The organism is Pseudoalteromonas sp. MB47 (genome assembly GCF_011319765.1).
GTDB lineage: Bacteria > Pseudomonadota > Gammaproteobacteria > Enterobacterales > Alteromonadaceae > Pseudoalteromonas > Pseudoalteromonas simplex.
In genome coordinates this window covers 403700-450335 of the sequence record NZ_VFBD01000020.1, presented here as the reverse complement: position 1 = coordinate 450335, position 46636 = coordinate 403700, and the positions used below count along the sequence as shown (strand labels likewise).

At 40.2% G+C, this 46636-nt stretch carries 39 protein-coding genes, 1 pseudogene and 1 riboswitch (1 of these 41 only partly in view); of the genes and pseudogenes, 19 read left to right on the top strand and 21 right to left on the bottom strand.

Translation table 11 applies throughout. The annotated features are described in order from the left end of the window. The 3 genes and pseudogenes from IMPJCBKJ_RS11555 to IMPJCBKJ_RS11545 form a co-directional block, all read left to right on the top strand. Window positions 1-390 (top strand): annotated as a pseudogene (locus IMPJCBKJ_RS11555) (IS4 family transposase); the annotation flags it as partial. 258 nt (window positions 391-648) lie between these two features. Next, complete coding sequence (locus IMPJCBKJ_RS11550; protein ID WP_054551940.1) at window positions 649-846, top strand: hypothetical protein; 198 nt, start codon at window positions 649-651, stop codon at window positions 844-846. 12 nt (window positions 847-858) lie between these two features. Beyond that, window positions 859-1551, top strand: coding sequence for a response regulator (locus IMPJCBKJ_RS11545; protein WP_166340416.1), 693 nt, complete (start codon window positions 859-861; stop codon window positions 1549-1551). Here IMPJCBKJ_RS11545 and IMPJCBKJ_RS11540 read toward each other — a convergent pair. Both IMPJCBKJ_RS11540 and IMPJCBKJ_RS11535 read right to left on the bottom strand, forming a co-directional pair. Next, window positions 1544-2032 carry a hypothetical protein gene (locus IMPJCBKJ_RS11540; protein ID WP_166340414.1) on the bottom strand — a complete coding sequence of 163 codons (489 nt, stop codon included), beginning with the start codon at window positions 2030-2032 and terminating at the stop codon, window positions 1544-1546. The two genes, IMPJCBKJ_RS11545 and IMPJCBKJ_RS11540, sit on opposite strands and share 8 nt — an antisense overlap. A 66-nt stretch (window positions 2033-2098) precedes the next feature. Beyond that, window positions 2099-4141: an ATP-binding protein gene (locus IMPJCBKJ_RS11535; RefSeq protein WP_138600463.1), complete on the bottom strand. Its 2043-nt coding sequence runs from the start codon at window positions 4139-4141 to the stop codon at window positions 2099-2101. Window positions 4142-4475: 334 nt separating this feature from the next. Here IMPJCBKJ_RS11535 and IMPJCBKJ_RS11530 point away from each other — a divergent pair, with 334 nt between their 5' ends. Together IMPJCBKJ_RS11530 and IMPJCBKJ_RS11525 are read left to right on the top strand one after the other, a co-directional pair. Continuing rightward, window positions 4476-6071 (top strand): hypothetical protein, encoded by a 1596-nt coding sequence (locus tag IMPJCBKJ_RS11530; RefSeq protein WP_166340412.1) that lies wholly within the window; start codon window positions 4476-4478, stop codon window positions 6069-6071. 150 nt (window positions 6072-6221) lie between these two features. Then, the gene (locus tag IMPJCBKJ_RS11525; protein ID WP_166340410.1) at window positions 6222-7817 is read left to right on the top strand and encodes a hypothetical protein; all 1596 of its coding nucleotides are present in this window, start codon (window positions 6222-6224) and stop codon (window positions 7815-7817) included. Window positions 7818-7892: 75 nt separating this feature from the next. On the opposite strand, the gene IMPJCBKJ_RS11520 is transcribed toward IMPJCBKJ_RS11525, so the two are convergent. From IMPJCBKJ_RS11520 to nadK, 4 genes are all read right to left on the bottom strand, one after another. Further along, on the bottom strand, window positions 7893-8291 hold the full coding sequence (locus IMPJCBKJ_RS11520) for a hypothetical protein (RefSeq protein ID WP_054551519.1): 399 nt from the start codon (window positions 8289-8291) through the stop codon (window positions 7893-7895). Window positions 8292-8349: 58 nt separating this feature from the next. Beyond that, window positions 8350-10023, bottom strand: a complete 1674-nt coding sequence (gene recN, locus IMPJCBKJ_RS11515; protein WP_166340408.1) for a DNA repair protein RecN — start codon at window positions 10021-10023, stop codon at window positions 8350-8352. A 68-nt stretch (window positions 10024-10091) separates the two neighbouring features. Then, window positions 10092-10655, bottom strand: a complete 564-nt coding sequence (locus IMPJCBKJ_RS11510; protein ID WP_054551517.1) for a hypothetical protein — start codon at window positions 10653-10655, stop codon at window positions 10092-10094. A gap of 96 nt (window positions 10656-10751) precedes the next feature. After that, a complete protein-coding gene (gene nadK / locus IMPJCBKJ_RS11505; RefSeq protein WP_166340406.1) occupies window positions 10752-11636 on the bottom strand; it encodes an NAD(+) kinase in 885 nt (294 codons plus the stop codon). 120 nt (window positions 11637-11756) lie between these two features. On the opposite strand from nadK, the gene IMPJCBKJ_RS11500 reads away from it, so the two are divergent. Together IMPJCBKJ_RS11500 and grpE are read left to right on the top strand one after the other, a co-directional pair. Then, complete coding sequence (locus IMPJCBKJ_RS11500) at window positions 11757-12701, top strand: HrcA family transcriptional regulator (RefSeq protein WP_054551516.1); 945 nt, start codon at window positions 11757-11759, stop codon at window positions 12699-12701. A 58-nt stretch (window positions 12702-12759) separates the two neighbouring features. Then, window positions 12760-13368, top strand: a complete 609-nt coding sequence (grpE, locus tag IMPJCBKJ_RS11495; protein WP_054551515.1) for a nucleotide exchange factor GrpE — start codon at window positions 12760-12762, stop codon at window positions 13366-13368. Window positions 13369-13396: 28 nt separating this feature from the next. Here the strand turns inward: grpE and IMPJCBKJ_RS11490 are convergent, their stop codons facing one another. Next, the gene (locus tag IMPJCBKJ_RS11490) at window positions 13397-14596 is read right to left on the bottom strand and encodes a Bcr/CflA family efflux MFS transporter (protein ID WP_166340404.1); all 1200 of its coding nucleotides are present in this window, start codon (window positions 14594-14596) and stop codon (window positions 13397-13399) included. Between the two features lie 192 nt (window positions 14597-14788). Between IMPJCBKJ_RS11490 and IMPJCBKJ_RS11485 the strand changes: the two genes are divergently transcribed. Continuing rightward, on the top strand, window positions 14789-15586 hold the full coding sequence (locus tag IMPJCBKJ_RS11485) for a M48 family metallopeptidase (protein ID WP_054551513.1): 798 nt from the start codon (window positions 14789-14791) through the stop codon (window positions 15584-15586). 101 nt (window positions 15587-15687) lie between these two features. Here the strand turns inward: IMPJCBKJ_RS11485 and IMPJCBKJ_RS11480 are convergent, their stop codons facing one another. Then, the gene (locus IMPJCBKJ_RS11480; RefSeq protein ID WP_054561705.1) at window positions 15688-16470 is read right to left on the bottom strand and encodes an outer membrane protein OmpK; all 783 of its coding nucleotides are present in this window, start codon (window positions 16468-16470) and stop codon (window positions 15688-15690) included. A 93-nt stretch (window positions 16471-16563) separates the two neighbouring features. Continuing rightward, window positions 16564-17877 (bottom strand): Na+/H+ antiporter NhaC family protein, encoded by a 1314-nt coding sequence (locus IMPJCBKJ_RS11475; protein WP_054551511.1) that lies wholly within the window; start codon window positions 17875-17877, stop codon window positions 16564-16566. 280 nt (window positions 17878-18157) lie between these two features. On the opposite strand from IMPJCBKJ_RS11475, the gene dapB reads away from it, so the two are divergent. The 6 genes from dapB (at window position 18158) to IMPJCBKJ_RS11445 (ending at window position 25682) form a co-directional block, all read left to right on the top strand. Further along, window positions 18158-18955 (top strand): 4-hydroxy-tetrahydrodipicolinate reductase, encoded by a 798-nt coding sequence (gene dapB / locus IMPJCBKJ_RS11470; RefSeq protein WP_166340402.1) that lies wholly within the window; start codon window positions 18158-18160, stop codon window positions 18953-18955. Window positions 18956-19162: 207 nt separating this feature from the next. Then, a complete protein-coding gene (gene carA, locus IMPJCBKJ_RS11465) occupies window positions 19163-20299 on the top strand; it encodes a glutamine-hydrolyzing carbamoyl-phosphate synthase small subunit (protein ID WP_055020805.1) in 1137 nt (378 codons plus the stop codon). 16 nt (window positions 20300-20315) lie between these two features. Further along, window positions 20316-23534, top strand: coding sequence for a carbamoyl-phosphate synthase large subunit (gene carB / locus IMPJCBKJ_RS11460; RefSeq protein WP_166340400.1), 3219 nt, complete (start codon window positions 20316-20318; stop codon window positions 23532-23534). 51 nt (window positions 23535-23585) lie between these two features. After that, window positions 23586-24062 (top strand): transcription elongation factor GreA, encoded by a 477-nt coding sequence (gene greA, locus IMPJCBKJ_RS11455; protein ID WP_054551507.1) that lies wholly within the window; start codon window positions 23586-23588, stop codon window positions 24060-24062. Between the two features lie 117 nt (window positions 24063-24179). Further along, entirely contained in the window at window positions 24180-25223 is a 1044-nt protein-coding gene (locus tag IMPJCBKJ_RS11450; protein WP_138600478.1) for a S66 peptidase family protein, read from the top strand. Window positions 25224-25280: 57 nt separating this feature from the next. Next, on the top strand, window positions 25281-25682 hold the full coding sequence (locus IMPJCBKJ_RS11445; RefSeq protein ID WP_166340398.1) for a hypothetical protein: 402 nt from the start codon (window positions 25281-25283) through the stop codon (window positions 25680-25682). A 72-nt stretch (window positions 25683-25754) separates the two neighbouring features. Here the strand turns inward: IMPJCBKJ_RS11445 and IMPJCBKJ_RS11440 are convergent, their stop codons facing one another. After that, on the bottom strand, window positions 25755-26411 hold the full coding sequence (locus IMPJCBKJ_RS11440; protein WP_054551938.1) for a nitroreductase family protein: 657 nt from the start codon (window positions 26409-26411) through the stop codon (window positions 25755-25757). Window positions 26412-26513: 102 nt separating this feature from the next. Here IMPJCBKJ_RS11440 and IMPJCBKJ_RS11435 point away from each other — a divergent pair, with 102 nt between their 5' ends. Both IMPJCBKJ_RS11435 and ribB read left to right on the top strand, forming a co-directional pair. Further along, a complete protein-coding gene (locus IMPJCBKJ_RS11435) occupies window positions 26514-27452 on the top strand; it encodes a LysR family transcriptional regulator (protein ID WP_138600484.1) in 939 nt (312 codons plus the stop codon). Window positions 27453-27499: 47 nt separating this feature from the next. Beyond that, window positions 27500-27647: riboswitch (FMN riboswitch) on the top strand. 106 nt (window positions 27648-27753) lie between these two features. Then, complete coding sequence (gene ribB, locus IMPJCBKJ_RS11430) at window positions 27754-28407, top strand: 3,4-dihydroxy-2-butanone-4-phosphate synthase (RefSeq protein WP_166340440.1); 654 nt, start codon at window positions 27754-27756, stop codon at window positions 28405-28407. A gap of 49 nt (window positions 28408-28456) precedes the next feature. On the opposite strand, the gene IMPJCBKJ_RS11425 is transcribed toward ribB, so the two are convergent. The 6 genes from IMPJCBKJ_RS11425 to IMPJCBKJ_RS11400 form a co-directional block, all read right to left on the bottom strand. After that, a complete protein-coding gene (locus IMPJCBKJ_RS11425; RefSeq protein ID WP_166340396.1) occupies window positions 28457-29899 on the bottom strand; it encodes a serine hydrolase domain-containing protein in 1443 nt (480 codons plus the stop codon). A 22-nt stretch (window positions 29900-29921) separates the two neighbouring features. Beyond that, the gene (locus IMPJCBKJ_RS11420) at window positions 29922-30923 is read right to left on the bottom strand and encodes an alpha/beta hydrolase (RefSeq protein ID WP_166340394.1); all 1002 of its coding nucleotides are present in this window, start codon (window positions 30921-30923) and stop codon (window positions 29922-29924) included. Window positions 30924-30993: 70 nt separating this feature from the next. Then, window positions 30994-31857, bottom strand: coding sequence for a D-Ala-D-Ala carboxypeptidase family metallohydrolase (locus IMPJCBKJ_RS11415; protein WP_166340392.1), 864 nt, complete (start codon window positions 31855-31857; stop codon window positions 30994-30996). 8 nt (window positions 31858-31865) lie between these two features. After that, window positions 31866-33482 (bottom strand): L,D-transpeptidase family protein, encoded by a 1617-nt coding sequence (locus IMPJCBKJ_RS11410; RefSeq protein ID WP_166340390.1) that lies wholly within the window; start codon window positions 33480-33482, stop codon window positions 31866-31868. Window positions 33483-33640: 158 nt separating this feature from the next. After that, complete coding sequence (locus tag IMPJCBKJ_RS11405) at window positions 33641-36793, bottom strand: efflux RND transporter permease subunit (RefSeq protein WP_166340388.1); 3153 nt, start codon at window positions 36791-36793, stop codon at window positions 33641-33643. Between the two features lie 3 nt (window positions 36794-36796). Then, window positions 36797-37969 carry an efflux RND transporter periplasmic adaptor subunit gene (locus IMPJCBKJ_RS11400; RefSeq protein ID WP_138600497.1) on the bottom strand — a complete coding sequence of 391 codons (1173 nt, stop codon included), beginning with the start codon at window positions 37967-37969 and terminating at the stop codon, window positions 36797-36799. A gap of 158 nt (window positions 37970-38127) precedes the next feature. Between IMPJCBKJ_RS11400 and IMPJCBKJ_RS11395 the strand changes: the two genes are divergently transcribed. From IMPJCBKJ_RS11395 to IMPJCBKJ_RS11385, 3 genes are all read left to right on the top strand, one after another. Further along, window positions 38128-38376 carry a YkgJ family cysteine cluster protein gene (locus IMPJCBKJ_RS11395; RefSeq protein WP_054562006.1) on the top strand — a complete coding sequence of 83 codons (249 nt, stop codon included), beginning with the start codon at window positions 38128-38130 and terminating at the stop codon, window positions 38374-38376. Window positions 38377-38517: 141 nt separating this feature from the next. After that, window positions 38518-39702 (top strand): hypothetical protein, encoded by a 1185-nt coding sequence (locus IMPJCBKJ_RS11390; protein WP_166340386.1) that lies wholly within the window; start codon window positions 38518-38520, stop codon window positions 39700-39702. 95 nt (window positions 39703-39797) lie between these two features. After that, entirely contained in the window at window positions 39798-40550 is a 753-nt protein-coding gene (locus tag IMPJCBKJ_RS11385) for a hypothetical protein (protein WP_166340384.1), read from the top strand. A 59-nt stretch (window positions 40551-40609) separates the two neighbouring features. On the opposite strand, the gene IMPJCBKJ_RS11380 is transcribed toward IMPJCBKJ_RS11385, so the two are convergent. The 5 genes from IMPJCBKJ_RS11380 to IMPJCBKJ_RS11360 form a co-directional block, all read right to left on the bottom strand. Further along, a complete protein-coding gene (locus IMPJCBKJ_RS11380) occupies window positions 40610-42448 on the bottom strand; it encodes a TonB-dependent receptor (RefSeq protein ID WP_166340382.1) in 1839 nt (612 codons plus the stop codon). A gap of 193 nt (window positions 42449-42641) precedes the next feature. Further along, on the bottom strand, window positions 42642-42953 hold the full coding sequence (locus IMPJCBKJ_RS11375) for a hypothetical protein (protein ID WP_138615947.1): 312 nt from the start codon (window positions 42951-42953) through the stop codon (window positions 42642-42644). A 138-nt stretch (window positions 42954-43091) separates the two neighbouring features. Further along, on the bottom strand, window positions 43092-43640 hold the full coding sequence (locus IMPJCBKJ_RS11370; RefSeq protein ID WP_054551495.1) for a DUF4136 domain-containing protein: 549 nt from the start codon (window positions 43638-43640) through the stop codon (window positions 43092-43094). A 122-nt stretch (window positions 43641-43762) separates the two neighbouring features. Next, window positions 43763-46549 (bottom strand): ATPase, encoded by a 2787-nt coding sequence (locus tag IMPJCBKJ_RS11365; RefSeq protein ID WP_166340380.1) that lies wholly within the window; start codon window positions 46547-46549, stop codon window positions 43763-43765. Continuing rightward, on the bottom strand, window positions 46549-46636 hold the 3' portion of the coding sequence (locus tag IMPJCBKJ_RS11360; protein ID WP_063705788.1) for a hypothetical protein. It continues 458 nt past the right edge of the window; 88 of the gene's 546 nt are visible here — the last part of the coding sequence; the start codon falls outside the window, past its right edge — the gene reads right to left on this strand; the stop codon is at window positions 46549-46551. Before IMPJCBKJ_RS11360 ends, IMPJCBKJ_RS11365 begins: the two co-directional genes overlap by 1 nt.

Here is a 46636-nt window from a genome sequence, read left to right as displayed (position 1 = left end):
CTTGGGTTCAGGGAAATGAAACAGTACTTGCTCAAAAATGAATTAACGTTACGTAGCAAAACCCCAGAGCTAGTAAAACAAGAGTTATGGGGCGTATTGCTCGCATACAATTTAGTACGATATATGATGACTAAGATGGCTTACAGCCTGAAAGGGATATGGCCTTATCAACTCAGTTACAGCAATGCTTCTGGCTATATCATCAAGGAGTTAATGATGTTGCCTCACACCTCAGCAGGAAAAGTACCGAGCGTAATAAATAAACTTATTGCAATGGCTGAAACCTTTGTACTGCCAGAGCGAAGAGAAAGACATTATCCAAGATGTGTGAAAAAGAGACCCAGTCGATACCCTGAACGAAAGCCCCAAAAAATGCCTGTCAGCTCTTAACTGACAGGCATTAAGCTACCGAGCTTGCTTTTTTATTGCCTATCATTTTATTGATACGAAAATTTAACCTAGTTTTAGAAAAATAATGAAAAAATAGCGCTTATTACCTAAAATTTAGGAATGAATCTAACTGTTGAACAGAAAAAATTCATTATTTCGTACTAACTCCATATTTGCTCCATATTGTTGCGTTTTAATATTTAGTAGAGGCAGAAGCCCATCTTAATATTTGATGCTAACAACATGGATAAAAAGAAAATGTTTTGCGAACACACAAATGACGAGCAGTTAAGCTTTTTTCAGCCAAATTCGAAATCTGAAAATGATTTACTCAATGAGGTTATGAATAGTGAAGATCTGCACGATATTCTGACTATGGTTTTATTAGATGAAACCTTATCAGATACGCTTAAAGCGATGGTGAAGCAACAACTTAGAACAATAAAGAAAATATAAACGGAAATAGAAATGCCGCAGATATTAGTCGTTGAAGACGACTTAGATATTGCAGAACAAGTGCTGTTGTTCTTCAATGCATCTGGCTTTACCACTCACCACATCACTGATGGCAGTGCTGTGATGTCGTGGGTTAAAGAAAATAATCCGGATGCGATAATTTTAGATGTAATGTTACCCAATTTAGATGGCGTGGAGTGCATGAAGCAGATCCGCGCTTTTTCTATGGTGCCGATTATTATGGTAACCGCGAAAGTCGAAGAGGCTGACAGGTTAAAAGGATTGGAACATGGTGCCGATGACTATGTTTGTAAACCTTTTAGCGGTGCAGAGCTGGTGATGCGTGTTAAAGCTATTTTAAGGCGTTGTGCGTCAGCACCTAGTACCGATGTAGTAGTGCAAGCGACTGATGCAATTTGCTTAATAGAAGATGCGCTTGAAGTTGAAATTAAAGGTGTCTCTTTAGGTTTAACAAAAGTGGAATTTGACGTATTTAAACTTTTGTACAAAGCCCCAAAGCGTGTTTTTTCTAGGCAGCAGATACTTGACCATATCCAACCAAACAACTTTGATATTACCGATCGGGTAATCGACAGCCATATTAAAAATATTCGCAAAAAGCTTAAGAGTTTAGATTTCTCTCCTAAGATAGTCGCTTCCGTTTATGGTGCTGGCTATCGCTATGATGAACGTCAAATCAATTGATTTGGCGTTCATCGCTTTCTAAATTACATACTGTTCGATCACCTTTTCGAATCGAATGGCTAAACACATACACTGATAATTCCCTCGTTTTGATATCTTGCCAAATGCGTTTGCTAGCCACAGGGCATAAAGCGTAATGTAAATATTGACTCAAAGCTTCACCTTCTAGAGCAATTTTGCTTGGCGTTTGCACATACACCTGAATTGCATCAGATGAGTAGTTAATTTTATTTAAGCGCCATTGCCCCAGTAAAAACTGTTTGGCAAAAAATTGCGAGATACGCTGTTTCGCAGCTGAAGATAACGGTGGATACTCTTTCGGTTTTTCATAACTCGCATAATAAAACCCAGCACTCAATAGCACACAAGCAAGCGCGGCGCAGATAGGAAGAGGTGATTTTTTGGTTTTTTTAACTTTGCTTTGGCGGTGTTTACGCTCAACAGATTTTGCCCATTGAGCATGCTTTAATGACTCTGACATGGTTCCATTCCACAGTAGTTTATTATGCTATTTAAGCAATAAAATATGGTGGAAAAATGGAGAAGCTTATTTATTGCTTAAAGGCAGTAAAATTCGGATACATAATCCACCCGACTTACCCGGTAATGCACTGATACTGCCAGACATTAATTCGACAAAACTCTGGCAAATTGATAGCCCTAAACCTGAGCCTCCTGATGCGCGGCTTCGAGATTCTTCAACACGATATAAACGGTCAAAGAGTTTGCCTATATGGGCTTTACCTACACCTGGAGAAGTATCATCGACTTGAATAAACAGCTCTTGCTTGTTAGTTCTCACTTTGAGCCGAACATGGCCTGGGCTGTCGGTATATAGGCAGGCATTAGTAAAAATATTATTAAGGATCTGATCGAGCTTTTGTTTATCTACCGTGATCTCTACATCTTTAGCAATAATAATGTCTGAAAAAAATGTCAGGTGGTGGCTGCGAACATAATGACGCATGTCTTGCTCGTACTCAGCAAAGACATTTGCAGCATTTAAGCGTTGGAGATTTAGCGCGAGAGTCTTGTTTTCTGCTTGAGATAACTGATACACATCTGAAATTAGGTTGTTAAGTTGCGCTATTTTGCCATTAATTTTGCTATAGGCTAGATCGCGGTTTTCTTGAATATCGAGCTCAAGTGCTTCTATATGCAGTTTTAATACGCTTAAAGGGGTGCGTAATTCATGGGATATATCAGCAAGCATTTTGTCTTTTTCAAGCAGGTTATATTGATAAAGTTTTGCTTTAAATAACGCTTTTCGATGCTTGAAGTAATAGAGCACGAGCGCAAGAGTCGTGAACAACAAAACAATACCCGCAGACAATAACCAAATCTGTTTTTCTAGTCGTTGGTTATTCATTTGTGCAGTAGTGAGCTTATTTTTTTGCACTTCATCATCAATACGTTGCTGTTGCTCGATTGCTGTTAATTGCTTTTTGTTTTTTTCAACGGCTTGATTTAAATGTTCTTCAAACAAAGACTCGGCTAGTTTATTTTCAAGCTTCAATTGCTCAGTTGCGAGTTTGTAGTCACCGATAAGTTCGGCATAAACTGCGGTGTAGCCATGCAGCTTTTTATTTAGTAACCGATTATCAATTCCTTCGATAAGCTCTTTTGAACGACTTAAATAGAGGTCAATCAATTGTGAGTTCTTAAGTGGCAGGTGGAGTTCAATTAAATTGAAATATGAATATATTTGACTCAATGCTGAGCCAGATTTAAGTGCTGCTCTGAGGCCTGAATCTGCACTACTTAAAGCCATATGTTTATTTTCGAGCTTTAAATATAGTTGCATTAGCGTATGCTTTGCTGTTGCCATTCCTTCATAAGCATTTAAATCAGCTAAGCGTGAGTAGGCATTTTTTAATAAGGGTAAAGCTTGCTCATAGTCACCACGTTTATAAACTAACTTTGCCAACTGTAAGCTGGTATCTGCAATGTTTATTTGATTTTTTGTTTTAATATCAAACTCAAGTGCTTTTTTGTAGAAGTATTCAGACTGGGCAAGATCATCTAGGCGATGAGAAAGGTTTGCTAAATTATAAAAATTGGTGGCGATTAACTCATTATCTTTACTGCCAATTAAAAGCTTTTGTGCTTTTAATTGCTGAAACATAGACTGGTCTAGGTCATTCAACGTGTCATATAAGGTACCCAGATTACTATGGCTTTGTGCCTGTTTGTTTTTATCCTTTAACTCGTAAGCTAGTTTGAGTGCAGCCATATAATGCTGCTGAGCTTGGGTCGTTTTAACTTGGCGTCTGTAATTGATACCAAGCTCTTTTTGGATTTGATAATGCTCTTCTTTGGACAACTCAGCAATATGCTGTAAAGGTAAAAGTAACTCTATTGCAGCCTCGTATTGCCCTTGTTTTCTTAATATGGGGGCTTTTATCAAATCAATCGTCGATTTTGCGACAGGCGTGTTATTGCTTTGTAGTTTTTCAATTAACAATAGTGCTTTTTTTAGGTTTCCTTTCTGCTCTAAGGCAAATATTTCTTCTATCTGCGGTATGTGATCTGTATTAGCCATACAAGGAAGAGAAAGAAGAGCAAGAATTAAAGTTACAGTTAGCTTCATTAAATATTTCGGTGACCAAGTTTGCCGTTATGCTACTGAGAAAATGTGTGGAAAATATGGAGCAGTAAGAATATTAAAACATTGGGAATATAGAAAATCAGAAGTTATTAGCCATTGCCAATACTAAAGTGTGTTTTACATAATTGGTGCTAATTGTTATGTCTGTTTTTATAATAAATAGAGACAAATCAGTAATTTCTGATTGTGTTTGAACTGTAGCGAAATAAAATTATTGCGTACAAAATTTAAACGTAATGGCCTGATGTTAAAGCAGTAATTTAATTATTTTTATTAATTATTTTAGTTAGTCGGCCTAATTTTTAGGTGTAATAATATGAAAAAATCGCTACTTTCAGTTCTTGCAGTCACAAGTGCTTTATCTACAAATGTAGTCGCTAATGAATGTACGGGTGAGTTGTATGGAATTAATTCTGGTCGCGGCCATCTAGGCATTGTTTTTTCTTTAAATGAGCAAGAGCAAACAGCCGCTATTCACTCAAAAGCAAAGTTTTCTTCTGCTGCTATGGCCTATGATAGTGCAAGGGATCGCTTATATTATGTTTCAGCTCCTCGACCGCTAACTTACAAACTTGATCCTAGTGATTTGAACTTATCTGAAGATGAGTTAAAAGATCTGCCAATTAAGGGGGCTAAATACAAATATACTCAGCTTGCTTATGTTGATATGGCAACTGGTGAACACACAGTAGTTTCTCGATCTAATCCAATGACTCGACTGGCTTATGACGCTAATACTGACATGATGTACGGCTCTAAAGGAAGCAAGTTATATACTGTTGATCCTGTATCAGGAAAAACTACATTACTTGGTAACTTAACTGGCTATGGCGACAGCTCAGATATTTTACGCGGTGATATGGTTTTTAAAGATGGCCAACTATTTTTGATCAGTGCTACGAGTATTTTTTCCGTTAATTTGAACACATTGGAGTTAACGAAAAAATCAGAGCATGGCTTAATTGCTGTTACAGGTGCTGCGCTTGATCAAAATGGTGAGCTATTAATTTCTAGAGAAATTATAAACGATCAAGGTCACTATAATACTACCAAGTTATATAAAGCATCGATTGAGACTGGCAAAACGTGTGCAATGGGAACCTACCCGATGCGCATAAATGATTTGGCGCTAAATACAGCAAAACCAGTTGCTTGCTATGCTCAACCTACATGTAGTGTAGAGCCAGACTCTTTTGTTGTTACAAGTATTGATACGCTAAGAAAAGCAACCTGGCAAGGTTATACACTAAATGGCCACTTAATGGATAAACCACTTGCGAAACTTTTAAGTACAGAAAACTTTGGTGAACAGGGAACTGTTTATAAAACAGTATCTGTAAATCATGATTTTGCAGCGGCAAATTCGATTACTGAAGCTGCGATAGATGCTTATGGCACCGATGTTTTCTTTATTGGTAGTTTCCACAAAAGCGACTTCACAGATAGCGAATTAAATGAAGCTTACAATTGGTCCCTTAAAAAAGGAAACGTAGCGATAATAGCGGGTGATTCTGACTACCCTGAAGAAAAAGTGTATACGACTTGGGGCTATACAGTTACTCGAGATGGTTATGTTGATGGTCCAAATACACAAAACCCAGAAGGAGTAGGTAGTGCAGCTCAAGAGGCAATCTTTGCAGGACCATTTGGTGAAGTATCTCGTTTTTTCCAAGCTGGTGGCGCAAAAGGTTACTTCTCTGAAATGCCTTCAGGGACTCAAGTCTTAGCTGTAAATCAGGATGGCTTGCCTACAATTGTTTTAGATGCTGCAACAGGCGACATAATACTTGCTGATAGCGGTATGCTGACAACACAAAATAAAGAAGACAACTTTACTGATGGTACCGAGGTATCGAGCATGTCAGACCGTTTATTTATGAACTTAATCAATTATGCGAGTGAAATCGATTAATTGTAATTTTAGACGCTAATTGAAATCGCGAGGCTTGTGGCCTCGCGATTTTGTTTGTGAGTTTTATACCAATTTCGTTCAAAATTATAAGGAGGATAGTAATAAAGTTGAACAGGAAGTGAGTTATTTTTACATTGAAAGGAATTTAAAATGAAAAAGTTTTTATTATCTACAGTTAGCCTTCTAGGCTTAATACCTGCTGGCCTTAGCGCGTCTGAATGTACGGGTGAGTTATATGGAATCAACTCAGGGAGAGGGAGCTCGGGCTTCGTTTTTTCTTTAGATGAGCAAGCGCAAACGGCTAACATTCATTCTGCTGCAAAGTTCTCATCCGCAGCAATGGCTTTTGATAGCTATCGAAATAGACTCTATTATGTTTCAGCCCCAAGACCTTTAACTTATAAACTGGATACGAGTGTTCTCAACTTATCAGATGAAGAGTTAAATGATCTGCCTATAAAAGCCGACAAGTATCGATTTACACAACTCGCCTATGTTGATATGTCTACAGGCAAACACACTGTAGTGGCAAGTACTAACCCTATGACCCGTCTTGCTTATGACCCTAACAAAGACGTTATTTATGGCTCTAAAGGGGGTAAGTTTTACCAGGTTGCTATTGATTCAGGTGAAACTCAGTTCTTAGGCAATATGAAGGGCTACGATAGTAGTTCAGATATTCTGCGTGGCGACATGGTTGTTAAAAATGGTGAGGTTTACCTCATCTCTGCCACAAGCATTTTTTTATTGGATCTGGAAACACTGGAGTTAACAAAAAAATCTGAACATGGTTTAACGACGGTAACAGGTGCTGCTCTAAATCAAAATGACGAATTGGTAATTTCCCGTGAAGTCATTAATGATCAAGGTAATTTTAATATTACTAAATTATATAAAGCATCAATCGAAACGGGTAAAACATGCACATTGGGGACATACCCAGTGCGAATAAACGATTTAGCACTAAATACTCTAAAGCCTGTTGCATGTTATGCGCAGCCTACTTGTAGTACAGGAGTAGAGTCGCTTGTAATTACGAGTATTGATAAGCAAAGAAAGGCACGATGGCAAAACTACACATTAAACGCTTACTTGTTTGATTTACCGATGGCTAAACTTGCAAGTCCAGAAAATTTTGGTGAAAGTGGGGTTGTAGCTAAATCAGTATCGGTTAATCATGATTTTGCGGCATCAGGCTCAATTACTCAGGAAGCGATTGAAAGCTATAACACTGATATCTTCTTTATGGGTAGTTTTTACAACAGTGATTTTACTGAAACAGAAATTGCAGAGCTATATAATTGGTCAGAGAAGAAAGGAAATGTTGTCATCATAGCATCAGATTCCGATATGACTGACGAGAAGGTGTATTCAAAGTGGGGTTATACAGTAACCAGAGAAGGCTACATAGATGGACCAAATACCCAAAACCCAGAAGGTTTAAACTCTCAAATACAACAAGCTATATTTGCAGGTCCTTTTGGAGAGGTTACACGCTTTTATCAGGCCGGTGGTTCAAAGGGATACTTCTCAGTAATGCCAGAAGAAAGCCAAGTGTTAGCTGTCAATCCAGATGGCTTACCGACAGTGGTTTTTGACTTGAAATCGGGTGATATATTACTCGCAGATAATGCAATTATTAACTCTCAAAATAAAGTTGGTAATTATACCAATGGTACCGGAGTTAGTAGTATGACAGACCGTTTATTTATGAATTTGATATATTTAGCTAGCGAAATCGAATAACGCTAATCAGCAAATAAGAACTAAAATCGCGAAACGTGCTGTTTCGCGATTTTTTTTGCAGCCAAAGTAATTTCATTACCAGCAACTAGTAAGTGTATTTTTTATCCTGTTAGTGTGTTGTTTAACCAATAAATAATTAATGCCAACAAGCAATGAATGAATACCAGCAAACACAACTAACCATGATGAAAGCCCAGCTGTTAGATGATTAACCATTATCAAGCTAGCTAACATGATGACCAATGAATAATTTAATACTGTTTGTAATAATTGCTTAAATCTTAAGTGCTTCCAGTGACTCCATAGAACCAGCAACAATGTAGTTGAGGGCAAGACAAACAAAATACATTTAAATAAAGCAACGACTAACTGCGTATCGTTATAGGGTGGCTCAACCACTGCGCCAAACGAATGCCCTGAGTTAAGCGTTATTAAGGCAAGACCCAAAGCTGTAAGTATATTTTTATTTTTCATTTATAAACTCTATACCATCAAATTCATCAACAATCTAAGTTTCATAGCTAAAAATGGGTTATGCATGTGCGCTTATAAGCTCTTTGGCATTTGCTCTAGCCATTTTACTGATATTGTCACCGGCAAGTAGTCGGGCAATTTCATCAATACGGCCTTCTTTAGATAGCTTATTCATTTGAGTGTAGGTTTCGCCGTTTGCAATTTCTTTAGCTACAAAAAATTGCTGATGTCCAGAGCTTGCAACCTGCGGCAAGTGAGTTACACAAATAACTTGAGTTGATTTACCTAATTGGCGTAAAAGCTTGCCAACTGCAGACGCGGTTGGTCCAGAAATACCCACATCTACTTCATCGAAAATAAGAGTCGGCGTTGTAACACGCTGAGCAATAATGACCTGAATAGCTAAACTAATTCGCGATAACTCACCACCAGAAGCCACCTTAGACAGTGCTTGTAACGGTTGACCTGGGTTGGTAGATACTAAAAACGACACCGTATCAAAACCCATTGCACTTGGCGCTTTATCGCTAGTTTGTTGAATATCAATCGCAAACCTACCGTTTTCCATTGATAAGTTAGCCATGCTATCACTAATTAATTGATTAAGCGTATCTGCGTATTTATGGCGGCTTTCACTTAACAGTTTTGCTGCTTGTTTATATTGCTCAAGGGCATTGTTAATTTCGCTTTCGAGAGCAACAAGGCGGTCGCTGTTATAACTAATTGATGCTAACTCTTCTGCGATTGACTGATGAAATTCTACCAGCTCTTCTGGTTTTATATGATGTTTTCGGGCAAGGTCCATAGCACCTGTTAAACGCGTTTCAACTTCGTCTAACCGGGCAGGGTCTAAATCAGTTACATCAACATAGCTGCGTATCTCGCGGCTAGCTTCTTCAACTTGAACGGCAGCTTCACTCAGTAATGATGCTATGCTAGATAAGCTTTCATCGTAGCTTGCCAGCTCTGTAAATTGTTGGGCGCTATGTTGCAGCAATGAACACGCACTTTGCTCATCACTTTCGTATAAGTGTTGTAGCTCACGTTGGCATGACTCTAAAATAGTCTGGCTATGGCTTAGTTTATGATGCTCAGCTTCAATTTCTTCGAACTCACCCGGTTGCAGGGCAAATTCATCAAGTTCAGCTACTTGATACTCCAGTAATTGCTTTTGAGCTGCTTGTTGCTGCTGTTGTTGTTCAAGTTGATTAAATTCTTTAATTAATGCTTGGTAGGCTTTAAAGCGCTCTTTAACATCAGCTAATAGCTGGTTGTGGCCGGCATAGGCATCAAGCAGGTGCAACTGATGTTCAGCTTTTAATAAATGCTGATGGGCATGTTGCCCGTGAATAGAAATTAAATACTGACCTATCTCTTTTAATTGTGCAGCGGTAACTGAGCTGCCATTAATGTAGCTCTTGCTGCGGCCATTTTTGCAAATAACACGGCGTAGTAAACATTCGCCTTCACTGTTTGAGAGTAAATGTTGCTCTAAAAAGTGCTGGGCAAGAGGGAGTTGGCTAATATCAAATTGTGCACAAATTTCTGCACGATCCATACCTGGGCGAACAGCACCTGCATCTGCACGCTCGCCTAAACATAATGACAGGGCATCAATTGCAATTGATTTACCCGCACCCGTTTCACCTGTAATAGCTGTCATACCATTGTGCCACTCAGTACTTAAATTACTTACAATGGCAAAGTTTTTAATTTCTAACCCGATTAACATACTGTTTATCCATCCAGTCAATTAACTGTTAATTTATACAGTGTTTTCGGGTTTTGCAAATTAAATTTTTAAGCTTTGCTTAATTCTGGCAGTTGATTTTCTTGGACTGATTCATTTGCAGCTTGTGTGCTCTGGGCTAGCGGCTGATCGTCCTGTAAATCGGTGGGGGGCTGATATTTAATTACTTCAATCAGCGATGGTAAGGCTTCTTGATAAAACGCTTTATTGTACTCGATGCCGTTGTAAGGCAATTCAGCCATAAAATACTGTAACCTGTCAGCGAGCTGATCAATTTCCTCAGGGCTTTGCGCTTTACTGGCTTCCATAATGATTGTGTTGATAAGCAAATCGCTAATGAATTCGAGGTAAGTGAGATTTTCTTCATTGTGCGCTTGCACTACAAAGTAATTGCTGGTGATCATATTTAGGCGCGAAATATTCTTAGGGCGGATAATTTTGCCTTCGCTAAAATCAATTAATTTATTTTTAAAGTCATTATTGATTTCTTTGACTCGTTGATTAAAACGTTTTTTTTCAGCTTCAATAGCTTTACGACGATTGCTCTCAACCACCCAGTAACAACCTAGTAAGGTGATAAGTAATAATAGAGCAAGAAAAACGATATAACTCATTTCGCCTTAGAATCCTTTAAAAAATACAGCTTTTAGTCTTATTATTTTGCGCTAATCAATACGCCTTGGCAATTAGCTTGAGATAAAAAAAGCCACTTAAAATAAGCGGCTTCCCCAATTTAATTTTTTTCTTAATACATTGTAGTAAGAGTATTCCTTTGGATGAATCAAACGTAGACGCTTGTCTGCTTTTTTAATCACTACTTCGTCACCAGGTAATACAGCTAAAACTACGTGACTATCACAGCTGACTTGTAGGCTGTCGGTATTTTCGAGGCTAAGCTTTAAACGTACTTCATTGTCAGCGTCAACCACAAGAGGACGGCTTGATAATGTATGCGGGAACATAGGAACTAATGAAATCGCATTCAGCTCAGGGGTTAAAATAGGCCCGCCGCCAGATAATGAATAGGCTGTTGAGCCAGTTGGTGTTGAAACGATTAATCCATCAGAGCGTTGAGAGAATACAAAGTCGTTATTAATAAAGGCCTCAAACTCGATCATATGCGCAACTTTATCAGCATGAAGAACCGCTTCATTCACTGCCAAGTTTGCACTTTTGAGTTCGGCATGGCGATATACTTCAACTTCAAGCAAGAAGCGTTTTTCCTCAAGGAACTGGCCACTTAACACTTGTTCTAGGCTCGCTTCAAAACCTTCTGGGTTTAAGTCAGTTAAAAAGCCTAAGTTGCCACGGTTTACGCCAATCACAGCGACATCAAAACGCGCTAATACTCGAGCTGCGCCAAGCATATTGCCATCACCACCGACGACTATGGCTAAGTCTGCTCGTTCACCTAAATCTACCAATTTAACTAGGTTTTCTTGAGGAAGGTCTTCAAGTTGACGTCCAGTGCGCTGTTCTACTAGCACTTCGAAACCCAAGGCTCGCAAAAATGTGTGCAGGCGAGCAAGTGTGGCAGCTGCCCCGCTGTGATTAGGTTTGCCAATTAAACCTATGGTTTTAAACGGTGAATCCATGTTATTTGCACTTAAACTTTCATATCGATAGATTACATTAAAAATTAATGCTTTGAAAATAACTTGAAATAAACTTGCTGCGCCCAAATATCCACTGGCAAGAAGCAAGATGTATGAATTATGAAATTAAATCCGCGCGACCAACAAATTTTTTCAGCTGTGATGAGCCTTTACTGTAACGGGGAAGGTCAGCCTGTAGCCTCAACTCGTATTGCCAAACAAAAAGGCATGGCGGTATGTTCAGCTACAGTGCGTAATGCTATGGCACGGCTAGAAAAAGTGGGCTTACTCTATTCGCCACATACTTCTGCTGGCCGCGTACCAACCAATGCCGGTTTTGATTATTGGCTTGATGAGTTTTTTGCTCTACCTGAAATCGCACCATATTGGCAGCCTGAGCAAGCACAATTAGTCGAGCTTGCCCATGGTTTGAGTCAGCGCTATAAAGTGTGTTGTTGTGTGGGCTTACCTCAAGTCAGCTCACAGTTGGTCTTTCGAGTAGAGGTACTTGATTTTGATGGTAGCAATTGGCTAATTCTACTAATAGATAGAGCAGGGCAAAGCCATAACATTTGCATTACCAAACCTGAAGATTCATCTGATGCCGTTCGTTACCAGTTTGCTACTTGGCTTAATACCGTGTTTAGTCAGCAAACCTTAATGGAAGGCTTATATCGTATGCAGGCAATGGCAGGCACGGCACCAAATAATTGCCATGATTCACTAACACAATGGACTCGGCAATTAAGCCAAAAGCTTGGTTCAGACAACAGTATTGTGGTCGGTGAAAACTACCTTTACCGCCAAGTTGATTGTCAAACCAGTTTAAATATAGGTGTATCGTTTTTAAATTTTGTTGAAGATAAACTTGCATTTAAAAATGGTGTATCGGTATTAAACACAGAGCAATTGCCATTTACAGATTGTAATGAGTTGATGGTGATCAGCGTTCCTTATTTTAATAACCATGAATACCAGAGCCGATTTTGCGTAATTTGTCCAAAATCAGCGCAAATAGAAGCAATCATCCAAGAATTTAAGTTAATCGGCTCATCAGCCTCTTGAATCTTTTAATTCAATCCCCATAATTACCGCAGTTGTAAAGAATTGGAGCATGTAAGCTATGTCTGAGCAGACAAAATCACCAGAGCAAGAAGTTGAACTAAACGAAGAATTTGAACAAATGCAAGCTGAAGTAGAAGCTGCAGAAAAAGCAGCTGAACAAGTTGACGGCGAAGAAATGAGCCCTGAAGCTGAGATCGCTTTACTACACAGCGAATTAGAAGCGGCTAAACAAACTATTAACGATCAAAAAGACAGTGTTGTTCGTGCTGCTGCAGATGTTGAGAACATGCGTCGTCGTGCCGCTCAAGATGTAGAAAAAGCGCATAAGTTTGCACTTGAAAAGTTTGCTAACGAATTATTACCAGTTATCGATAACCTAGAGCGCGCAATTGAGTTTTCTGATAAAGAAAATGAGCAGCTTAAACCTGTGCTTGAAGGTATCGAAATGACTGTTAAGAGCTTTAATGATGCGGTATCAAAATTCGGTGTTGAAATTGTTAACCCACAGGGTGAGCAATTTAACCCTGAATTCCATCAAGCAATGTCAATTCAACCAAGCAATGATGTAGCACCTAATACTGTTCTTGCAGTAATGCAAAAAGGTTATACATTAAATGGCCGTTTATTACGCCCTGCAATGGTTATGGTATCAAAAGAAGCTGAATAAGCTTTAAAGAAAAATAAAAAAATGCCTGTTAATTACAGGCATTTTTTTTGTCCAATTTTCGATGCCAAAGCTGCACGAGTAAGATAAGTATCAGTGCGCTGAACATCATCGCAGAAAATGGAATCGCACTTTGTGGGTGAACAAATGCAAGGATAGGCCCAACGAGAGCGCCACTACCGAATCTCAGGGTACCAATAACAGCTGTTGCAGTGCCTGATTTTTCCTCAAATTGCATCAGTATTAATGAGTCTGCATTACTCGCGACAATACCCAAGCTCATCATCAATGGTGCGATGCTTGCTACGATAAAATACAGTGATAGATGCATCACACTGAATAACAACAATGCCCCACCAGACACAAAGCCAATACCTAGCCCAATAAATAACAGTTTACGAGAACCTAAGCGCGGCACTAAACGTGTATTCATAAAGTTACCGAACATTAAAGCCAGCACGTTAAAGGCGAATAACACACCGAACAATTGCTCATCTACTTTGAAGAAATCGAGATATACATAAGGTACCGATGTTAAAAAGCAAAAGAATGCGAATGAGGCAAACATTGAGCTGGCAATATCGGCAAGGGCACTACGACGAGAAAATACCGTTTTATAGCTATTAAAGAACAATGCCAAGCCACGTTGCTGACTCTTAAAGATTGGAATATCGATTAAATGAATTTGCACCAAGGCTAAAATAGCGAAACTGTAGGCCGCCAATGCAATAAAAATGACCTGCCATGTTGAAATTCCCATGATTAATGAGCCTAGAGTAGGAGCAATTAACGGGGCAACCATCATGATCATCGAGACATAAGACATGCCTTTGGCTGTGTTCTCTCGGTAAATGTGGCGAATAATACCCGGCACTACAACGGTTGCAGCAGCGCCAGTGAATGCTTGCACAGCTCTTAAAGACCAAAATAATTCGATGTTAGTACAAAATGCCAGTGCTAATGAGCTGATACCAAATAGCGCTAAACCCACCTTAGCGAGTAATCGCCTACCAAGTTCGTCGGCAATCGGGCCAAAAAAAAGCATGCCAAGAGCATAACCTGCTAAATAAATGCTGAGTGATATTTGCACATTTGGCATGGTTGTTTGCAAGTCGTTGGCAATCACCAACATTGCCGGTAAATATAGATCAATTGCCAAAGGCGTAATCGCGACAATACTTGCCAGTAAAGGTAATAAAATGCGTTTATTTAAAGTCTCAGGGGAAGGCATTGTTTACTCAATAATCAAATAGTAGGTCACTATTGTAGCAGTGTGAGTCACTGTGGTGAACTTAGTTTGCCTGCTAAGTAAAAGAATTAACTAAATGGTAACAACTGAGTGGGTGATTGTTCATTTTCATATAAAATTAAGCAATGCTTTGCTATATTAGCCTCAATTACACAAAGTATTTGAAGGACTAGTATGAAAAAGTTAATCATGGCAGTGTTAGCCACCGCTGTTTTAGCTGGCTGTAAAACCTCTCCTACGGGACGTACCCAAATCGCACTTTATTCAGATCAACAAATGAGCCAAATGGGTCAAGCAAGCTTTGCTGAAATGAAAAAAACACAGCCTGTTAATACTGATCCAGGTGTCAATGCTTATGTAAAGTGTATTGCCGATGATGTTATTGCGGTTTTACCTAACGAGTATGCCAAGCAGTCTTGGGAAGTTGTTGTATTTGAAGAAGATTCAGCAAATGCATTTGCATTACCCGGGGGGTATATTGGTGTTCATACAGGTTTATTAAAAGTCGCTGTAAACCAAGACCAATTGGCTACAGTACTAGGTCACGAAGTTGCACATGTTATTGCTGAGCATTCTAATGAGCGTGTATCACAAAACGCACTGTTACAAACAGGACTACAAGTTGGTGGTGCAGCACTTGATATGGGTAATGTTCAATATCGTGGCGAAATTATGCAAGCCTTAGGCTTAGGCGCACAGTATGGTGTTGTTTTACCATTCAGCCGCTCACATGAATCAGAAGCGGATATTGTTGGCTTAGATTTAATGGCAAAAGCAGGGTTTAACCCAGAGCAATCAGTGTCGCTTTGGCAAAATATGAGTGCAGCTGGCAGTAGCGGTACACCTGAGTTTATGTCGACTCACCCAGCACCGGGTAACCGCATCAAAGAGCTTCAAAAGCATATGTCGGAAGCATTAAAAGCCCAACAAGCGGCGCGAGCAAAGGGTAAAACCCCGCAGTGTAAACTGTAAAGAATATCTATATAAATTAAAAAGCCTGTACTCAGTGATGACTACAGGCTTTAATTTTTCAGCTTTCAGCTTTCAGCTTTCAGCTTTCAGCTTTCAGCTTTTTAGAACGTCCACTCAACGTGAAGTTGTGGTACTGACTCAGTTGTGTCTGTACCTAGCTTGTTGTGCCAGTATTGCCACTCAAGGCCTAGCAGTAAGGTGTTTTCTTTCATGCTCATTGCGTGACCTAAATCCCACGTAATGATTGGCTGCGCTAAAATCCACGCTTTAACATCTTCGCCAAATTCATTTTCACGCTCTGCAATGTATTCAACATGGCCTGTTACGTTGAACTTTTGTGAGCCAATAGTGAATGGGTAGCCCCAAGCAACATCAATCATCCAGCTGTTTGTTTCAGTTGGTGCACCACCGCGTGCTACGCCTTCACTGTCATCGATGTAAGCGGTAAATAAAGTAGATAAAAAGCTAAAGCCCGGTGCTTGCCAGCTGAGCTTTACACCTGGTAAATACTTAAGAACTTTCGAGTCACCTGCGGCATTAAAACCTGCCGTTAAACCCACATCAGCAATTGCGCCGTATGAGAAATCACTGCCAGAGATTTTTGATAAACTGAATGTTGAATACCATTCGCCGTAAAAGTCTTTATCTTGATAACCATCTTGACGGTCGTCATTGCTGTAATCAATAAAAAAGAAGTTGTCGCCATAGTCATAACCAGACGCATGCTGTAGTGATACAACCGTGGTGTTTGACTTAGTCAATGAAAACGGGTTTTTGTGTTCACCGTTATTAACGTGTAATTGCGTAGAGCTCCAATTAGCGGCATAGCTCGAAGTACTTACTGCACAAAGCGCAGCAACAGAAAGGATCTTTTTCAAGTTCATATCTCAATATTGATGGTGTAATGGGGGATATAAAGTGAGGATTATAGCAGATACGCCCATATTTGGGCGTATCGAGAGAAAAAATTATTTAACTTATGCTTTATTTCGGCGTAAGCAAATTACTGCAACGGCAGTAAAGGCAAGAATAAAGCAGTAATAAGAAGAGGTAGAGACTTCCCACGGACTAATTTTGAAGGTTGCGCCCAGTAGAAGTGCTTGTGCGCCATACGGCAATGAGCCTTGCGTAACACAAGCAAAAATATCAAGTAAGCTTGCTGAACGCTTGCCTGTAATTTCACCATCATCCGCTAATTTTTTAGCAATCGGGCCTGCAACTATAATAGACACGGTATTATTAGCGATGCATAAGTTACTGGTCATAACCAGTGCTGCAATCCCTAATTGATCTGCAACTTTACGGTGCCATTTTGCAACGATTTTTGTAATTGCTTGAATTTTGTTAGCAATATAATCAAGACCACCATTAATACGGATAAACTCTGAAAGGCCACCAATAAACATCGATAGCAAGAAGATTTCCTGCATATCAGTAAAGCCTTTATAAATATCTTTAACAAAGCTTGCACCTTCATAGCTGCCAGTAAAGCCCATGAGTGCGGCAAAGATAATACCACTAAACAGCACCACGAATACGTTAAAGCCCATTACCGCGAGCACTAAGATAAAGGCATAAGGTAACACTAATAAAATATCGAAGTCTTGTGTCTCTACAGCTTCTGCTGCAGGGGTTAAGAAGAATAATAAGCCGATAGTTAATGCCGCAGCAGGTAAGGCGATTTTTAAGTTCTCACGGAATTTATCTTTCATTTCACAGCCTTGCGTGCGGGTTGCAGCAATAGTTGTGTCCGAGATGATTGATAAGTTATCACCAAACATGGCACCCGATACAATCGTGCCTGCCATCAGAGATGGATCAATGCCTGTTTTTTGGGCGACGGCATAAGCAATCGGGCCAATCGCACCGATAGTACCCATAGAAGTGCCCATCGCAGTCGACACAACCGCAGCAATTAAAAATAATCCTGGTAGTAACAGAGCCGGTGGAATAAGTGATAAGCCCGCATTAACAACGGCATCAACACCACCGGTTGCACCAGCAACCGCAGAAAACGCACCAGCAAGCAAATAAATCAAACACATAGTGATGATGTTGCTATGGCCAGCACCTTTAATAAAGGTTTCAACACTGTGGTTGATGGTATTTTTATTTAAGATAAACGCCAGCATGATGGCAGGTAAAATTGCCACAGGAGCTGGTAATTGATAGAAGGCGTAATCGACACCTTGAGACTGTAAGTATAAGCCAGCGCCTAAAAATAAGCCGACAAACACCAAAAGCGGCAGCAAAGAAAGTTTTGCTTTTGTTTTATTAAATGATGGCTGCATCATATTCCTCGTTAGATAACCAATAACACAGCCAAACACTTCTTTTAGCTGTATTTAGTTGTGTCTAAAAGACAACAACAGCGCCCGCAAGCCAAAGACCAAATCGGCGCAAAGGAAGAAGTTTAAATGTATAGATGGCTAAATGCAAAGACTATCTGTTATTATTGTTGTTCTATTAATAAATCTAAAATTAGCTCTGTATTTTTTATAAGCTAACCTGACTATTACATGAGTTTTCGATAAAATCCAGCCAGCTAAGAAGAATAGATAAGGTAACTATATGAACCGCATAGGTGTATTTGGCGCAAACGGCCGCATGGGACTTGCACTTTTAGAAGCAGTCTCAAAAAAAGATGACGCAACATTAACGGGCGCGTACGTACGCGAAAACTCACCACTTTTAGATAGTGCGGTTAATCAATTAAACAGCGCTGCATCAGCAGATGTTTCATTTAGTAAAGAAACAGACGTAAAAGATGCAGATGTATTGATAGATTTCACCTTACCTCAAGGCATGCGCAACCACTTAAAAACAGCGGTCGAAAAAAATATCGCGATGGTAATTGGTACTACGGGCCTTAACCAAGATGATCTTGATGCCCTTAATGAAGCGGCGAAACACATTCCGATTGTTTTTGCCCGCAACTATAGCGTAGGTGTGAATTTACTGCTTAACTTAGTGCAGACTGCGGCTGTGAAGTTTGGCGATGATATGGATATCGAAATATTTGAAGCTCATCATCGTCATAAAATCGATGCGCCATCGGGAACTGCATTGGCAATTGGTGAAGCGATTGCTGAGGCAAAAGGCTGGCAGCATGATGAAGTCGCGCGTTTTGATAGAAGCAATGACGAACACGCAAAATCGCAAAATGAAATCGGTTATTCAGTCATGAGAGGCGGAGATATAGTAGGTGAACACACCGCATATTTCGCAACTTCTGGCGAAAGGCTAGAATTAACTCATAAAGCAAGTTCAAGAATGACCTTCGCATTAGGTGCTGTAAGAGCTGCGGGCTGGTTGAAAAATAAACCAGCTGGACTTTATGACATGCAAGATGTGCTTGACTTGGAGTAGTTTAGTTTCTTTTTTGGCAGTTTCAGTGAATTTTTAGTTAATAACGCTTATTTTTACTGTTTTATTAATTAAGATTAGATCTGAAAGCTAAATTACTGTAGAATAGCGCCAATTTGCCAAAAATTCATAAATGCGTGTTTCCAATCGCTTTAAACGGGCAGTAGAGCAAATGACTTTACTCCCGTTTTTTACTGTTAGGAGGTTAACTTGACTAAATCCGCTCTGTTAGTCCTAGAAGACGGCACAGTGTTTCGCGGTACTGCAATCGGCGCTGACGGCATGTCAGTCGGTGAAGTAGTATTCAATACGTCTATGACTGGTTATCAAGAAATTTTGACTGACCCTTCATACGCGGAACAAATCGTAACTTTGACGTACCCACATATCGGTAATACGGGTACTAACAGCGAAGACGAAGAAGCGGGTCAAATCTGGGCTAAAGGCCTAGTGATCCGTGATTTGCCACTGCTAGCAAGTAATTTCCGTAACGAGCAATCGTTAAGTGATTACTTAAAAGAACGCAATATCTTAGGTATTGCCGACATCGACACTCGTAAATTAACACGTATCTTACGTGATAAAGGCGCTCAAAATGGTTGTATCATTGCAGGCGACGAGTTAGATGAGAATAAAGCGCTTGAAGCTGCGCAAGCCTTCCCAGGCTTAAAAGGCATGGATTTAGCAAAAGTTGTCTCAACCAAGGAAAATTTTGAGTGGCGCGAATCAAGCTGGACGTTAGGTTCAGGCTTTAAAACGCTAGAAGCAGCAGACGAGAAGTTCCACGTTGTTGCTTATGACTTCGGTGTTAAACGTAATATCTTACGTATGTTAGTTGACCGCGGTTGTAAATTAACCGTTGTTCCTGCACAAACATCTGCAGAAGACGTACTGGCATTAAACCCAGACGGTATCTTCTTATCAAATGGCCCAGGCGACCCTGAGCCGTGTACTTACGCGATTGAAGCAATTAAAACTTTCCTAGAAACAGACACGCCAATTTTTGGTATCTGTTTAGGTCACCAATTACTTGCACTTGCTTCAGGTGCACAAACGGTGAAAATGAAGTTTGGTCACCACGGTGGTAACCACCCAGTTAAAGACCTTGACCGCAATGTTGTAATGATCACAGCGCAAAACCACGGTTTCGCAGCTGATGAAGCAACCTTACCAGCGAATTTACGTGCAACTCACGTTTCATTATTCGATGGCACGCTACAAGGTATTCACCGCACAGATAAGCCAGCGTTTAGCTTCCAAGGTCACCCTGAAGCAAGCCCAGGTCCACATGATGCGGCACCATTATTTGACCACTTCATCGACCTGATGCAAGCACGTTCTAACTAATTTAACCGGAGTAACAATGCCAAAACGTACCGACATAAAAAGCATTCTTATCTTAGGCGCAGGCCCGATCGTAATCGGTCAAGCTTGTGAATTTGACTACTCTGGTGCACAAGCGTGTAAAGCACTACGAGAAGAAGGCTTTCGAGTAATTCTTGTAAACTCGAACCCTGCAACTATCATGACTGACCCTGAAATGGCGGATGCGACGTACATCGAACCAATTCATTGGGAAGTGGTAGAGAAAATCATTGAAAAAGAAAAGCCAGATGCGGTACTACCTACTATGGGTGGTCAAACAGCATTAAACTGTGCGCTTGATTTAGATAAGCACGGCGTACTGGCAAAACACGGTGTTGAGCTAATCGGTGCAACTGCTGATGCAATCGATAAAGCTGAAAACCGTGAGCGTTTTGACGTAGCAATGAAGAACATTGGCCTTGAGTGTCCGCGTGCAGAAATCGCTCACTCAATGGAAGAAGCACACGATGTACTTAGCCGCATCGGTTTCCCATGTATCATTCGTCCATCATTCACGATGGGTGGTACCGGTGGTGGTGTTGCATACAACCAAGAAGAATTTGATGAAATTTGTGAGCGTGGTTTAGATTTATCACCAACAAATGAACTTCTAATCGACGAATCGTTAATCGGTTGGAAAGAGTACGAAATGGAAGTTGTTCGTGACAAAAACGACAACTGTATCATCGTATGTTCTATCGAAAACTTTGACCCTATGGGTGTTCACACTGGTGACTCAATCACGGTTGCACCAGCGCAAACACTAACTGATAAAGAATACCAAATCATGCGTAATGCATCGATGGCGGTACTTCGTGAAATCGGTGTTGAAACAGGTGGTTCAAACGTACAGTTTGGTGTGAATCCAGTTGATGGCCGTATGGTTATCATCGAGATGAACCCTCGTGTATCGCGTTCTTCTGCATTAGCATCAAAAGCAACCGGTTTCCCAATTGCGAAAATCGCTGCAAAACTAGCAGTAGGTTACACCCTTGATGAGCTACAAAACGACATCACTGGCGGTAAAACACCAGCGTCTTTCGAGCCGTCAATTGACTACGTTGTTACTAAGATCCCACGTTTTAACTTCGAAAAATTCGCAGGTTCAAACGACCGCCTTACAACACAGATGAAGTCTGTGGGTGAGGTTATGGCGATTGGTCGTAACCAACAAGAATCACTGCATAAAGCATTACGTGGTCTTGAAGTAGGCGCAACGGGCTTTAACCCAATTGTTGCCCTTGATGATCCGAAAGCAAAAGAAAAAATCATCCGTGAATTACGTGAGCCAGGTGCTGAGCGTATTTGGTACGTTGCTGATGCAATGCGTCACGGTATGAGCGTAGAAGACGTATTCGAATTAACTAAGATTGACCCTTGGTACTTAGTTCAAATCGAAGACATCTTAAAAGACGAAGCAACAATCAGCGAAGTAGGTATGGCTGGTTTAAATGCTGAGTTTTTACGCAAGCTTAAGCGTAAAGGTTTTGCTGATGCGCGTATCGCTGAAATTGCCGGTGTTTCTGAAGCAGAAATTCGTAAGAAGCGTCACCAGTTAGCTATCGTGCCTGTATATAAGCGCGTTGATACCTGTGCTGCAGAGTTCAGCTCAGACACAGCTTACATGTACTCATCTTATGATGAAGAATGTGAAGCGAATCCATCTGAAAAAGATAAAATCATGGTAATCGGTGGTGGTCCTAACCGTATCGGTCAAGGTATCGAATTCGATTACTGTTGTGTTCACGCAGCATTAGCTTTACGTGAAGACGGCTATGAAACAATCATGGTTAACTGTAACCCTGAAACTGTTTCAACTGACTACGATACATCTGATCGTTTATTCTTCGAGCCAATCACGCTTGAAGATGTATTAGAAATCGTACGCGTTGAAAAGCCAAAAGGTGTTATCGTTCAGTACGGTGGTCAAACACCACTAAAACTTGCTCGTGAACTTGAAGCGAATGGCGTGCCAGTTATTGGTACTTCACCAGATGCAATAGACCGTGCAGAAGACCGTGAGCGTTTCCAACAACTTGTTGAGCGTCTAGATCTTCTTCAACCAGAGAATGCAACGGTTACTTCTTTAGAAGAAGCGATTGTTAAGTCTGCTGAAATTGGCTTCCCACTGGTTGTACGTCCTTCGTACGTACTAGGTGGTCGCGCAATGGAAGTGGTTTATGATGAAGACGATTTACGTCGTTACATGACCGAAGCAGTATCAGCGTCAAATGAAGCGCCAGTACTACTTGATCACTTCTTAGATAACGCAATCGAAGTTGACGTTGACGCTATCTGTGACGGTGAGCAAGTAATCATCGGTGGTATCATGGAGCACATTGAGCAAGCAGGTGTTCACTCAGGTGACTCAGCGTGTTCATTACCGGCTCACTCACTAACAGCTGAAGTACAAGACGTAATGCGTAAGCAAGTGACAGATATGGCACTAGAGCTTGGCGTAGTAGGTCTGATGAATACACAGTTTGCTGTGAAAGACGGTAAAGTTTACTTAATCGAAGTAAACCCACGTGCTGCGCGTACAGTACCGTTTGTTTCAAAAGCGACAGGTATCGCACTTGCTAAAGTAGCGGCACGTTGTATGGCAGGTCAGTCGCTAGCAAGCCAAGGTATTACAAAAGAAGTAATCCCTCCTTACTACAGCGTAAAAGAAGTGGTACTGCCATTTGCTAAGTTCCAAGGTGTTGACCCAATTCGTGGCCCAGAAATGCGCTCAACGGGTGAAGTTATGGGTGTTGGTGAAACTTTCGCCGAAGCATTCGCAAAAGCACAATTAGGTGCAAGCAACACTTTACCACGCGGTGGTCGCGCGTTACTATCGGTACGCAACAGTGACAAACCACGTATCGTTGAACTAGCTAAAACCATGACTGATCTTGGTTTCGAGCTAGATGCAACAGGTGGCACTGCAAAAGCACTTGAAGAAGCTGGTATTGCAGTTCGTCGCGTGAACAAAGTATACGAAGGTCGTCCTCATATTCTTGATAGAATTAAAAATGGTGAATACAGCTACATTGTAAACACTACTGAAGGCCGCCAAGCGATTGAAGATTCGAAGGTGTTACGTCGTGGTGCGTTACAGCATAAGACTAACTACACAACGACTCTGAACGCGGCATTTGCTAACTGTACTGCAAACCAAGCAGATGACCGTAGCAAGGTGACGTCAGTTCAGGAACTACACCAGCGAATGAACTAAGGAAATGTGCCAAGGGCGAGGCAATCGCTCTTGGGATTAAGTGAGAATAATATGCAATCAATTCCGATGACAGTTCGTGGTGCAGCATTACTGCGCGAAGAACTTAACGAATTAAAAACAGTTACCCGTCCAAAAATCGTTGCTGATATCGCTGAAGCACGTGAGCACGGTGATTTGAAAGAAAACGCTGAATACCACGCTGCTCGTGAGCAACAAGGTTTCTGCGAAGGCCGTATTCAAGAAATTGAAGCGAAGCTTTCAAATGTGCAAATCATTGATGTAACTAAAATGCCTAACACAGGTAAAGTTATTTTTGGCACAACGGTCACTATCGTTAATGTTGAAACCGATGCTGAAGTAAAATACCAAATCGTAGGCGATGACGAAGCAGATATCAAAAACAACCTGATCTCTGTTAACTCACCAATCGCGCGTGGTTTAATTGGTAAAGAGGTAGATGATGCCGTTATCATTAAAACGCCAAACGGTGAAGTAGAGTACGAAATCATTGAAGTTGAGTATATTTAGTAGCTTAACCAAGCATTGAGAAAAACCGCAGTTCACACTGCGGTTTTTTTATGCCTGTTTACAGGCGTGGATTTATTCGGTACGTTGGCTACAAACTGTTGCAATGAAGGAGTAATAATGGCGAAAATTCAGTATCCTAAACCACTTGTTCAAGGTGATAAAATAGCCATATGTGCTTTTTCATCAGGTGTTGATAAAGCCTTTCATGAGCGCTTAGACATAGTACTTAATGGCTTAACAGCCAAAGGTTTTATTGTTATTGAAGGTGCCTGCTTACGTCAGTCACACAATAGTGCAAAGCAACGTGCTGATGAGCTCATGCAGTATTTAACTGATGATTCAATCGCAGCCATCATGCCGCCATGGGGGGGCGATCTCACCATGGAAATTTTACCGCTTCTCGATTTTAATGCGATAAGTAAAGCAAAACCTAAATGGTTGGTTGGCTTTTCAGATATCAGCACGTTTGCATGTGCATTAACCACTCGTTGTGGCTGGGCAACCTTGCACGCTGCGAATTTAATGCAAATTCACCCTGACGATCCCGATGTTTATTTAGCAAATATATTCAGTGCCATGTCACTTGAAGAAAAACAGCAATTGCATCAAGTTGCTTCGCCTTTTTATCAGCAAAAGCAAATTGATTATAAAGCTAAGCCTGAGGCTCAATTTGACTATACTGCTCCTAGCCAATGGCGCTGTATTAACTATAAAGATAAACGCCAAATTGAAGTGTCTGGTCGCTTAATTGGCGGCTGTTTAGATACCTTAGGTCTGTTGTTACCCTCTAATTACTATGCATTGCATGAGTTTAAAAAACAGTATGCACCAGAGGGGTTAATTTTATACCTAGAAAATGCAGAGCTCAGTCCAATGGCCCTTGCACGTTGTTTGTTATCGTTAAAGTTGAATGATGTTTTTACTGATGTAAATGCGGTGGTATTCGGCCGCAGCCCTGCAATTAATAACGACTGCTACTTTGATGAATACCAAGCAATAGAGCTCGCATTTAAAGGCAATTTGTTCCCAGTTATTGTTGATGCCGACATTGGCCACGTAGCCCCTAATTTAGCATTAATTAATGGTGCTGTTGCCACAATAACTGCAGATTTGTGTGAAGGTATGGCGAGTAATGTGGTTGTGAAGACAATATGTAATTAAAGGAAGCTCTGATTGGCTAGAACTAGGTGACCAAGTTTGGTTTTGGGAGATATTAGTGTGAAAGTAAAATTATTATTGCTTGGCATGATATTACTTTTGTCCTGTTCAACTGCGAAAAGTGCTCTTTATGTAAATTCTGAAAGTTGTACAGTGAAGTTAAATAACACAGAAAAAAAACTGGGGTTAATTACTCCATGCAGTTTAGTGAAAGTTCATGATAATTTATTGAATTTTAAGAAATATGGTGAAACAGAGGTTTATATTATTTCTGGGGCACCATCACCGTTAGATAAGCTGTCGAGATGGTCCGTAACAAAAGAAGATAACTGTTCACTAGAATATCAAGCTGTTATTGTTAATAATGAAACACTATCATTATTAAAGGTGAAGGATAAAACCTTGGTTTGCCCTAATTTAGGCTTGGATGAAAAAGTGTATAGGCAGTTTCTATCTGATTAAAAGCTTATAAGCTCATTTATAATAGCCATTTAAAGTTACGCCTACATTAAAAGGCGTAACTATTAAGGTTTGTTAAACAATCTTAATTACAGAATTTTTATCTAAACGCGATTTTGGTAATGCAGCATTATAATCTTGCTCTGGCTCGTGATAACCAATAGCGAGTGCCACCTCACAAACATAGTCGCCTAATTCATCTGCAAAAAGCTCACCGAGTAAGTCTTTATCGACACCTTCCATCGGTGTTGAGTCTAAACCTAAACGAGCCACTGTATGCATGGTATTACCTAAGGCAATGTAGGTTTGCGCTTTAGTCCAAGCAGCGTTAACACCTTGCTCATCAGTATTTAAATCAACAAAGGCGAAGGCGCCAAATGCTTGCTCTTTGTTTTCAGCTTTTGTACGGCCATTAGCAATATCGGCATCAATTACTTTTTCATAATCAGCACGTTTATAGCTTGGGTTATAAGCAAATAAAATGGTGTGTGATGCCGCTTTTGCATGAACTTGGTTAAACTGAAACTTATTTGCAAAACTATCATGCAGACGCTGTTTACCTTGCTCTGATTCAATGACCACAAACTTCCATGGTTGAGAATTAATAGACGATGGCGATAAACGTAATGCTTCTAAAATTACAGCTAAGTCTGCTTGGCTAATTTGTTTTGAAGCGTCGTAACGTTTACTTGTGTAACGGCGTTGTAAGTCAGAAATGATTGGGTGTGTCATGATTTGCTCCCGCATGTATAACAATTAGGTGCAGTTTACGCCTTGCATACTTTGCGATAAAGCGCATAATCGAATAAACATTATCAAAAATTTTTAGTTAATATGCTGGTTGAAGATCTTAAATTAATCCTCAAGGTGGCTGAATTTCGCAGTATTACAACCGCGGCAGCCAAATTAGACATGCGAGCTGCTACCGCCAGTGCGGCAATTAAACGTGTTGAAGCAGCGCTGGGGGCTGAGTTATTTGTTAGAACTACTCGTCATTTGCGTTTATCTGCGGCAGGGGAGCGCTTTTTACCTCAGTGTCAGCAAGCAGTGCTCATGCTAGACCAAGCCACACTCGCGTTAAAAGGTGAGCATGATGAAATTGAAGGAGAACTAAGAGTCGCATTATCTTCAGATTTAGGCCGCAACATCATTATCCCATGGTTAGATGAGCTACTTGATGAGTATCCAAAGCTGAGTATGCGCCCGCATATTAGCGATAGTAATGTCGACTTTTACCGAGACTCCGTTGATTTTGCCCTTAGGTATGGCTCGCCATCCGACTCAAATTTGTATGGCTTTAAAATTTGTAATGTTCCGCGGCTGTTATGTGCAACCTCGGAGTACATTGCCGAACATGGCGCGCCGACACATCCCGATGAATTAAATCAGCATCAAGGCCTGTTTTATCAACTACAAGATATCATCAATAATGTTTGGGAATTTACCGATGGAACCGAGCGTTTTAAGGTGAAAATGCAAGGCCGCCGAGCATCTAATGATGGTGATTTGGTAAGGCGTTGGTGCGTGGCTGGTAAAGGCCTAGCGGTTAAATCATGTATTGATATCAGTGATGATTTACTAAGTGGGCGGGTAGTGCCCGTGATGCAAAATTATCCTCACTTATGTGCTGAGCTTTGGCTAATATGCCCAAGTCGACAGTCCATTACACCCGCGGTTCGTCTAGTGCGTGATATATGCCGAGAAAAAACCAAGGCGATCCTCAATCAACTGATTGAAAAAGGCATATTAGATAAGCGGGTACTCGATAACTAATTACTTTAGGTATAGAATAGCTTGGCTTATTCATCTTATTGATTAAGCAACATTCTCAGGGCGGGGTGAAATTCCCCACCGGCGGTATACTTTGAAATTAAGTGAGCCCGCGAGCGCTTTAACTTTGGTTAGAGGTCAGCAGATCTGGTGAGAGGCCAGAGCCGACGGTGATAGTCCGGATGAAAGAGAATATAGTTTATCTATAAAACAGTAATTGGCTGCCTGCGGGTGGTCTTTTTTGCTGTGCCTTTCAATGTCCTGAATCTTTTCATATTTAATTTAATAGGTATTAAAAATGATGATTCAGTCTTCTTTACTTAGCCAATTTGGCGAACCACTTGAACGCGTTGAACGTGCTATTGCTGCCTTGCAGCAAGGTGAAGGCGTACTTGTAGTAGATGACGAAAACCGTGAAAACGAAGGTGATTTTGTGTATTCAGCACAGCACCTGACCACAGAGCAAATGGCCATGATGATCCGTGAAGGCAGCGGTATTGTGTGTCTTTGTATGGGCGATGAGCGTGTTAAACAGCTTGATTTACCACAAATGGTTGAACATAACACCAGCCAGAACAAAACAGCTTACACAGTGACCATTGAAGCTAAAACGGGCGTGACAACTGGCGTTTCAGCGGCTGATCGTGTAACCACCATTAAAGCGGCAACAGCTGACAATGCAAAGCCTGAAGATTTGTCTCGTCCAGGACATGTGTTTGGGCTGCGAGCACAAACGGGTGGTGTATTAGTGCGCCGTGGCCATACCGAGGCATCTGTTGATTTAATGCTGTTAGCGGGTTTAACACCGTTTGGTGTTATTTGTGAATTAACGAATCCAGATGGTTCAATGGCTCGCTTGCCTGAAGTAAGCAAGTTTGCCAGTGAGCACAACATGCCTGTTGTATCGATTGAAGATTTAGTTGCCTATATCCAAGCAACGCAAAAACAGGCTTGCTAAAAGCTTTAAGCCGTAAGTAAAAAAATAAGGCCACTCTTGTGGCCTTTATTTATTGTAATTTCTCAATAGCGTGTTTAGCACTTTCACTGTCAGGATTAAGTTTTAGCGCACTTTTGTAACTTGCTAATGCTTTTTGTTTATCACCAGCTGCTAAATATGCTTCACCTAAACTGTCAAACGTATTTGCTGAATCTGGATAAGATTGATTGTTGAGTTCAAACACCGTGATTGCGGCGTCTAGCTCATCCATCTGCATTAATTCATAGCCAAAGTAGTTTAGCGACCTTTCTCTAGGCGTATTACCCTCACTCACCATTTGCTGATAGGTATTCTTTAACCCTGCAATACCTTCATGTTTAAATGCGTTATAAAGTTTACTATCTGCATGCTCTGTCGCTTTTTCGTAGGGGTTGCCATAGTAGATTTCAAGTAAGCCATTAGTCATGGGTGTGAGTGGCGCACCACCGGTGTTATTTAAAATAATAACCAGTAATTTGTCTTCGATTATTCTACTTATAAATGCATTAAAACCATTAATACCACCGCCATGTTGGATACGTGTTAGGGGCTTTCCGTAGGTGCTTTTATCAAGGTTTGTAACTTCCCAACCAAGCGCATAATTTCTTTGCTCAGAAACTTGATACATCTGTTTTTTATATTTGTTGTTCAATAACTTATCTGTGTAGAGAGCTTGATCCCATTTTAGTAAATCTCGTGCTGTTGAATACATTGACCCAGCAGCATACGGGATAGACATATCTAAATAATCAGTATTGCTATAGCCTGCTAGGCCATTGTCGTAACCTGATACGCGAAATTTAATGATTTTATTGTGAGAATCATAGCCTGTATTCTTCATATCGAGTGGATCTAAAATATTCTTCTGCAATACGTCTTGATATTTTTGACCTGTTACCTTTTCGATTACCGCACCCAAAATAAAATAGCCAGAATTGCTATAACGAAACTCAGTGCCAGGCTCGAACACTAGATCATCACTACATAATAAGCGAATAAATTCATCAACACTGTAAGGGTTTCGGCTGTACTCATCACGAAACGATTTTGCTTGAGTATAATTACCAAGACCAGAGGTGTGATTAAGTATTTGCCGAATGGTAATTTTAGTGGCTATATCTTGTCTGTAATTAGGGAGGTATGTTGCAAGGTGATCATCGAGTTTGAGTTTACCATCTTGTGCCAATTGCAGAATTAACATGGCGGTAAACTGTTTGGTAATTGAACCAATTCTAAATTTACTTTTATTACTATGTTTTATATCCCATTCAAAGTTGGCATAGCCAACGCTTTGTTCAAACAGTACTTTTCCATCCTTTGCAACTAACACATTGCCATTAAACTGCTTAAAGTTATGAAAGCCATTAATAAAGTCAGCCATTTCTGCTTGCATGTTTTGGCTGTGTGCGAGGCTTGAAATTGCGACTAAATAAAAAACTACAAGTAGTCTTAATTTCTTAAAGAATATGTTCATTGCTTTCCTTGTTATTTGTTGGTTACATTAATCGATGTAAAACTTCATTGCGCATGGCTTGATTGATAAGGCTGACCATTCTGGTGTGGTCTAAATTACTGTAATGCACTATGGATACACTCTTATTTTGAAGTGCTTGCCAATAACCAGCGGGGCTTATTTGGTCAGCGTTACTGACATAGAGTGTGGTTCTATTAGCTGATTGTTTGCCGTTCAGTAGGGCGATTAAATCAAGTTGTGTTTCATCAATACCAGTTTCTTGAATTACATCTTTTGCTGCGTTTTTAAAATCATTATCTTTTATAAAGTAACTTAAGGTTGGGTGATAACTTTTAGCTACGGACATTAATGCGGTATCAAAATGCACCATTGGTGCAACCATTATCTGTTGATTTACATTAGGCATTTGCTTTGCAAGTTGCATAGCAGCAATACTGCCCATTGAATAACTTAAAATATCAATTTGTTGGTATTGGTTGGTATTTAAAAAATGCTTTAATACATCAAGACTATTTAGGCCAAATTTGAATTCACTATATTGATTGCTCGCAGGCATTAGGATGACATCTTTGCCGGTAAAATGACTAAGCCAGCGGGCTTGAAAGCTATAAATCAAACTACTCACACCATAACCTGGGAATAGTATAATTGCTGAATCGTTTTTCTGTTTGGCACCATTTATAGAGGTTAAAGTTGTTTCAAATGTTTCCATTTCCTCTTTAGATTTAAGTTGAAAAGTTATGCCAAATTGTTCACCTTGCTCAAAATATTCGATTAAATCATTATGGGAAAATATTCTAACTGCTATACAGTTATGCATAGTGTTACATGTTTTGTGAGGTATACCTTCGTAAACGGTATTCAACATTGGGTCGTCAGGGCCACCGTAAGATATCTCTTCTACAGGTTGAGTGATTTGATAAGCAATAAAACTCTGACAACCACTGAGGACTGAAATATAAAAAATGCAGAGGATAAAGCGCATAATTCCCTTTGTTGTTATTGTAGTATTTCCATTAATCACAACAACTTACCAATCAAGCGGCAATAATGCAATCGGATAATATTTGAACAAGGGTTGTAAGAGGATTGTATTACCACCTAGCGGTAAATCCTCGGTTATCTATGTGAACAAAACCACCGTGATGGGAGGCAGGTTTATAGCGACCAATACCGCCATTATAGCGACTGTGTTTTTGGAACTTTTCAAACACTTTATAAAGCACGTCAACATCAGCAATCGTTAGTTTGCCATCGCCATTTAAATCATCCATTCGGCCATCACCATCTTCGTCTATATATAGGTCAAAGGCATCGCCGTATTGGTGTCGGCTGTGTTTGCCATTACCAATTGAGCGATTGTAGTGGGGTGTTCTATAGCCGCTGATAAAGGCAAATTTGCTGACTTTAATCCCTTCATTTTGTATAAACGAGAGCAGATCTTCGAGCATCATCAAGCCATCGTTGTTGACATAAAGGTATTTTGGAAAGCCACTCACTTGCTTACAAATTACATTTTTAACTTGCACATGAGGAGTCAGCTGGCGTGATAAGTCTTTCTCAAAAACTTCTATAAACCCGTTTGGCGCACTGTATTGTGTATAGCCTTTATAAGGGGCAGGGTAGAGGCCGATTTGGTAATTATTCAATTGCTTATTGTTAGCATTGAATGGTTTTTTCACTATAACGAGTAAGCGTTTGCTCGTTTTGTTGTTACTCAGTACTAGGCTATAAAACCCTGCATTTTCTGGGGCATAAACGGCAATGCTATTTGGCCCTAATCGCTCTGTCTCAACATCTGAAACTGCAGTTGGAGTAAAATCAGCCGTGTTATCAATTGTTAGCACTTGTTTTGCATCAAGTACAAGGCTGTGCAGCGAATCAGTTAATTCAATGGCAGCAACAGAGCATGTAGTTAACGCTAAGCACACACTAAAAATAATACGGCTGAAATACATAGTGACCTCTAAATTGTATTGTTTGCTAATGGTGTGGTGAGTGCTTTTAATAACGCGCCATCACGATTATAAACGTCGGTATAAAATTGTAGGCCCTCGTCGTTACCCGCAACGGTCCAATACATTAAAAGTACATCCAGCGGTTTTGATAAGCTGACTTTTTTAGTTTCTTTCGCTGCAATGGCGTCATCAATTTCACTACGGCTCCAATTATCCGAGATTTCTAAGATTTTCTCAGCTAAGGTGAATGGGTCATCAACTCTTACACAGCCGTGGCTAAATGCACGTTGGTCTTGCTGGAATAAACTTTTTGCAGGGGTATCGTGCAAATAGATTGAGTATTTATTTGGGAACATAAACTTGATTTGCCCTAATGAATTATTCTCTGAAGGCTGTTGTACAAACCAATACGGGAAGTTTTTGCGGCTAGCATTCGGCCAATCAATACTCTTGCTATCAACTGGGTTACGGCGACTATCAACCACAACAAAGTCTTTCTCGGTTAAGTAGTTTGGGTTTTCTTTCATTTTTTTGATGATGCCACCTGAAATACTCCGCGGTACTGTCCACGTTGGATTCATCACGATATAACTCATTTGCCCTTTAAAAATTGGGGTTTTGGTGTAGTTTCTGCCTACAACTACATTGGTTTGCCATTTCAATTTGTTGTCTTCAAACAAGTACAGCAAGTAGCCTGCGATATTTACCACTAAGAAGCGCTCTGTGAGCGTGTTATCAACCCAACGAATGCGCTCTAGGTTTACTAAAATATCATTAACGTACTCACTGTAATCTTTGTTGAGTAGTTTTAACGTCGCATTGCCAATCACACCATCATCAGCAACTTGATGGGCATTTTGAAAGCGTTTAACTGCTGCGACTAGCTCATCGTTATAATCAGTGGCATCACTGTTACTGCCGTCAAAATACTTTAGTCGTTTTAACTTTTGTCTTAAAAGCGGTACTGCTGGGTCTGATTGTCCGGGTTTTAATACCTTATTTTGCAGTGCGAAGTCAGGTAACTCGCCAGTGGCATCAAGCTCTCGGTAAAACTCGAGGGCGGCTTTTAAGCGCTTATAATGAGGTAAAACAGGCTTGAGGATTTCAAGTCCCTTATCAAGGCTTTTGGATTTTACATGTTTAAGTAATGAGGCCGCTGCAGCATCTGGGCTGACATCAAACTGTTCATAGTTCCATGTGGCTGCCAATTGTTTTGGATTTACTTTTCCGCGAATTAAATGTTTTGCATAGGTCATGACGGCATCTGTCATTAGAACATCAAACTGTGCTTCGACGGCATCTGCTCCGCGTTTCTCTATTTCGTTGGCCAGCGCCATTAATGTATCAAAGTGATAGTCGTTAGGAGATAGCCCTTCAAGTTCTGCTTGCGCAATTAAATTTAGCGCTTGTTTGGCATATTTGTTGTCATCCCATACTCGTTCAAAACTATTTGCTTTATAGGTGGCAACAGTCATTTCTGGGGAGTGGATTTGTTGTCCTTCTATACTGTGAGATTCACCAATCAGAATAGGTTCAAGCTGTTGTTGCAAGTATTGGTTCTCAGCAAGCACTGGCATACAAATTGATAAACAACTGAGCAAAGCTGTGTAGCGCAGAATTTTCATAGCTATGTCCTTATAACGTATTTAGTTATTTTTTGAATTGTTTCTTTTTTGCTCATTTAAGCTTAGCAAAACAACAGGATTTATAGGAACATATTTTTAAATAAAAAACGCTTGGCAAGTAAGCTTGCCAAGCGCTCGGTTGGGATTTTGAGAGGGGATTAATGACTGGTTGTTTGTAATTTTGCTTCTGGCTCTGCTTTTTTACCTCTTAGCTTGCCAATTAAGCGTTTGAAGTCTTCTAAGGCGACGTACTGACAAGGGATTAAAATAAGCGTAATGACCGTTGCAAATAACACCCCGAATGCTAGAGATACAGCCATTGGGATAACGATTTTTGCTTGTAAGCTTGTTTCCATAATGATTGGTAATACACCAATAAAGGTTGTAATCGAGGTCAGTAATATTGCTCTAAAACGACGCGCACCGGCTTGCATTACAGCCTCTTTGATTGCAACACCTTCGGCGCGGGCTTTATTGACAAAGTCGACCATCACTAGCGAGTCGTTTACGACAACACCTGCAACAGCGATGATACCGAATACTGATAGGCTACTCATTGTCATACCTAAGATCATGTGGCCAAACATTGCACCAATGACACCGAATGGAATAACCGACATGATGATAAATGGCTGTGAGTACGAGCGAAGTGGAATAGCAAGTAACGCAAAGATAATCATCATTGATAAAGCAAAATCACGTACTTGTTCTGCCACACTATCCATCTCTTCTTGAATACGACCTGCCACATTACTTTCTACACCAGGGTAGCTTTTCAGTAGGCTAGGTAAGTATTCGTCACGAATTTCTTTTGCAATGGCAAATGGTTCAGCTTGGTCAGTATTAACCGCAGCCCAAACGTTTACAGTACGTTTAGCGTTCTCACGGCGAATACGGTTTACACCATCTACAATGTTAACTTTAGCAACTTCAGCAAGCGGTACTTCAACACCCGTTGGCGTGATGATACGCGCATCTGTGATGTCACTTACTGCGTTACGCGATTCACGAGGGTAGCGGATCATTACTTTGATCTCTTCACCGTCACGTAAAATACGTTGCGCTTCTAAACCGTAGTAGCTAAAGCTAACTTGTGATGCCACATCTGAAAGGGTTAAACCTAAGCTGTAAGCAAGCGGTTTAAGTTCAAGTTGAACTTCGTCAGTTGCAGATTGTAGTGAGTCATTTACATCACCTACGCCTTGCATGCTATTAAGCTTTTCTTTTAACTTTGCAGCCACTTCTTTGAGCTTATTGATATCTTTGCCTTCTAAGCGAAAGCTCACATCACCGTCATCACGACCGCCATTCATGATACTGTCTTCAATATTAAGCGTTTTCACACCTGGCAATGGTGGCATTTGTTCGCGCCACATTGCACTTAATTGGAAGGTATCAATAGGGCGTAAGTCCGGTTCGACCAAAATCGCCATAATGCGTGCACTTGTACGACCGCGTAAACTAACCGATAAATCGCGGATCATCGCTTGACCATATTGCTCTTCAAGTTGTTTATCGACATCTAAAATCAGCTTTTCAATGGTTTGCGCTGTCTCAAGGGTTGCTTGCTCAGAAGAAGATAAGTTCATTTCAACTGAGATACGCGGGAAATCATGTGGAATTTTAGGATTCGCAACAAATTTCACTAAGCCACCAGCGAACATACCGCCACTAACAATAAGCACACAGATAAAGCCAACAATCACGGTGTAACGGTAATGAATACAGCGACCAATAAATGGTGTGTAGTAATTATCAACAAAGTTCTTGAGGCTATTATCCATACCTAAACGTAAGCGATGTAATGGATTTTTAGGGTTCGCAGGTTTATTTTTCATGGCTGCTAAGTGAGCCGGTAAAATTAGTTTTGACTCAATTAATGAAAAAATTAAACATAGGATAATTACACCACCAATGGCTTTAGAAAACGCAGAGCCAGGGCCTGATGCCAGTGTTTGTGGTAAAAATGCGGCAATTGTAGTTAACACCCCAAAGGTTGCAGGAATAGCAACGCGTTTTACGCCGCGGACTACGTTATCTAGGCTATGACCGTGCTTTTCAATTTCAGCACTGGCAGACTCACCGACGACAATAGCATCATCAACGACTATCCCGAGCACCAGTATAAATGCGAATAAAGAAGCTAAGTTAACAGTGATATCAATAAAGCCAAGTGGCATCATTAAAAATGCACCTAGGAATGACACAGGTAAGCCCATCATTACCCAAAACGCTAAGCGTAGTGGTAAAAATAGCGCCAGTACCACCATCACTAAAATACCACCCCAAATCATGTTGTCGATCATCATGTTTAGACGACCTTCAAGGTAGTAAGTTAAATCAACAATCGGTGATAGTTTTACACCTGCTGGTAACTGTGGTGCTTTATCTGCTAGGTATTTTTTTAATACCGCAGCAACTTTAGTGATGTCTTGATCTTTCGAAGCATTTACTTCAAAAGTCAGTGAGTTTTTACCGTTGTACTTAGAGTATTGTAAGCCTTCTTCAAAGCCGTCGTTAATTGTTGCTACATCACCTAAGAAAACTTGAGCGCCATCTGGTAAGTGTAATAAAGGCAGATTTTCGAACTCTTTACCACGATATGCTTGGTTTTCAACACGCATTGAAATGTAGCCATTTTCAGAGCGAATTTGACCTGCAGACATATTGGCAGAAAAGCTGCGAACGGCTGTGGCAATATCACGGAAAGTTAAACCATACTCACGTAGCTTATCTGGGCTAATTTCGATGCCAATTTCGTAGTTTAAGCCACTGTAAAAGTTGACCAAGTTAATTTGTGGTAAAGCTTGTAGCTCATCTTTAATATCATTACCAAGTTCTTTGAGCTGGTAGTTACTCATATCGCCATACAGCGCGAGTATCATCACTTCTTGCTCAAACTTTTCGCGGCGAACAATTGGGCGTTCCATCTCTGCAGGGAAGGTATTGATTGAATCAACCTGCATCTTAATTTCATCGAGTACTTCTTGCGGGTCGTACTTTTCTTCGATTTCGATCCAAGCTTGTGAAAAACCACGGTTCGAATAGGTAATTAAACGTTTAATGCCTTCGAGGCCTTCTAAAGACTCTTCGACCTTAATGGTGATGCCTTCTTCTACCTCTTGCGGCGCAGCCCCTGGGTAGACAGCTTGAATACTGATCCAGTTACTCTCAAATTGTGGGAACATTTGCTTACGCACCGACATTGCCGTCAATAAGCCACCCACTAAAATGAAAATCATAAGTAAGTTTGCAGCAACTGGGTTGCGAGCAAACCAGGCAATAAGCCCTTTTTCTCTGTGCGTGGTCATGGCTTATTCCTCTTTTAACGCTAACTGCGTTGTTGGCACACTCAGTGTTGCGTCATCTAACTTGACCGCCATGCCTTCAGTTGGGTATTCGAGTGCCGAGGTAATCAGTTGCTCACCATTAGCAAGGCCATTATCGGCGATCACCATGCCATTTTGCTCGCGAACGATGTTAAGTGTTTTAAAGGTAAGCGTTTCGCCATCTTGTAAAACAGCGACTTTTTTATCTTTAACTAAATGGTGCGGAACAACAATCGCGTTGTCTAACGCTCGGCCTTCGATAGTGGCGTTAATGTATGAGCCAAAACGTAATGGCTGCTTTTGCTCATAAGGCGTTGCTACTTGTGCTACTAAGTAATTCATGCGGCTACGTTGGTCTACAACTCCTTCGCTACGAACAATAGTTGCTTGCCACGTTGTTTGTTTACCTGCAAATTCAGCATTAATTGATACGCTTGCACCAATTCCTTGGTTATTTAGGTATTGCAGATCTTTATCAGCAACAGGTAAACGAATTTCAGCCAGTGACGTTGAGCTCAGGCTACCAAAGCTGTTACCTGGGTTTACCACACTACCTAGACTAATCAGGCGTTCGTCGATAATCGCATTGTAAGGCGCTTTAATATATGTGCGCTCAAGATTACGTTTTGCGCGTTTTACACTCGCTTGCGCAGCACGATAACTTGCAAGTTTTTCAGCAAGTTGTGGTTTACGTAAATAAAGCTCAGAAGGGATAACTTGGTTTGAGTCACCTTTGATGCGGTCCCACTCAGCTTGCGCAACTGACACCTGTGCACGTTCTATCTCAAGTGCAGAGCTTGCTTGGGCTAGTCCTGCTTCTGCTTCAATGAGTGCTGCTTCGTAATCATTTGGGTCAATACGTGCTAGAATGTCGCCTTGCTTAACAAATCCACCTTGTACAAATTGATCTGATAACGACACAACCTGACCACTTACTTGCGCAACAAGCTCAGTTTGGTTTTTAGGTTTAACGATACCGTATGATTTTACATCAAGGGTAATGGCGTCAAAGCTTAACGGTTTGATTGATACAAGCGGGCGCAGATCTTGTTCTGGTTTTTCTACTGGCGGTTGCTTCATTGAGGCAAATGCGAATGCCATTCCAAGTCCGCCGACTAATACGGCGATAGGGAGAATGATTTGTTTTTTACTAGCCACGGGATAGTCCCTCACGGTTGACGGTAATTAAAAATAAATTTGATAGGCTAAGCATACGCAATAAAGTGTTTACAAGGCGTTTGAAGATGTAACAAACCATTACACATATTACAAAGGCGCTACAAAGGTTCTATAAGAGGTACTCAATGACAGATAAAATGGCATGCAGATTAGGCTGTGGCGCCTGTTGTATTGCACCCAGTATTAGCTCACCGATCCCAGGAATGCCCAATGGGAAAGCAGCGGGAGAGCGCTGTATTCAGCTTGATGATAATAACCTATGTAAATTATTTGGTGATGAATCAAGGCCTAAGGTGTGTAGTGACTTTTCTGCTACCATCGATGTATGTGGCACCACTAACGAACAAGCACTGTATTTAATTACCGAGCTTGAGCAGATGACTTAATGTCTTAAGGAAACTTTTAGGTATGTAATTTTATTTGCTGCTTCATTTATTAAGTTGAAGTACTAGGCATACTTTTTTAATTGCTCTTTCATTCCTATGAGTTTAACGTTAATGGATGACATTAGTTTAAAGGATTAAATAATGGTCAATTCAATTTCAGCTTTTCTTTGCTTTATCTGTTTTCTTTTGCCTATTACATGTAATTCTTCATCTACAGAGACAGTATCAGTTGATGTAACTATGGGCTATAACAATGGCTATTATGGGGACTCGATAGATGATTCAGAAAGCCTTTTTGATGATATGCTTGTTTTCATTAATGGTGATTTTGTCGGTGAAATGGTTGATACGGTTAATATCACACTCAATGTTGACCCAACTATAAAAAATACAATTTCGTTAATTGGTAAAGTATCTTCATTTGGTGAGGTGACTTTAACTGAAGAAAACTACCAAACTAATTCAGTGTATATTCCCCTTAATGAAAATCATGGCTATGCTGAGTGGGCAAATATGTCTGTCTCCAGTATTACAGAAAATACGATTGATAAAAACTTTTCGAGTTTTGATATTTCGTTCTCACATAATAAATTACCGATAGACATAGATGAAAACCCCTCTTTTATCATTGAATTAGCCAGAGTTGACGGTAGAGAAATAAATCTAGAAAAACAACCATCTGTTGATATATCACATTATTTCCATGTTGTGGATGGCATACTTAAACCTAAGTCTTTCGAGGAGTTTAAATCATTTTTTAGTTCAAGGGCTATATTTGGCGAACTCACTTTAATGGTTTCTGCTAGAGGTAAAGAGGTGGACGTAGACGTAGATTATTATGGTGAAATTAATTTCTATTTGGACACATTTTTATTAAATGGAAAGCTGAACCCACCACACTCTAATAGCAATGTATCTGTTGCTAATGTTGAAATCGAGTTTTCTTATTTATTAAATAATAAAAAGTTAGTAAAAAAGGTCATTACTGATGAGTCAGGTTATTTTAGTATAAAATTACCCCACGCTAATTTGTCTTTTTTAGCCAAGAAGTTTTATGAAAATACAGAGTATATTTTAAAAGGAGAAATCTCCGCTGAGCAGTCAAGCAGTAACATTAATTTTAACCTTTTGGCCGCGAGCGATAAAAATGTGAAGGCTTCAAGTAACCTGAAGGTAGAGATAGTTATTAAAAAGTCTTCTATATATGAACCAAGCTATTATCATTTGCTTAATAGAAATCGAAGAAGTCATTTTATAGATGCTTGTCGAATGAATAATCATGAGTATGGCTATATTTTTAAGTGCATGGATAGCAGCAAGCCTTAATTTTACACCAATGGCCGCCAAACTCTCGAAATAAGTGAGCTTGTTATCAGCTTTTATGCATTCTTTATAGAGTAACAATTTTTGGACTTTTAATTGTGATGCCTAATTCTAAAATACTAATAAGAAATGTTTCGGAGATTGAAAGTTATGATGTTATCGCATCGGAATCGAGCCTAAATATAGCGCCATACGAACAAGTTATAAAAGGTTATTGGTATGAGGTTATAGCAGATGCGCAAAGCGCAGGCACAGAAATTTGGGATGGGCAGTATTATCGATTAGAAAATATTGATGAAATACAACGAGGTTCATTGCAATTAAATCTGAGTACTATCCCATATTCTACAATTCGCTCTTTGATAAAATTAGGCCAACAACAGAACCTAGCGAGTTGCTACTTTCCATACCATATAAATACAGGGGCGCTAATATCGACAAGTGATGACTTGTTTGTATTTGGTCAAAAATCAACACAGTCAGGTGCTCAATTTATTGACCTTATTGGTGGTGGGCTTCAAAAAGATGAGTTGGTAGTGCAGCAGGCTATAGATATTAAAAACAATATACTAAAAGAAGCATTTGAAGAGGCGAATATAACCAGTTCAATGATTGATTGGGTAAACCTTAATTCATTTATTCTAACTAACACGATGAGTGTTGTAATATTATTTAATATCAAGCTTAATGTAGATAAAAGCCAATTGATACAACCATTCGAAGGCCGAGTTGAGAATGAGCTTTCGGGCTTACAATTTTTTGATCATGAAAGTGTGAATGAACTTAGTCACAAAGAAAATAGGCTTTCTTATTTGAGCTTAATACCGAAGCTTGTGAAAAATTTTAGCTAGATAATGTTATTCATGAATAGTAATAATGCCAGTCAATTGGCTGGCATTTTTGTTTTTGCTTACCATGTATAGGTAGCGCTAAGAGTATATTGTTCGCCGCGGCCAGGGGTACCCGGGACTTCTTCGAAAGATTCATCCCAAATGTTGTCAGCTGCAAAGGTTATAAACACATTATCAAGCTGGGCAGGGGTGAACTTTAGCGTTAACTGCGTGAAGAAGGCTTCATCATCAGAGTTACGTAAGCGGTTACTATGTTGCTTACGCCATTCGTTATCGATACGTAGCTCAAGCACATCCATTGGTTGCCATACTGCACCCAGTGTTACACGGTGATCAGGGTAGTTAAGCGCATAAAAGCTCGCATCAATATCTGCCGCGCCATAGTCTTCTGACTTTTCTAAGTAGGTGTAGCTGGCAATCAACTCAGTGCTTTCAAACGATTTATTCGCTAAAAACTCAACGCCTAAGGTGTCTATATCAACCGGGTTTGCAAAACGAGCTGAGGTTGCATCAAAGCGATATGTCCAATCTGTCAGGTTTTTATCTTTACGGTAGAAAATAGCTGAATCTAAACGCCACGAAGACTGTTCAATCAGTAAACCTAGCTCAAGGTTATCGGTTGTTTCGCGCTCAAGGCTGTAGTTACTTCTGAATAATCCGCCCGTTTCGCTGCCGCCGATGGCGGTATAACCGGGAACTTGTGTTGCTTCTGCGTATGATGCATACCAAGTATGTTCACCGCCATTATGATTAGCTACTTTAAGGCTGGCATCGGCAATAAAAGAGGTATCTGAGCTATCACGGTTAGTATCATCAAATGCAGCACCAACACGTACAGTAAGCTCTTTGTTCGCTGTAAGGGCTGATTTGTACTCAGGTAAGATACTTAGCTTAGTGTAATTGCGCGACGTAAAGTTATTTTCAAGAGACGTTGATTCAATTTCATCAGCAATAAATTGCCCAGCATAATTAATTGCGTAGCGATTATTTAAGCGGTGACGCCCAGAGAGTGCTAATGACTTAACGGTGGTTTCGTGAAACGCTTCAAAAATAGCTGGGTTTTCACGAGACAAAACATAATGGTCGTTATGTTTACGATAATAGCCAGTCACTTCAAAGGTATTGCTCTCACCATACATTTGTTTGTGATTGAGCATGAAAAGCTTGGTTTCAAGATCTTCAGTTTCATTAAAATTAAATGGCGTGTATAGATTTGGCCAACCAAAAAACTTCTCTTGGCGTCCGAACATTAAATCAGTTTGTGAGGTAGAGCTTGCAAGTTGAATACGCGCTGAAGCACGTTCAAAGTCGTGGTCGCCATTATCAATTGAGCCATCACTTTTTGAGTGCGAGTATTCACCCTCAAAACCTAATCGCCAATCAGGTTTACTATCCAGCTTTTGGCTATGGGCAGCATGAATGCTTTGTAAATTAAAGCCATTCGTACCTGTGCCAAGTGAAACGCTGCCAGTACTCGTGATAGGGCGCCAGCCAAATAAAACTGTGCCAACCGAACTATTCATACCATAAAGGGCATTATCAGCCCCTGTAAGCACTGAAGGGCCTGTTAGCATTTGTGGCGCAATTGGAATTTCAGCAAAGTAGTGACCAGATTGCGGGTCGAATAATGTACTGCTACCAACACGAAAGCCAGTATTTTCAAAGATACCACCACGAATGGTGACATCAGCTTGTGCTTCAGCCATGTTACGTGATTGCAAATCGACACGTGGGTCATATTCTAAGTTTGATACCGGCGCATCAAAGGTACCAACAGGCTCTTTATTTGCGGTTGCTGAAACTTCAACGGTGATTTGTTCAATATTGTTGGTGTCTTCTGCTAGCACTGAGCAAGTGACGAATAATGCGGGAAGTGTAAGCTGTACTGCGCGTACCATCTAAAACTCTCTATTATTTTGATTAACTCGTTGCAGTGGCCGTTAAGAGCACACTGGAAATTGCAGGTATTGTATCTGAATCACTGAGTTATACCACTCCAACCAGATTTCAGCTGGTAACAAAAAAACCGCGCTAAGGCGCGGTTGTGCAATAAGAGCTGTGTCTATTTATTATTTAAAAAAGATGTGTGTTTCAGTTTGATTTTTTATTTTTAACCGCATCATATTTACCAAAGAAAGTAATGATGAGAGCAACAAAAATACCCATAAATCCAATGACCGAAAAAGCTAGGCTATATTCAGCTTTAATATTAAAAATATTAAGCAAACTAGTTATTAACAATAGAGAAATACCGGAAATTTTTAAAATCGTCTGTGTTTTATTTAAGCAAAACCATGCTTGACAAGAAGGGCATTGATTTTCAATGAAGAGGCTGTTTGTATTAACCTTTTTTATATCTTTAGTCGCAATTATGGTTTTACAGTTTGGGCAAGTTAATTTCATTTTATTCCTTTTTGGATCTTTTCTCTAAGACCCCTAATTCCATTTAGAGTTATTTAAGTTAAAGCATCATAGCAAACTTTGATCTTCACAAACAAAAAAGCTCACAATTTGTGAGCTTTTCAAAATTATGTAAAAGGCTTATTGCTGAGGTTTTGGTGGGAAGTTACTTAGAATGTTAGCAACAGTCTCTTTGATAACTTCAGTGCGCTTTTCAGGTGATTGGTTCTTTTGCAAACGACCTTCTTTCGCACCACGCCAAACTAATTGGTTAGAAGCACGGTCTACCACGTCTAAAATTAACGTACCCACTTCGTATTCGCGAGCAGTTGTTTGCGTGTTATAACCCATACCCCAGTAATTCCAGCGTGCACCGTAACCTACGTTGAAGGTATCTACATCAATTTTAGTATCAACAGAGGCATGGTAGTTAATCAGCACATCTGCTTGTGCTAAATCAACTAGCTTCATACCGCTTTTTTCAAGTTCAGCATTAACGGCTTCACGAACCCGTTTTTCCATTAAAGGACTAATTTGGTAGTTCGATACATTTTTAGTCAAGCTGGCATTCGGTACCCAAGAGAAGGTTTTATAATTACTAAAATCGGCTGATTTGTCGTAATCCCAATCAGGCGTTTTAGCACAGGCTGCTAAAAATAGTACAGCCGTCGCGATTAATAAGTTCTTCATATTGTTTGCTCCTTGGCAAAATTTCCACTACTTGATTGATAACATAACACAAAAAATACTCAACTGAATGATTATTTAAAAACTATGGCACATTTATAAAAAAGTACTGTAATAGTTTGTAATTAAGCAGTGTGTTCCACTTCTATCCAGTCTTTTTCATCCACCCAGTTTTGAGCACCATCTTTAACAGTACGAATAGGGACGATGTAATCACAGCTAACTTGTGGTTTAACTGAGGCAAAAATCGGCACAAAGCCAAAGCTAAGCGCGGTTTCGATAATTGCTTTTTGGTTTTGTGGGTCGATATCGGCTGCTTCATCGATATAAATCGGAATACGATACAAGTTTTGTTCTTGATCACTTAATAAGTAACGAATAAACAGCATGCCGCAAAGTAACTTAATGGTAATACGCGTACCGTTAGAACCGGCTGAGTCAATTTTTTCGAAGTGCTCAGTTTCACCAGCACGGTTTACTACTTCAAAACGAATATCGAATAAGTCGGTCAGTGTTAAACCAGCTTTTTCAGAGGCAAGCTTAATCAAATGATCTTTCGCTTCGTTTACTGCAGATTCGCTATAAGGCTCTTGGCTTAATAGGTCTAGGGTATCGCCTTGCTCAAACTGATTTGAGGTACTAATAATGGTATCAATGCTATCAACCAACATCTTGCGAGGAATAACATTAATTTTAAATGCTTGAAGGTTAGAGATACGGTGCTGACTAATCCCTTTATTAAAGCTGTTCATTTCACGGCGTAAGCGATCTAAGTCTTCACGCAAGCCTTTTATGGTGGCGGCTACTTCAGTTAAAGCAACTCGGCCTTGACGCTCAACCGCATCGCGCTCGTTATCAATGTTATGAAACGCGCTAATAAGCTTTTCGTATTTAGTAAACTCATCGTTTTCGTTATCAAATTTAGTAATACCTGCATTGTAAATATGCAGGTAGGTGTTACGTACGTTGATATCAAAGTTACGTAACTCTTGGCAGTCTTTATTGAAGTGGTGAATGAGGTCACTTAAGTTATCAAAATCAATATTGATTTCAATCATGTATGGAGTGACTTTGCCTGAGTAAAAGTCAAGTGTGTGATCGATACGTTCAGATTTAACTTGACGCAAACGGTCAGCTTGGCGGGCAAGCAGATCTTTTTTCGACTTGATAATTGAGCGACGATCGCTGATTGAGCCACTGTTCTTTTGAATGTCTTGCAGGTAGTCGTCAACTTGTTCGCGCTCTGCATTTAATTGCTCTTTTAGCAGGGTTTGTGCATCGACAGATTGTTGCATCACTTCAAATTGTTCAAAGCGTTTTAACGCTTCTTCTGAAGCCATTAGTTCATCATACAAGGCATCTTTTTCTTTTTGCTTTTCGGCGACATTAGCAGCGACTTCGCGTTGTTGTTTAAACTCTTTCAGTGAGTTTTCAAGGGCAGCAAGTTGTGCGGTTAATTGCTCCTTATTTTCGCCCGTTTGCATTTGCACTGGGCTTAGCTTTTTAAGTTTAATCGTCGCACCTGGCAGAGTTAGTACACCGCCTTTCACGTTAGCCGATAACTGCTCTAAGAACTCCCCAAAGGCATCTTCGTCTGTAATCTCAACATCACCATTGCTGGTGGTGGCAAACGATAAGATATCTGGGTTCAGAATACGCGAAATCTCTTCAACTTCTTTCAAAGATAAATCTTCACGCATACGGGTGAATAAATTGAACTCGAGGTTCTTTAACTGCAGTTTTAAGCTCTTGATTTGCTTTTGTGTTTCGCTAATACGGTAATCAAGGGTGTGCAAGCTTTGACCTTGGGCACTGCTTAATGAATGCGATAGCGATTCATAATCTTGTTTAAGCTGAGTAAGGCTGACTTTTAAAGTGGCTTTATTAACCAATTCAAACTCAGATTTAAGCGCTCGATAGTCTAAAAACCACTGTTCAATTTGAGTTTGTTTACGCTCAATATCGCGCGATTGTTGAATATAAAGCTGCTGCTTTTGTTCGAACTCGTGCTTTTCGTGTTCGATATCCTCAAGGGCAATATTTAGCTCAGTGAGTTGCTCTTGTTGATAGGTTTCAAAGTCAATCAGTGCTTGGTCAATTTTTGGCGCATAAGCAGCAAGCTTACCTTTTAAAACCGTTTGGTTTTCAAGCATAGATTCAAGAGCTGCAATTGGCTCTTGCATTGACTCAAGGGCTTTTAATTCACGTTTAGCGCGATTCACTTTATCAAATGAACGTCGCCATACTTCATAAAAATCAACCCGTGAGTTTGACATATGGCGCTCAAATACACGTAGCATAAAGCGTTTAACATCACTGGCACCTAACTTATGCAAGTTAAGGATACGGCGGAAAATTTCTTTGTAAATCGCTGAGTCTTGCACGTTATTGAGGGGGATCATCTTTAAGTTGATATCGCCATCAAATGGGGTTGCGCCGCCAGTGAGTAGGGCGTTTAGCTCTTGCGCTTTTAATTCAATTGGATTGAAACCTTGCTCTTTTAAGTGATTAAAAAGCTTGGTGAATTTTACAATAGTTTTGCCTTGCGTGTAGTGTTCAAGGTTCAACTTACCTGGGTAGCAAAAAAACTGATGCGCGTAACCGGCTATTTTACCTAGGCCGGCAACACCAATCACCACAGGGCCATTAGGCAGATCAGCTTCGAGTAAAATATAGGATTGATCTGACGAAAAGTAGAATTTTCGGGTTTCGTCTAAATCGTGGCCATCCCATTCTGTTAAACGCAAATCATTAATCAGTGGAAATTGCAGGGCATTAATTACCGAGCTTTTACCGGTATTATTCGGTGCACAAATAGAGCTACTTTTATCCAGTGGGATCACGCATTTTGCATAGCCTGCGGTATTTAAAAGCGCAAGTTTGCTGAGTCCGTAAAGGCTTTGGCTTTGCATTATTCGTCATCTCCTAGGTAGGTTTCTTCGTTTACTTCCATCAATGCATCGATATAACGATAAATAGGTGCTTGCAGCATAAAGCCA

Bases quoted from the DNA above. Each gene is read 5' to 3' on its own strand.
- IMPJCBKJ_RS11440 (WP_054551938.1), bottom strand. From the start codon at position 26,411: ATGACACACCCAATCATTTCTGACTTACAACGCCGTTACACAAGTAAA.
- IMPJCBKJ_RS11520 (WP_054551519.1), bottom strand. From the start codon at position 8,291: ATGAAAAATAAAAATATACTTACAGCTTTGGGTCTTGCCTTAATAACG.
- IMPJCBKJ_RS11365 (WP_166340380.1), bottom strand. From the start codon at position 46,549: ATGCAAAGCCAAAGCCTTTACGGACTCAGCAAACTTGCGCTTTTAAAT.
- IMPJCBKJ_RS11435 (WP_138600484.1), top strand. From the start codon at position 26,514: ATGCTGGTTGAAGATCTTAAATTAATCCTCAAGGTGGCTGAATTTCGC.
- IMPJCBKJ_RS11530 (WP_166340412.1), top strand. From the start codon at position 4,476: ATGAAAAAATCGCTACTTTCAGTTCTTGCAGTCACAAGTGCTTTATCT.
- IMPJCBKJ_RS11390 (WP_166340386.1), top strand. From the start codon at position 38,518: ATGGTCAATTCAATTTCAGCTTTTCTTTGCTTTATCTGTTTTCTTTTG.
- carB (WP_166340400.1), top strand. From the start codon at position 20,316: ATGCCAAAACGTACCGACATAAAAAGCATTCTTATCTTAGGCGCAGGC.
- IMPJCBKJ_RS11370 (WP_054551495.1), bottom strand. From the start codon at position 43,640: ATGAAGAACTTATTAATCGCGACGGCTGTACTATTTTTAGCAGCCTGT.
- IMPJCBKJ_RS11550 (WP_054551940.1), top strand. From the start codon at position 649: ATGTTTTGCGAACACACAAATGACGAGCAGTTAAGCTTTTTTCAGCCA.
- IMPJCBKJ_RS11415 (WP_166340392.1), bottom strand. From the start codon at position 31,857: ATGTATTTCAGCCGTATTATTTTTAGTGTGTGCTTAGCGTTAACTACA.
- IMPJCBKJ_RS11540 (WP_166340414.1), bottom strand. From the start codon at position 2,032: ATGTCAGAGTCATTAAAGCATGCTCAATGGGCAAAATCTGTTGAGCGT.
- IMPJCBKJ_RS11480 (WP_054561705.1), bottom strand. From the start codon at position 16,470: ATGAACTTGAAAAAGATCCTTTCTGTTGCTGCGCTTTGTGCAGTAAGT.
- IMPJCBKJ_RS11450 (WP_138600478.1), top strand. From the start codon at position 24,180: ATGGCGAAAATTCAGTATCCTAAACCACTTGTTCAAGGTGATAAAATA.
- IMPJCBKJ_RS11410 (WP_166340390.1), bottom strand. From the start codon at position 33,482: ATGAAAATTCTGCGCTACACAGCTTTGCTCAGTTGTTTATCAATTTGT.
- IMPJCBKJ_RS11425 (WP_166340396.1), bottom strand. From the start codon at position 29,899: ATGAACATATTCTTTAAGAAATTAAGACTACTTGTAGTTTTTTATTTA.
- IMPJCBKJ_RS11525 (WP_166340410.1), top strand. From the start codon at position 6,222: ATGAAAAAGTTTTTATTATCTACAGTTAGCCTTCTAGGCTTAATACCT.
- IMPJCBKJ_RS11375 (WP_138615947.1), bottom strand. From the start codon at position 42,953: ATGAAATTAACTTGCCCAAACTGTAAAACCATAATTGCGACTAAAGAT.
- IMPJCBKJ_RS11405 (WP_166340388.1), bottom strand. From the start codon at position 36,793: ATGACCACGCACAGAGAAAAAGGGCTTATTGCCTGGTTTGCTCGCAAC.
- grpE (WP_054551515.1), top strand. From the start codon at position 12,760: ATGTCTGAGCAGACAAAATCACCAGAGCAAGAAGTTGAACTAAACGAA.
- IMPJCBKJ_RS11475 (WP_054551511.1), bottom strand. From the start codon at position 17,877: ATGCAGCCATCATTTAATAAAACAAAAGCAAAACTTTCTTTGCTGCCG.
- IMPJCBKJ_RS11545 (WP_166340416.1), top strand. From the start codon at position 859: ATGCCGCAGATATTAGTCGTTGAAGACGACTTAGATATTGCAGAACAA.
- greA (WP_054551507.1), top strand. From the start codon at position 23,586: ATGCAATCAATTCCGATGACAGTTCGTGGTGCAGCATTACTGCGCGAA.
- nadK (WP_166340406.1), bottom strand. From the start codon at position 11,636: ATGGATTCACCGTTTAAAACCATAGGTTTAATTGGCAAACCTAATCAC.
- IMPJCBKJ_RS11490 (WP_166340404.1), bottom strand. From the start codon at position 14,596: ATGCCTTCCCCTGAGACTTTAAATAAACGCATTTTATTACCTTTACTG.
- IMPJCBKJ_RS11535 (WP_138600463.1), bottom strand. From the start codon at position 4,141: ATGAAGCTAACTGTAACTTTAATTCTTGCTCTTCTTTCTCTTCCTTGT.
- IMPJCBKJ_RS11510 (WP_054551517.1), bottom strand. From the start codon at position 10,655: ATGAGTTATATCGTTTTTCTTGCTCTATTATTACTTATCACCTTACTA.
- recN (WP_166340408.1), bottom strand. From the start codon at position 10,023: ATGTTAATCGGGTTAGAAATTAAAAACTTTGCCATTGTAAGTAATTTA.
- dapB (WP_166340402.1), top strand. From the start codon at position 18,158: ATGAACCGCATAGGTGTATTTGGCGCAAACGGCCGCATGGGACTTGCA.
- IMPJCBKJ_RS11395 (WP_054562006.1), top strand. From the start codon at position 38,128: ATGGCATGCAGATTAGGCTGTGGCGCCTGTTGTATTGCACCCAGTATT.
- IMPJCBKJ_RS11380 (WP_166340382.1), bottom strand. From the start codon at position 42,448: ATGGTACGCGCAGTACAGCTTACACTTCCCGCATTATTCGTCACTTGC.
- IMPJCBKJ_RS11500 (WP_054551516.1), top strand. From the start codon at position 11,757: ATGAAATTAAATCCGCGCGACCAACAAATTTTTTCAGCTGTGATGAGC.
- IMPJCBKJ_RS11485 (WP_054551513.1), top strand. From the start codon at position 14,789: ATGAAAAAGTTAATCATGGCAGTGTTAGCCACCGCTGTTTTAGCTGGC.